Annotated in this window: 55 protein-coding genes (2 of these 55 cut by a window edge); 41 read left to right on the top strand and 14 right to left on the bottom strand. The window is 43.8% G+C overall.

The genetic code is table 11. The features are described from left to right. On the top strand, positions 1–103 hold the final stretch of the coding sequence (locus ACFQ0C_RS37435; RefSeq protein ID WP_379374818.1) for a GIY-YIG nuclease family protein. The gene continues 260 nt to the left of window position 1, outside the view; the window shows 103 of its 363 coding nt (coding positions 261–363); its start codon lies beyond the left edge, outside the window; the stop codon is at positions 101–103. 145 nt (positions 104–248) lie between these two features. On the opposite strand, the gene ACFQ0C_RS37430 is transcribed toward ACFQ0C_RS37435, so the two are convergent. Together ACFQ0C_RS37430 and ACFQ0C_RS37425 are read right to left on the bottom strand one after the other, a co-directional pair. Further along, positions 249–1,451 (bottom strand): MFS transporter, encoded by a 1,203-nt coding sequence (locus ACFQ0C_RS37430; protein WP_379374816.1) that lies wholly within the window; start codon positions 1,449–1,451, stop codon positions 249–251. 80 nt (positions 1,452–1,531) lie between these two features. Then, the gene (locus ACFQ0C_RS37425; RefSeq protein WP_379374814.1) at positions 1,532–1,687 is read right to left on the bottom strand and encodes a TetR family transcriptional regulator; all 156 of its coding nucleotides are present in this window, start codon (positions 1,685–1,687) and stop codon (positions 1,532–1,534) included. Positions 1,688–1,971: 284 nt separating this feature from the next. Between ACFQ0C_RS37425 and ACFQ0C_RS37420 the strand changes: the two genes are divergently transcribed. From ACFQ0C_RS37420 to ACFQ0C_RS37400, 5 genes are all read left to right on the top strand, one after another. Then, positions 1,972–2,406 (top strand): RNA recognition motif domain-containing protein, encoded by a 435-nt coding sequence (locus ACFQ0C_RS37420; protein ID WP_379374812.1) that lies wholly within the window; start codon positions 1,972–1,974, stop codon positions 2,404–2,406. Between the two features lie 564 nt (positions 2,407–2,970). Then, positions 2,971–4,794, top strand: coding sequence for a cyclic nucleotide-binding domain-containing protein (locus ACFQ0C_RS37415; RefSeq protein ID WP_379374810.1), 1,824 nt, complete (start codon positions 2,971–2,973; stop codon positions 4,792–4,794). 246 nt (positions 4,795–5,040) lie between these two features. Beyond that, positions 5,041–5,619, top strand: coding sequence for an LURP-one-related family protein (locus ACFQ0C_RS37410; RefSeq protein ID WP_379374808.1), 579 nt, complete (start codon positions 5,041–5,043; stop codon positions 5,617–5,619). 154 nt (positions 5,620–5,773) lie between these two features. After that, complete coding sequence (locus tag ACFQ0C_RS37405) at positions 5,774–6,067, top strand: hypothetical protein (RefSeq protein ID WP_379374806.1); 294 nt, start codon at positions 5,774–5,776, stop codon at positions 6,065–6,067. Positions 6,068–6,221: 154 nt separating this feature from the next. Beyond that, positions 6,222–6,515, top strand: a complete 294-nt coding sequence (locus ACFQ0C_RS37400; protein WP_379374804.1) for a hypothetical protein — start codon at positions 6,222–6,224, stop codon at positions 6,513–6,515. A 1,086-nt stretch (positions 6,516–7,601) separates the two neighbouring features. Here ACFQ0C_RS37400 and ACFQ0C_RS37395 read toward each other — a convergent pair. Beyond that, positions 7,602–8,018, bottom strand: coding sequence for a hypothetical protein (locus tag ACFQ0C_RS37395; protein ID WP_379374802.1), 417 nt, complete (start codon positions 8,016–8,018; stop codon positions 7,602–7,604). 747 nt (positions 8,019–8,765) lie between these two features. On the opposite strand from ACFQ0C_RS37395, the gene ACFQ0C_RS37390 reads away from it, so the two are divergent. From ACFQ0C_RS37390 to ACFQ0C_RS37375, 4 genes are all read left to right on the top strand, one after another. Further along, on the top strand, positions 8,766–9,419 hold the full coding sequence (locus ACFQ0C_RS37390) for a PGAP1-like alpha/beta domain-containing protein (protein WP_379374800.1): 654 nt from the start codon (positions 8,766–8,768) through the stop codon (positions 9,417–9,419). After that, positions 9,419–9,736, top strand: coding sequence for a hypothetical protein (locus tag ACFQ0C_RS37385; RefSeq protein ID WP_379374798.1), 318 nt, complete (start codon positions 9,419–9,421; stop codon positions 9,734–9,736). Before ACFQ0C_RS37390 ends, ACFQ0C_RS37385 begins: the two co-directional genes overlap by 1 nt. Before the next feature lie 455 nt (positions 9,737–10,191). Beyond that, positions 10,192–10,467, top strand: a complete 276-nt coding sequence (locus tag ACFQ0C_RS37380) for a hypothetical protein (protein ID WP_379374796.1) — start codon at positions 10,192–10,194, stop codon at positions 10,465–10,467. 405 nt (positions 10,468–10,872) lie between these two features. Then, positions 10,873–11,043, top strand: a complete 171-nt coding sequence (locus ACFQ0C_RS37375; protein WP_258213536.1) for a hypothetical protein — start codon at positions 10,873–10,875, stop codon at positions 11,041–11,043. A gap of 253 nt (positions 11,044–11,296) precedes the next feature. Here ACFQ0C_RS37375 and ACFQ0C_RS37370 read toward each other — a convergent pair whose 3' ends face one another. From ACFQ0C_RS37370 to ACFQ0C_RS37360, 3 genes are all read right to left on the bottom strand, one after another. Further along, positions 11,297–13,231, bottom strand: a complete 1,935-nt coding sequence (locus tag ACFQ0C_RS37370) for a glycosyl hydrolase family 18 protein (RefSeq protein WP_379374793.1) — start codon at positions 13,229–13,231, stop codon at positions 11,297–11,299. 246 nt (positions 13,232–13,477) lie between these two features. Beyond that, positions 13,478–13,756 carry a YxcD family protein gene (locus ACFQ0C_RS37365; RefSeq protein WP_258213534.1) on the bottom strand — a complete coding sequence of 93 codons (279 nt, stop codon included), beginning with the start codon at positions 13,754–13,756 and terminating at the stop codon, positions 13,478–13,480. Positions 13,757–13,785: 29 nt separating this feature from the next. After that, on the bottom strand, positions 13,786–14,223 hold the full coding sequence (locus ACFQ0C_RS37360; protein WP_258213533.1) for a hypothetical protein: 438 nt from the start codon (positions 14,221–14,223) through the stop codon (positions 13,786–13,788). A 169-nt stretch (positions 14,224–14,392) separates the two neighbouring features. Here ACFQ0C_RS37360 and ACFQ0C_RS37355 point away from each other — a divergent pair, with 169 nt between their 5' ends. The 4 genes from ACFQ0C_RS37355 to ACFQ0C_RS37340 all read left to right on the top strand — a co-directional run bounded on the left by ACFQ0C_RS37355 (position 14,393) and on the right by ACFQ0C_RS37340 (position 17,801). Continuing rightward, positions 14,393–14,929, top strand: a complete 537-nt coding sequence (locus tag ACFQ0C_RS37355; RefSeq protein WP_379374791.1) for a DUF309 domain-containing protein — start codon at positions 14,393–14,395, stop codon at positions 14,927–14,929. Beyond that, positions 14,926–15,669 (top strand): response regulator transcription factor, encoded by a 744-nt coding sequence (locus tag ACFQ0C_RS37350; protein WP_258213531.1) that lies wholly within the window; start codon positions 14,926–14,928, stop codon positions 15,667–15,669. Before ACFQ0C_RS37355 ends, ACFQ0C_RS37350 begins: the two co-directional genes overlap by 4 nt. Beyond that, positions 15,662–17,107: a sensor histidine kinase gene (locus ACFQ0C_RS37345; RefSeq protein ID WP_379374788.1), complete on the top strand. Its 1,446-nt coding sequence runs from the start codon at positions 15,662–15,664 to the stop codon at positions 17,105–17,107. Before ACFQ0C_RS37350 ends, ACFQ0C_RS37345 begins: the two co-directional genes overlap by 8 nt. 94 nt (positions 17,108–17,201) lie before the next feature. Continuing rightward, the gene (locus tag ACFQ0C_RS37340; RefSeq protein WP_379374786.1) at positions 17,202–17,801 is read left to right on the top strand and encodes a hypothetical protein; all 600 of its coding nucleotides are present in this window, start codon (positions 17,202–17,204) and stop codon (positions 17,799–17,801) included. A 244-nt stretch (positions 17,802–18,045) separates the two neighbouring features. Here the strand turns inward: ACFQ0C_RS37340 and ACFQ0C_RS37335 are convergent, their stop codons facing one another. Next, entirely contained in the window at positions 18,046–18,606 is a 561-nt protein-coding gene (locus tag ACFQ0C_RS37335) for a beta-class carbonic anhydrase (protein ID WP_258213528.1), read from the bottom strand. Positions 18,607–18,648: 42 nt separating this feature from the next. Next, positions 18,649–18,984: an iron-sulfur cluster biosynthesis family protein gene (locus ACFQ0C_RS37330; protein WP_258213527.1), complete on the bottom strand. Its 336-nt coding sequence runs from the start codon at positions 18,982–18,984 to the stop codon at positions 18,649–18,651. A gap of 113 nt (positions 18,985–19,097) precedes the next feature. On the opposite strand from ACFQ0C_RS37330, the gene ACFQ0C_RS37325 reads away from it, so the two are divergent. After that, positions 19,098–20,618, top strand: a complete 1,521-nt coding sequence (locus ACFQ0C_RS37325; RefSeq protein ID WP_379374783.1) for a carboxypeptidase M32 — start codon at positions 19,098–19,100, stop codon at positions 20,616–20,618. A 147-nt stretch (positions 20,619–20,765) separates the two neighbouring features. Here the strand turns inward: ACFQ0C_RS37325 and ACFQ0C_RS37320 are convergent, their stop codons facing one another. Then, positions 20,766–21,767 carry an ABC transporter substrate-binding protein gene (locus tag ACFQ0C_RS37320; protein WP_379374781.1) on the bottom strand — a complete coding sequence of 334 codons (1,002 nt, stop codon included), beginning with the start codon at positions 21,765–21,767 and terminating at the stop codon, positions 20,766–20,768. Between the two features lie 203 nt (positions 21,768–21,970). On the opposite strand from ACFQ0C_RS37320, the gene ACFQ0C_RS37315 reads away from it, so the two are divergent. Genes ACFQ0C_RS37315 through ACFQ0C_RS37305 form a run of 3 tightly spaced genes read left to right on the top strand, consistent with a single transcriptional unit; the run spans position 21,971 to position 24,889 of the window. Then, positions 21,971–22,984: a FecCD family ABC transporter permease gene (locus ACFQ0C_RS37315; RefSeq protein WP_379374779.1), complete on the top strand. Its 1,014-nt coding sequence runs from the start codon at positions 21,971–21,973 to the stop codon at positions 22,982–22,984. Next, a complete protein-coding gene (locus tag ACFQ0C_RS37310) occupies positions 22,981–24,021 on the top strand; it encodes a FecCD family ABC transporter permease (RefSeq protein ID WP_258213523.1) in 1,041 nt (346 codons plus the stop codon). Before ACFQ0C_RS37315 ends, ACFQ0C_RS37310 begins: the two co-directional genes overlap by 4 nt. A gap of 25 nt (positions 24,022–24,046) precedes the next feature. Further along, complete coding sequence (locus tag ACFQ0C_RS37305; RefSeq protein WP_379374776.1) at positions 24,047–24,889, top strand: ABC transporter ATP-binding protein; 843 nt, start codon at positions 24,047–24,049, stop codon at positions 24,887–24,889. A 637-nt stretch (positions 24,890–25,526) separates the two neighbouring features. Here the strand turns inward: ACFQ0C_RS37305 and ACFQ0C_RS37300 are convergent. Continuing rightward, on the bottom strand, positions 25,527–26,591 hold the full coding sequence (locus ACFQ0C_RS37300; protein ID WP_258213521.1) for an FUSC family protein: 1,065 nt from the start codon (positions 26,589–26,591) through the stop codon (positions 25,527–25,529). A 192-nt stretch (positions 26,592–26,783) separates the two neighbouring features. Here ACFQ0C_RS37300 and ACFQ0C_RS37295 point away from each other — a divergent pair, with 192 nt between their 5' ends. The 11 genes from ACFQ0C_RS37295 (at position 26,784) to ACFQ0C_RS37245 (ending at position 41,959) form a co-directional block, all read left to right on the top strand. Continuing rightward, positions 26,784–27,800, top strand: a complete 1,017-nt coding sequence (locus ACFQ0C_RS37295; protein WP_258213520.1) for an ABC transporter substrate-binding protein — start codon at positions 26,784–26,786, stop codon at positions 27,798–27,800. Between the two features lie 74 nt (positions 27,801–27,874). Then, positions 27,875–28,663 (top strand): ABC transporter ATP-binding protein, encoded by a 789-nt coding sequence (locus tag ACFQ0C_RS37290; RefSeq protein WP_379374894.1) that lies wholly within the window; start codon positions 27,875–27,877, stop codon positions 28,661–28,663. Continuing rightward, positions 28,660–29,523 carry an ABC transporter permease gene (locus ACFQ0C_RS37285; RefSeq protein ID WP_379374773.1) on the top strand — a complete coding sequence of 288 codons (864 nt, stop codon included), beginning with the start codon at positions 28,660–28,662 and terminating at the stop codon, positions 29,521–29,523. The genes ACFQ0C_RS37290 and ACFQ0C_RS37285 overlap by 4 nt, the downstream gene beginning before the upstream one ends. Before the next feature lie 135 nt (positions 29,524–29,658). After that, on the top strand, positions 29,659–30,630 hold the full coding sequence (locus tag ACFQ0C_RS37280; RefSeq protein WP_379374771.1) for an aromatic acid exporter family protein: 972 nt from the start codon (positions 29,659–29,661) through the stop codon (positions 30,628–30,630). Between the two features lie 90 nt (positions 30,631–30,720). After that, positions 30,721–31,287 (top strand): outer spore coat protein CotE, encoded by a 567-nt coding sequence (locus ACFQ0C_RS37275; protein ID WP_379374769.1) that lies wholly within the window; start codon positions 30,721–30,723, stop codon positions 31,285–31,287. A gap of 274 nt (positions 31,288–31,561) precedes the next feature. Then, positions 31,562–32,992, top strand: a complete 1,431-nt coding sequence (locus ACFQ0C_RS37270; protein WP_379374767.1) for a putative amidoligase domain-containing protein — start codon at positions 31,562–31,564, stop codon at positions 32,990–32,992. Between the two features lie 242 nt (positions 32,993–33,234). Then, the gene (gene mutS / locus ACFQ0C_RS37265; RefSeq protein ID WP_379374765.1) at positions 33,235–35,940 is read left to right on the top strand and encodes a DNA mismatch repair protein MutS; all 2,706 of its coding nucleotides are present in this window, start codon (positions 33,235–33,237) and stop codon (positions 35,938–35,940) included. Between the two features lie 260 nt (positions 35,941–36,200). Further along, positions 36,201–37,652: a S41 family peptidase gene (locus ACFQ0C_RS37260; RefSeq protein ID WP_379374763.1), complete on the top strand. Its 1,452-nt coding sequence runs from the start codon at positions 36,201–36,203 to the stop codon at positions 37,650–37,652. 10 nt (positions 37,653–37,662) lie between these two features. Continuing rightward, a complete protein-coding gene (mutL, locus tag ACFQ0C_RS37255; RefSeq protein WP_379374761.1) occupies positions 37,663–39,732 on the top strand; it encodes a DNA mismatch repair endonuclease MutL in 2,070 nt (689 codons plus the stop codon). Between the two features lie 76 nt (positions 39,733–39,808). After that, entirely contained in the window at positions 39,809–40,531 is a 723-nt protein-coding gene (locus ACFQ0C_RS37250; RefSeq protein WP_258213512.1) for a response regulator transcription factor, read from the top strand. Further along, positions 40,532–41,959 carry a sensor histidine kinase gene (locus ACFQ0C_RS37245; protein ID WP_379374758.1) on the top strand — a complete coding sequence of 476 codons (1,428 nt, stop codon included), beginning with the start codon at positions 40,532–40,534 and terminating at the stop codon, positions 41,957–41,959. It abuts the gene before it with no gap. A 74-nt stretch (positions 41,960–42,033) separates the two neighbouring features. Here ACFQ0C_RS37245 and ACFQ0C_RS37240 read toward each other — a convergent pair whose 3' ends face one another. Then, positions 42,034–42,567: a hypothetical protein gene (locus ACFQ0C_RS37240; RefSeq protein WP_379374756.1), complete on the bottom strand. Its 534-nt coding sequence runs from the start codon at positions 42,565–42,567 to the stop codon at positions 42,034–42,036. Between the two features lie 271 nt (positions 42,568–42,838). On the opposite strand from ACFQ0C_RS37240, the gene ACFQ0C_RS37235 reads away from it, so the two are divergent. Next, positions 42,839–43,690, top strand: coding sequence for a DUF695 domain-containing protein (locus ACFQ0C_RS37235; protein ID WP_379374754.1), 852 nt, complete (start codon positions 42,839–42,841; stop codon positions 43,688–43,690). Between the two features lie 476 nt (positions 43,691–44,166). Here the strand turns inward: ACFQ0C_RS37235 and ACFQ0C_RS37230 are convergent, their stop codons facing one another. Beyond that, complete coding sequence (locus ACFQ0C_RS37230) at positions 44,167–45,141, bottom strand: HD domain-containing phosphohydrolase (RefSeq protein WP_379374752.1); 975 nt, start codon at positions 45,139–45,141, stop codon at positions 44,167–44,169. A gap of 170 nt (positions 45,142–45,311) precedes the next feature. Between ACFQ0C_RS37230 and ACFQ0C_RS37225 the strand changes: the two genes are divergently transcribed. The 8 genes from ACFQ0C_RS37225 (at position 45,312) to ACFQ0C_RS37190 (ending at position 53,460) form a co-directional block, all read left to right on the top strand. Continuing rightward, a complete protein-coding gene (locus ACFQ0C_RS37225; protein WP_379374892.1) occupies positions 45,312–46,115 on the top strand; it encodes a class I SAM-dependent methyltransferase in 804 nt (267 codons plus the stop codon). Next, positions 46,112–47,071, top strand: a complete 960-nt coding sequence (gene miaA, locus ACFQ0C_RS37220; RefSeq protein ID WP_379374750.1) for a tRNA (adenosine(37)-N6)-dimethylallyltransferase MiaA — start codon at positions 46,112–46,114, stop codon at positions 47,069–47,071. The genes ACFQ0C_RS37225 and miaA overlap by 4 nt, the downstream gene beginning before the upstream one ends. A gap of 21 nt (positions 47,072–47,092) precedes the next feature. Continuing rightward, the gene (gene hfq / locus ACFQ0C_RS37215; RefSeq protein ID WP_171655214.1) at positions 47,093–47,335 is read left to right on the top strand and encodes an RNA chaperone Hfq; all 243 of its coding nucleotides are present in this window, start codon (positions 47,093–47,095) and stop codon (positions 47,333–47,335) included. A gap of 246 nt (positions 47,336–47,581) precedes the next feature. After that, positions 47,582–50,419: a transglycosylase domain-containing protein gene (locus ACFQ0C_RS37210; protein ID WP_379374747.1), complete on the top strand. Its 2,838-nt coding sequence runs from the start codon at positions 47,582–47,584 to the stop codon at positions 50,417–50,419. A 153-nt stretch (positions 50,420–50,572) separates the two neighbouring features. Beyond that, positions 50,573–51,280: a peptidylprolyl isomerase gene (locus ACFQ0C_RS37205; protein ID WP_258213505.1), complete on the top strand. Its 708-nt coding sequence runs from the start codon at positions 50,573–50,575 to the stop codon at positions 51,278–51,280. 125 nt (positions 51,281–51,405) lie between these two features. Continuing rightward, positions 51,406–52,359, top strand: coding sequence for an ADP-ribosylglycohydrolase family protein (locus tag ACFQ0C_RS37200; protein ID WP_379374745.1), 954 nt, complete (start codon positions 51,406–51,408; stop codon positions 52,357–52,359). After that, positions 52,352–53,017: an alpha/beta hydrolase gene (locus ACFQ0C_RS37195; RefSeq protein WP_379374743.1), complete on the top strand. Its 666-nt coding sequence runs from the start codon at positions 52,352–52,354 to the stop codon at positions 53,015–53,017. The genes ACFQ0C_RS37200 and ACFQ0C_RS37195 overlap by 8 nt, the downstream gene beginning before the upstream one ends. Continuing rightward, positions 53,017–53,460 (top strand): VOC family protein, encoded by a 444-nt coding sequence (locus ACFQ0C_RS37190; protein ID WP_379374890.1) that lies wholly within the window; start codon positions 53,017–53,019, stop codon positions 53,458–53,460. The genes ACFQ0C_RS37195 and ACFQ0C_RS37190 overlap by 1 nt, the downstream gene beginning before the upstream one ends. A gap of 154 nt (positions 53,461–53,614) precedes the next feature. Here ACFQ0C_RS37190 and ACFQ0C_RS37185 read toward each other — a convergent pair whose 3' ends face one another. Then, positions 53,615–54,484: an SDR family oxidoreductase gene (locus tag ACFQ0C_RS37185; RefSeq protein WP_379374741.1), complete on the bottom strand. Its 870-nt coding sequence runs from the start codon at positions 54,482–54,484 to the stop codon at positions 53,615–53,617. A 54-nt stretch (positions 54,485–54,538) separates the two neighbouring features. Further along, complete coding sequence (locus ACFQ0C_RS37180) at positions 54,539–55,333, bottom strand: GNAT family N-acetyltransferase (protein WP_379374739.1); 795 nt, start codon at positions 55,331–55,333, stop codon at positions 54,539–54,541. Between the two features lie 204 nt (positions 55,334–55,537). On the opposite strand from ACFQ0C_RS37180, the gene ACFQ0C_RS37175 reads away from it, so the two are divergent. From ACFQ0C_RS37175 to ACFQ0C_RS37165, 3 genes are all read left to right on the top strand, one after another. After that, on the top strand, positions 55,538–56,203 hold the full coding sequence (locus ACFQ0C_RS37175) for an HAD family hydrolase (protein WP_379374737.1): 666 nt from the start codon (positions 55,538–55,540) through the stop codon (positions 56,201–56,203). Positions 56,204–56,240: 37 nt separating this feature from the next. Continuing rightward, entirely contained in the window at positions 56,241–56,786 is a 546-nt protein-coding gene (locus tag ACFQ0C_RS37170; RefSeq protein ID WP_379374735.1) for a histidine phosphatase family protein, read from the top strand. Between the two features lie 102 nt (positions 56,787–56,888). After that, positions 56,889–57,671: the 5' portion of an AAA family ATPase gene (locus ACFQ0C_RS37165; protein WP_258213498.1), read on the top strand. Its footprint extends 228 nt past the window's final position; only the first 783 of its 1,011 coding nucleotides appear in the window; the start codon lies at positions 56,889–56,891; its stop codon lies beyond the right edge, outside the window.

Raw genomic sequence — 57,671 nt, 5'->3', positions numbered from 1 at the left:
CACCGACGTGCGCTGGGAGATTAAGCAAATGGAAAAGCGGTGGCTGGAGAAATTGCTGCCATACGGAGACAGAGGATATAATAGGGCACCCGTGATTAAATAGATAAAACACGGCGGTAAAAGACGGCATGCTCCAACACGCATGCATCCCGTCGACACGTATCCATTGAAGAAGTATTTAATTGATTGGATTTGAGGGACCTATAGCTTTTACAGTAGGGGTTCCTTTTTTTATTTGAGTGTTCATATTATTTCGCCAAGCAGCTAGCTGATTGTTTTTCTTTCCACATCATCGTAATTACAAGACCAATAAACAAAATGACAGCAGCAAAGAGATACGGATAGTTAATGTCTACATCAAATAAAATACCGCCTAACGCGGGCCCGACGATATTACCTAAGCTTGTATATGTTGAGTTCATTCCAGCAATAAATCCTTGTTCTTTTTCGGCAGTTTTTGACAAATAGGTCGTTAACGCTGGTCGTAGCAAGTCAAATGCGAGAAAGATGAAGCATGTTATTAGCAAAATGGCTAAATAGCTGGAGATCATGGTAGATGCTACCGCTAATACTACGCCAGCAATTAAGCATATCTGGATGAGTTTCTTTTCACCGAGTTTATCTACCATTTTACCAAACATAAAGACCTGAACTACAACCCCGAAGATTGCGCTTATTGTAATAATGGTAGCAATATCTCGTGGAGTAAAACCAAATTTGTGATCAGAATACAGACTAAATACAGTTTCATATGCTGATAAACCAAAGGCCAGTACAAACACAATGATAAAGGCAATAATATATAGTGGATGAAATGATCGTTTGAGATCACTTACAAAGTTTGTATCTTTTTTAAGCTGAATGGTTTCCGAAAGCTGCTGTTTGGTTAGTGGCTCTGTTAAAACAAATAGGGATGAAATACATGTTATCAATGCGAAGCCAGCAGCAAAGTAGAATGGGGCACGCACACCCAGCTCAGCAATAAAACCTCCGATACCTGGGCCAATAATAAAACCGATACTAATGGCGGCAGAAATATAGCCCATCGCTTTTGGCCTTTCCTCTACTGAGGTAATATCTGCAACAAAGGCAGTAACGGCTGGCATAATAAATGCACAACTAATGCCTCCTAGAACTCTGGATAAATAAAGAAAGGATACATGTGTACCTACACCAAAGATCAACTCTGATACGCTGAAGAGGAATAAGCCGATTATGATCATTTTTTTTCTGCCATAACAGTCAATCCATCGCCCTGCCAGGGGAGACATAAGTAATTGTGCGAACGCAAAGGCCGCTACAAGATAACCCATCGTTTGGCCTGATAAATGCATAATATTCATAAAGGATGGCATAACAGGGACGATAAGTCCGACTCCCAGAAAAATAATGAATATATTACTTAATAGAATGAGTAAGACTGTTTTTTGTTCTTTCAATGGTTTCTTCATGAAGCAATACCTCTCTCCGGAAAATCATAGCTGCGAAATACCTCTCCAAAATACGGTCCATGAGGCTCTGTTGAAACAAATCAAAGATTTTTTATCCCTTTGAAATGAGCATAAAGAGACTGTTTTCTCATACCGACATTCTCGGCAATTTGAGACTGAGATACTCCCTCATACCCATGAATTGCAAAAAAAAATAAAGAGACGTCTTTAAACCTTTTATTTTTCAATAGAATCACCTCGATGTTAAAGAACGTTGGTCAATTATTTTATCAAATTTAATTTATTTATACAAATGTAAATCATATTTACTTCAACATGCTCACAATTCTGTTGACGGGTTCCCTTGGACGGAAGAAGGAGGATCGGCTCATTTATCACCGGAATCGTAGCACTGTTTCATTGAAATATTCAGATGGATCATAGCAACTGAAAAACATCGCAATTTGTGGTATTAGTTACTGATTGTTTAAGAGAGATACGGTATATTGGAGTTACCAGTTTATTGTAGGAGGAATACATAATGGATCGCAGAATGATTTTAACGGCTTGCGGCACTTTTATAATTGGCGCATTGGCAGGAGTGCTTGTGATGGTCAATGACGATGCAAATGGAGCAATTAAGCAAGCGCTGAATATAGGCACAAGCAATGCGATAGGGGGAGCAACAATCCAGACGAATTCGCAGACCGCCACACTTGAATTTAGAAATCTTCCTTGGGCTTATACCATGGAAGATCTTTATAATGCGGTTAAACCATACTCCGAAGTCCTGAGCGCTCGAATCGCTACGGACCGTGAGTCAGGGCGTTCGGCCGGTTATGGTTTCGTAGAGGTACCTCGTGATAAAATGCAAGCAGTAATCAATGCGCTAAACGGTGTCGAATGGGGCGGTCGAAACGTAACGGTCAAAGAGGCCACCATGCGTACGGATATCCCGCAACGTGCAGGGAGATAAATACTGTATTTATTGGACAGGCATCAGGCATGCGTGTTTATCGCTTACCATCAAAATGGACGATTAAATATTGTTTGTAAACAAACGATTTATTCTGTTTTTATAACTCAACGTTATTTTATGGGTTGGACTGATATTATGTATAAGGACGACCTTTTTAGAGCAATTGAGCGCGGTTATTATTCTGCTGAGTTGAAAGATTTTTTACGAGGGGAAAATCACAAAGCTACGAAGGTTACAATAGTTGAAAAGTGACGGCGGCAGTGGCAGTCTAGGACCTATTTTTCTCGTCCAAGGCTGCCGCTGCTTCATTTTAAGGCTAGTCTCTAAAACGTTATTTTCATCTGTCAGACGACAATTGGGTTTGCCTTTAAAATGACTAACAAAGAAATGGAAATTGTGTGTGCCAATTGTCCCTATTATCCATTACAATATGATTAATAGTTTGACTACAATGAGGTTAAGCCTCGAGTTGTTTTTTTTCATCGAAGGAATAGACAGTATAGTAACTAAATCTGACTTCTAACTTTTAAGGTAAGTGCGTGAAGCTGGGAGAGGTTCGAAATGTACACTGAAATTATTGATTTTTTAAGGAATCATACCCTTTTACACGGTGTGCCGGACAGCGATCTAGAAGTTGTGGCGTTGGCAATGGAAAAAGTTTGTTACAAGGCCGACGATCAATTGATTGCCGAGGGGGCGGCAGGGAATGAATGTTATTTTATTTTAAGCGGCCAGGTTCAAGTTTTATCCAAAACTTTGATCGGTAAACCAATATTACTTGCTGAGCTTGGTCCGGGTTCGTTGATTGGGGAGATCGCGCTTCTCCAACAAGAAAAGCGTACCGCCAGCGTGAAAGCTCTAGGGGATGTCGATGCTTTACGTTTGGATCGTGCCTCATTTCAACGATTGGCTGAGGCAAGTCCTTATTTTCATGAGAGCTTATCGTATTCGGCTGAAATTCGGATCAAGCACGGACTGCTCCGCAAAGCATCAATCTGGTCGGCCATCCCGGACTCCGAGCTGCGCGGATTGGCAGAGATTACTGTAAGACGAAGGGTTCAGCGCGGTGAAACGATTGTCAGAGAGGGAGGGACGGCCGACCGTTTTTTTATGATCAGCAAAGGCCGATTTGAAAAGCATGCCGGAGATAAAAGAACAGGGGTTTTGGGCGGGGGAGATTATTTCGGCGAAATTGCTTTATTGGCTGGCGTTCCTCATGCCGACTCCTTAACTTCGATGGAAGATAGTGAGCTGTTGGTGATGGGAAAAGATGAATTCCATTCCATTTTGCAACATTATGACCCGGTTCGGCGACACTTTCTCGAAGTTCTGCGCATTCGCAGGCCGGATTTGTCGCGCACTGCCGCTGCAACTGCTCTTTTTACGGAAACGGAGTTGAGTTCATCTGCCGTAGGGAAATGGAGCAAAGCGAAACACTCGCGACACGATAGTTGGATCAATGTCCTTTTTTGGCTGGGTGGACTTTTCTTGGTGTTTTCTTTCCTGGCTATCTGGCTAAAGGATCAAGTATGGGTGATTACCGCATTGCTGACGGGCGGCCTGGTTGGGCCCGTTACCTTTGTTTCGTATATGAGAAGCTCTCAGCTACTGATATTTCGTCCGGCTCGTCTGGTGATTGTATTTGTTTCTTCGGCTGTTATAGCCGCCCCGTTGGCATGGTTGTTCGAACGGGCATGGCTTTTTGACGGAGGGGTGACCCAGCCTGTGTATACAAGCTTCAAGGTGCCTCTCGCGATAGCAGTAATTGAAGAAACGTTGAAACTGCTCATTTGTGTAAGTCTTGTCAGAACGAAGAGAACTCGCTTCCTGATGGATGCGTTAGTATTCGGCGCTGCTGCCGGGATGGGTTTCTCCGCGTTAGAAAGTGTAATATACGGGTGGACGCATCTCAATCCGGATTCGGCATGGGGGATGCTTGCCGTATTATGGGTACGGGCGCTGCTTTCTCCCTTCGGACACGGGACTTGGACAGCGATCACTGCAGCAAGTCTTTGGTACGCAATGGAAAGTCGGGCTGCCGGACGGGGGCCATATGCACTGTTCCGGCCGGTGGGCCTGCTTTTATCGGCTATGGCACTTCATACTCTTTGGGATTTTCATATATGGGAGGGAGTCTGGAAAGCGGCAGGGATGATCATCGTTGGAATCATCGGCTTACTGCTGCTCGGCTGGTTGATTCGTAACGGTGCTGTGGAGGAACACCGCGCCTTAAGCATACTGAATCCGTCAACAGAGACGAACCTGTCTACGGAAAACGAGGGAAATGAAGCTTGGCCGCAGTTAATTTGTGATGCCTGCGGTACGCAGTCTCCACCAGACACGAGTTATTGCGCGCGTTGCGGACAAGCTCTGCGACGTGGTTAGGAGTTAAGTAGTGCTCAAGCGCTCAACTCCAAAGCCAAACAGACAACAAACCCATTCTCTTATCTATTGGATATAAGGCAAGATTATGCAAGAAGGATATACCTTAAAATTCTCGAATTTAATTAGATGTATGGGACATTTTCTGTCGAATCCGCACGAATGGGCTAAACCAATTGAGGGAAGTCTGCCAGGCACATTGCGGTGTGTGAAAAGAATGTAGAATGTAGAGAAAGAAGAGGCTGAGCAATGATACCGAAGTTAAACCAAACGCAATATCTGGTTAGAAAAAAAATCCTCTCTATTTTGGGATCAAAGTTTCACATTTACGACAATAGCGGCCAATTGGTTCTGTTCTCGCAGCTGAAAGCCTTCAAGCTGAAGGAAGACATTCGGCTATATAGCGACGAAACTATGCAAGAAGAGTTGATCACCATTAAGGCACGCAGCGTTATTGATTTCTCGGCGACCTATGACGTAGTCGATACCGTAACTGGAGAAAGGCTCGGTTCCTTGCGCCGTAAAGGTATGAAGTCGATTCTCAAGGATGAGTGGATTATTCTAGATCCAAATGAATCGGAGGTCGGGCTTATCAAGGAAGACAGCATTCTGTTAGCGCTGCTCAGAAGGTTCCTGATCAACTTGATTCCACAAAAATTCAATGTGGAGATAAACTCCAAGACGATTACCGTCTTTGGACAAAATTTTAACCCGTTTGTCAGTAAGCTGAAAGTAGATTTTTCGCTGGATACTGCCAATCAGTTAGATCGCCGTTTTGGTCTTGCGGCCGCTGTGCTGCTGCTTGCAATAGAGGGCAAACAGGAATAAGCATGCTGCTTCTAAAACAATTACGAAAGAATAAAATAAACTTACATTTATTGATCATTAATGAAGTGATAAAAAAGAAGAGAGCTAGCTAAATATCACAACATCACTAATACTGATTATCTGAGAGTTTATTAAGGAACAGAAGTTGAAAAGGATGGACGGTTGTTTTTTTAAAATCTTACTGTGGTCAACATCTGTGGATATCGATCATGCAATGAATAACAAAGCAGAATCTTTTCGTGAACAACTCGAAGCACGCTTGAAGCAGTTTCCACCTTGGCACTATGCTAAGGTGGTTTCTAATATTATCAATGATGTATTTAAAGCAAGACAACACATGGGACGCTACCCGCTTCATTTTCTAATACATTCAATTCAAGCAAATTGCAGCTATTATAATACTAATCGAAACGACAGTCTTACTGAAAAAACTCAAGCATATTCTTAAAATATAAAAATAATATTAAATTGATTTCTGCAATGAAACGTATCTTTCTATTTGATTATATTGTTTAGTTTTTGTTTAGTTAGATAGTGTAAAATTAGAAGTTGTGTTATTTAAATATCCATTGGAATGTAGAATTAACTAAAGAGGGGAACGTATGAGCACAAATCAGACAGAAAAGAAAAAGCATTTGCAGATGCTTTATAAAAACAATGTTGTGGTAACAATGGACGGGGATAGAATTATTGTGGTTCATAGTAAGAGATCACTGAAGCCTTTGGTTCCATTTGAGGTGAGCAAACAAGTATACGGGCAGTGGAAGCAGAGAGATAATAGAATCGAAGTCACGGATAAACCACTTAAAGAATTGTTTGACGTTGATATTCTTGGGGCTAACAATCAATTAACACATATTACTGATTTTAATGAGATAGAGTTTAGCGAGGAATAAGTTATTGGGAGTTTATAGATTCAAGTGAATAGAATACATACGAGTGGCTATTTAGAATTTAAGTAGTCACTTCTTTGCGTTTGATTTCTTAATCTCACCTATGACTGCATTTGCTGATGAATCAAATCTCTGGTTATCGCAAGAATGACTTTGGCTGGTTAACTTCAGTGTAGAATGAAGACGGTTTTAAGTGTCCTGTTGGAATAATTGAACTAGGTAGAATGGAATGCTGAGTTGTCCTGTGTTTTGCGATTTTGTAAATGAGCATTTTTACATTGAAAAGACCGCTTTTATGCGGTCTCAAGCAATTCAACAATAAAGATACTAGTCTTGATTATTGTACTATTCTTGTCTAGTTTTACATAAATCCATTCATTCGTTCTGTCCGTAATAGTTCCCTTACCTTCACGAGTTAAAACTCTAGTTTCGTTTGATTTAACAGAAAATGGGTACTCAGCTGACTGACTTCGAAGTATTTTCCGTGGCATTCATACCATCCTTTAGATTTATTTGAATAGGATAATGGTATCATTCGAAGAAATAAATATCTGTTAAATAATTCACAGACAGAAGTACTCCTGATATGTCCAACTGATTGATAATGTGAAACTGGTCTACAGTAGAAGAATTCGTACAGAGAGCGTTCAAGTTGAATTTTGATGCATGATGAGGTGAGTTTATGTTTGATCATAGTGTAGTTTCAAGACAGGTGAGCTTTTATAGAAAACCAGTTCCTTTTCTTGAGGAGGTACATATGGCATATGATAAGGCATTGAATGGAGATATAAGCGGGGCAATAGAACTTCTAAACTGGAGAAGACACTGCTTTCATGTTAAAAATGAATACGAGGCAGAAATAATGAAAACAGTGTTCGAACTATATAAGCGAGTGAGCCAATGAAAGAGCCAAGAGTAGAAAGAAACACAAAAATATTGAAATCACCAAGTTGAATTAAAAACAAAACCCACTGGAATCATAATGATCTAGTGGGTTATTTATTATTTTCAACGTTACACAACCAGATAGCTACTATGTACATGATGAATGATATTCACTCCTGTTTGTATGGTCGAGTTAAATGAAACTTATGATCGTTTAAAAGGTGATAATGCGGATTGGTTAGGTAAACTATTTGTACTTTTTCTAGCTAATCCAAGAGGTGCAATATTTGCATTTAGTTTAGATCTAGGCATTAAGACATTATGTGAATTGTATAAATCAGGATAAAGTGTTTTTCTAATAAGGTTTATTGCTTCTATAGATAAGTTTTGATTTTTAGGAACCTTATTGACGTTGGTAATTTCAAAGGCGTCATTCTGATCAACGACAGACTGTAACATAATAAATATCTGGTTGTCATTTAGGGATGTTTGAACATAATAAGAGGAAAACAAGCCTTTTGCTACAGTACCCATTTTGTGAATTTCATGTTTTAATAACCTGTAGTCAAAAGAAGTTTCGTCTTTCCCGTTTAAATCGTAATCAATTTTTACAATTCTCATTAGTTTTAGCTCCATTCTAGTTATTATTTTGAGTTCGGTTTAATAATAATGGAATAAAATAAAAAATAAGTAATTACTATAAAGCGTTTATACCATATCTGATAACTTCCCCCCTCTTCCTTTGTTATCAGCACACTTAATTGAGTAGTGCTAATTTTTGATCAAATCATTACCAGGGCTTCCTTATCTATATATGGAGGGAAATTTGTTTTGTTCCTGTGATGTTAGCCATATATAGTAGTGTTTCGTTATGAGAAAGGAATTATTTCTTCTCATGTGTATAGTGTATTGGTTTTGGATATACTTTGCAACCTGATCTAATTGGATTATTCAGTATATTTAGATATTTTTAACCTGCTAATAAAATGTTACCATTTTCCAGTCAATTCGTAATATAATTATATTCAACGTCTTGAAGGGGATGGAAATATAATGTAAAAAGCTAAGTCTACGATCTCAGCAAAAAGTGGACAGAGATGTTGCTGAAAATAGTTTTAATCATAATTGCATATTTCTAGCTGATTATAAGGACAGCAAGTTTTTAGATGTATTTTCAACACTGCTTAACCAGTAGAGACAATAAAAGGCATGTTTTATCGGGAAATAGAAGTTTTTAATAAAGAGATGGAGAGGCAGATGCTACCATCTCTCTTTTTGTTATTTAATCCAAAATAGAATAGAAATTTCTGGTAGAATATAGTAAACTGATTTTATGTTTACAAAGAATGTGATATTCTAGGGGGTTTAATGCAAAAAGCGGTACTATTGCATGGCTTTAACAAAAAACAAGATGATATGATGGTTTTAAAATCTAATTTGTTAGTTCACAAACTAGATTGTGAATTGGTTGATTTGCCTTTAACCTTTAAGAGAATTGATCAATGTGCATTTATTTTTGAAGGATTATTTGAAAAAATCATTTCTGAATTAAACAAAACTGAGAAAGTGTCTTTAATAGGCCACAGTAGTGGTGGGTTAGTAATTCGAAAATTTCTCTCAGAGACAAAATATTTAAGTCGAATAAATAAGTGTGTTCTTATTGCTACACCAAATCAAGGATCGGAATTAGCTGATTTCGCAGGGAAGATCTCAAGAACTTATGTTAAGATCTTCAAGACTTTATATTCATTGCAAACTGATAATATAAATATGCTTCAATTAAAGGAAACTAATGTTGAAATTGGTGCAATCGCTGGAAATAAAAACAACTTATTATTGGGAAATATGCTTGAAAATGAGAACGATGGTCGAGTAGAGGTTAAATCTGTATACTACTCTGGTTTAAAAGATTTTATCGTACTGCCTTATGGTCATAAAGAAATTCATTATCAAAAAGAAACTGCTGACTTAATACACAGTTTCATTATACATAGCAAATTTAACATAAAGGAGAAATTATAATGGGTTTCAGAAAACCAATTTCAACTTTAGGTGGGTTAACATGGTGGACTAATATAAGACAGAACGAATACTTTATCATGCAAGAACATAAAGTTGGAGCCCCAATTTGGCCATATAAATATAGAATAACGATGAGAGAAAACCGAATGGAAATTGCAAACTCAAATGATTTTGATGAAATAGTTTATGATTGGAAATACCTTGAAAACAACGCAGTCCCTCAGTTAGATAAGAAAGTTGATTGGTTAAAAGATGGGTCTAGTATTATTGATCTTGTTACAAAAATAGTATTAAGTAAGAAAGATAATACTGGTTGAACGCATAGATGTTTATTAAAAATAGACTTACATCACAAAAAAAAGGAGTGATTTAAGTCTATTTCACATTTTATCCTCAATGGAAACGAATTGAATGAAAAGGCAACTAGCAGTTTACTACTGGAAGAATAACATTCGAATAAAATTTTAGGAGTGATATTATGAGTATTCTATATGTTAAAGATGATTTGAAAAAATTATCTTTGGATGATTGTAAGAATTTGATAAGAAGTCAGAAGGATCTCTTAGCAAAATATTTTTCAATGGGTTACTATCCATATAAAGAAAGTTACATCGATAAAGTCATAATGAATATAGCATTATTAATAACAGTCATTGATAAACGAAAAGAGTAATTTTAATACACATTCCCCTTGAAATGTAGATTTCATGTATTTGGAAGTAGTCTGTACTAATATTGCGTGGTATCATTTTCTTAAGGGGAGTGATGTCGCTTGTTTACAATGGAAGATGTCTACATAAGCAATATTAATACATTAAATCAATCAAGTGATTTATTTCGAGAAGAAATTGAGTTGTATTTATCTGAAAATAATTTAATTATTGAAAATTATTCAATTACTAATAAAATCGGCACAATTGAATTATGTATAGATACAAAAGAAAGTCATAATTATTATTTCACATTCAATAAAAATAATGGGGATTATGGAGTAATTAAAGCTACTCAAGTAGTGTTCGACTCGTTGAGCGATGATGAAAAGGTATAACTGAATTTTATATACATAAATCTAACAGTAGAACAAAGGATCTGCTTCACTCTAAAAGAAGAGTGATGGAGGTCTTTTTGTTTTTGAAGACACTATGGGCAAAAATTCGTATGAGAGTTGAAAAAATTATTAAACTGAGGAATTAAATTTATTGTGCCGCTGCTCCTTTATAAATTATTGCTAAAAATAAGGAACCAATCTCTACGATTTTCAGGATATTATCCTTAAAATTCTACATATTACGACAAAAGTCCTTGTTTTGTGAGGAATTTGAGAGACAAGTCATGTATAATATAGATATTTAGAACTACTTGCCATAGGTTTATATAGAAAGTTCAAATACGATGCCATGATATATCTTTTATTGCGCATATGACAGAAATTCGCAAAATGGAGGGAAATTTAATGAATCAAATCTTTTTTAAGGAATTACGGAAGATTAGTTATGAGGATGATATGAGATACAAACTTCTCCTGCGTGGAGTAAAACAAATTCTTGAGAAAAAGAGGGAAGAAGGACTTCTTAAGAGAATGTTTCGCAAGAAAAAGCATATTGAGGCAAAAGCTTGGAAATAAGTAACGGATAAAGGTTTTATGAGCGAGTTGGCTTAAGGCTTCCTCGTACCGGAAAATAGCCTATCATGCCCACCTCATTCGCTGGTCCGGTGCAGAAATACCCTTCTGGCCATGCCTTGTGTTTATGAAAATTTTGCATATCATTCGCCAACCATAGATTTGGAAGAACTGGAAGAGCTATAAGCTTGAAACAACACAAAAGCCCGACAAACCCCATCAGAGAGGGAGAGTCGGGCTTTTATCTTTTTATATACTACTTTTGTTGAAGCATCATTTTCCACAAATCGGCAGCATCATAACCAAGCCTCCATGCAGCTACTCCTGCAATATCATACTTCTTGGCGATTTCAAGCCGCGCTTTTACGGTTTCCTCATTTTCTAACCAGAACACTCGTTTATTTTCATTATCTTTGTACTCAACCTTGTATTGACCGAACTTGTTGTCGAACGTTACTGTTGCCTTCTTGCTCGCGATCAATGCAGGCAAATCCTTCATGAGGAGCGCGCGGTTATCGAGAAGATTTCCACTGCTGTCGACCTGCCATTCGCGAACATAGAATGGAATTCCCATAATCAACTTATCTCTTGGAATCCCATAAGCCAGAAACTCCTTAATCCCTTCCTCAACCCAATCCAAGCCTGCAACAGGTCCTGGCTCCGTGCTGCCTTTCCAGTACTGATCATAGGTCATCGTGATAATGTAATCCACAGTTTCCCCAAGCTTCTCATGATCAAACGCCGTTTGAGCATTCCATTTCACGCTCCCACGCGGAAGGTCTATTGAAATGAGCAAGCCTTTGTCATGTGCAGCTGTGGTCAAGTTCTTAATGAAGCTGGTGAAGGCAGCGCGGTCCTTGCCAGAAAGGCTTTCAAAGTCAATATTAAGCCCCTCAACACCCAAGGCAGCGCCTTTATTGACTAAGGTCTGAATAAATTTATTTTGTGCTGCGGTACTCGATAGAAATTGACTGGTAAGTGCGGAATCGAACTGATTGTTTACAAGCGGCATAACCTTATGACCCTGGGCTTGCAGCCATGCAACTGTATCTTTGTTCGATGTATCCGTTACTGTTCCAGAGCTATCCGCAAGACTGAAGTAAGTAGGGGATACGACATCAAGTCCTGTTGTATTGTTCACTTGACTTCGAATGGTGTCATTGCTGGAGCTTCCGTTCCAACCCCAGAACTGTAAATTTCGGTAATTATCCCAGATAATCGAGCTGTTATCCAACAAGCGGATGGAAGCGTTACTGTAGCCCATTGCAAAACTTAATGCGTTGGAGATACTGGAATAGTCAGCAATCCATTGATCGCTTTGGTACACTTGATAATAAGGATAATTAGTCCAAATGATGCGTTTGCTTGCTGAGAGGGCAGGGTCTATATTTATGATTTGCGTATGGTCAAACTGTTTGGCATAAGCGATTGCGTCATCCAGATTCAAAAAAGAATTCAAATTTGCATCGTACTGGTACACTTGATAGTTTTTCACATTGGAAAAAACGATCTGATTATTCATTTGGCTGTTAACAATGGTAGAGTTGCTCCATTTTAAAGATTCATTAACTGCATCCTCAAGATAGGCAAATGACCAAGCATCACTAGTAGATGTGCCTTGATAGACATGATAGATTCGATCCTGCGATGAACGCAGCTCGGCTTTGCGGGTGTCAGGGATATTGTCCCATACCCACTGGTGGCTGCTTAGCTCAATAATATGAGTATTGCCCCACTTTTTTGCTTCTGCCATGGCTTCATTCAGAGTGCTAAACTCCCAGGAATCGAGTGTAGCATCACCTTGATATAGCCGGTACTTCGGGTAATTGTTCCAGACCCAGCCGTCGGACTGAAGGTCACGGACACTGGCGTGTCCCCATTTGGAAGCCTCACGGATAGCTTGATCCAGTGTGGCGAACTCCCATGCGGAGCTGCTTAACCCGCTCTGGTACACCTTATACCGAGGGTAATTATTCCATAGCCACTTGCGTGTAGAAATTTCTTCGACATGAGTGCTAGTGTATTGCTTGGCGTAGTTTTCAGCCGATTTGTAATCTGGTGTTTCCATCAGAATATGGTTGTCCTGATAAACCCGGTATTTAGATGTTTTGTCCGCGGCCATCGCTGTACCGGTTGAAGAAAGGAACAGTGCCAGAACGGACGCGATTAATAAGGTATTGCGCTTCAACATGCATCAGCCTCTTTCTACTATATCTACTAAATTAAACGCAATAAGGTACTAGTAAGTTGCGTAGGAAAATAGTAGAAAGAAGATTCACTCTGTTTTGTTACAATATCTTGAATAAAATAAAAATCCCCTGTCCGGTTGACCGGGACAGGGGATTGTCTGTGTAAATTAAAGTAAAGATTTCGTTAATCGGTTAATCCCAACTTTGGACAAATCGTTCGTCGTTGATGATGAGAAGTTAGTAATCGATTAAACATTAATATCTGCGACGATTTCCTCTTCCAATTGCAGATGGATTTGGTCACGGAACACACGAACGTTTTGCTGTGTTAACAAGTAACGCTCGATAGCCTCCAGTATATTCGCCGCAATAATAATTTGGCTGCGACCTTCGGCGAGGACTTCTGCGGAGAAGCCATAGTCCTCATCCCACATCATCTCAACCTCTATCTGATTCGGTTGAAGCCGTTTGCGTTCGGCCATATGCAAGCATATGGCATTAATGATTTCTTGCTCTGATAGTCTCATGTTTAAATGACCTCGTTAATCGACCGGGATTAGTAGCGCTTAGGCTCTTCATTAAATTTACGTTTGTTACGGAAATGCTGTACAATTTTGATTACAACGGCGACCAAAGCTACTACAGCCAATACATTGACCAGTAAGCCTAAGATGTCACCAAGAGCTCCCAAGTTGCCGAATAAGCCGCCGAACAACATACCAGCCAAGCCGCCGATCAACAAGCCTTTCATCAAACCACCGCTAAAAAAGCCAGGCTTCGCAGGTGCAGCAGGATTAGTTGCAGCATTCGGTGTCTTTGTAGCGCTAGTGCTTGGATCCGCTTTGTTAGCACCGCTGTTTTGACTCGGAGTCGTGTTAGAATTAAAGCTTTTCTTACCACCACTGTAAGACTTTGCAGCGTCTACAACGCCTACGGCACTAAACGAAAAGGCAATCGTTAACGCCAGCATAACCATGGATAACTTTTTCCACATACCATTAACCCTCCATCTTAATTTTGAGTAAAATTATACCTCATTCATTTAGTACGAAATATAGGTTCAAAGGTTTCAGTTTTTATCCCTTCTTGATACAATAAGAATATCCATTGTGTGACAAGACTAATCATTTATTAATTTATGTAGATACAAAAGGCGGGAAATCATGTTCATGTATCCTCAAGCTTATATCGATTATTTAATTTACTTTCATTCACAGAGAGATTTTTTTGAATGTCATGAAGTGCTTGAAGAATATTGGAAGGAGCATCCTGAGGACCCGTTAGCTGCGGCTTATGTCGGTTGCATTCAAGTTGCGGTGTCACTTTATCATCAGCGCAGGGGGAATTTGGCGGGTGCGGTGAAAATGCTGCAAAGTTCATTAAATAATCTCACCGATCCTGATCTAACTAAGCTTGGTATAGAGCCCGAAGAATTTCGAAGACTGCTTACGGATCGATTGCTGCAACTGACTTCTCCTGACTTTCAATATGAGGATTTTAATATTCCATTGGCAGACACTGAGCTGGAGAAAATCTGTATCATGAAAAGTATGGAGAAAAATTTGGTGTGGCAGTGTTCCAGTGATTTTGCGAATACGTATTTGATTAACAAGCATACCTTAAGAGACCGTAGTGAGGTCATAGCGGGGCGGGAACTGAGCCGGCAAATTAAACAAGCAGCAAAGAGGGTAAAAGAATGAGCAGTGTGGCTGAGCTTAAGCTGGGAAAAATCATTGTAGTTGATGACGAACCTAATATTGTGGAAGTGATCAGACTCTATCTTGAGCATGCCTCGTATGAACCGGTTATTACGTATCGCGGAGGAGAGGTTATACAACTGCTGAGATTGCATCAACCAGCTTTAGTATTGCTTGATGTGATGCTGCCGGACTATTCCGGATTTGAGCTTTGTGCTCACATTCGGAGCGAGCCGGGAGCGATTGCTCAAACGCCGATTATCTTTCTCACCGCCAAAGGCGAGTCGATAGATAAGCTGCGGGCTTTTAATCTAGGTGTGGACGATTATATCGTTAAGCCATTTGATCCGAATGAACTGATCGCGAGGATTAAGGCCGTGCTGCGACGTACTCAATCTCAAAGCGTAGCTGTCAGTCCGCAGTCCGAATCCGTTAAGAAGACACTCCGATTTGGCGCGCTGATGGTTGATCCTGCCCAGTACAGGGTTACGTTAGCTGGGGAGCGTATGGATTTAACTCCCAAAGAAATCGAGCTGCTGCATTTTCTAGCTTCCAATCCTGGCAGAGTGTATTCTCGTGAAGATTTGCTTGGGTACGTGTGGAATTTCGACTTTAGCGGCGGTACTCGGACTGTAGACGCACATGTCAAAAATTTACGTAAAAAACTAGGCGCAAGCCCGGATTGGTCGATCCAAACTTTGTGGGGGATAGGGTATTCGTTCGAGGTGCCGCGCCATGCTTAATCATTGGCTAAAAAGCTTTTATATCAAAATATTTTTATCGTTTTTAGTTACTTGTATATTGTTTTTTGTAGGCTTGGCCCTGTTTTGGAATTCCTATTTTACGGACTTGTTTTATAAGGATAAAAAAGAACTGCTCTCCTCCAGATTCGGTGAGGTTTCCAAGCTGCTGCCGTCGGTTCAGGAAGGAACCATCTCAACTCGTGAGCTGCGGTTTGGGATTAGGATTATTTCCAGAAGCATAAATGGAAGCGTGTGGTTGGTCGATGCCCATGGCGTGGTGTTAAACGGTTCCTCTGAGAGGGAGGGATCCGTTATTCCCAAAGTGATGGACACTTTGTTTATCGAAGGGTTAAAAGGGAATTCTGGCTTCATTGCGAGTCAGTACAGGATTGATGAGCGCGCGCGAGATGGCTTGTTAACTTATTATGGGCCAGCGCAGATGAATGGCAAGCCGATTGTCATTTTCTTGAATGTGCCGGCTGTTGAAGTGAGTGAGGCTCTTGCCGCTGTGCGCTGGAACATTGTTGTACCCTTATTATTTTCGCTGCTGACGGTTGGAATTATTCTTTATATGTTATCCCGCAAGCTGGCCGGACCGCTACAGATGATGAACCGTGCAGCATTGGAGCTGGCAGGAGGTGATTTCTCAGCGAGGGTGCCGGTAACTTCAGACGATGAGGTAGGAGAGTTGGCCAAAAGCTTCAACTTTATGGTCGATCAGCTCGTTCAATGGGAGGACGCTAGACAAGAATTTCTGACTAACGTATCTCACGAGCTGCGATCGCCTCTCACTTCATTGCGCGGTTTAATTATTGCGATGAACGATAAGGTCATTCCGGAGGAAAAATACGGTCACTATTTAAAAATTTGCGATTATGAAGTGCAGCGTCTGCAAAGGCTTGTTAACGATCTGCTGGACTTAGCCCGAATTCAGAATGGGATGGATGTTTTCCGACTGCGGCCGCTTGTACTCAATGAGAAAATCGAAAAAACGCTGGACCTGCTTAGAACAGCAATGAATGATAAACAGATTATGCTGCATGAGCTGCTGCCGGATGCTAACCATGTGGAAGTGATCGCAGAATTGGATCCTGACAGGTTTGCACAAATTTTGCAAAATTTACTTTATAACGCTATCCAGTTCACCCCTTCTGGTGGGAGCATTTTCGTAGAACTGTACTCGGAGGATGGGGATGCTGTCATAGTCATTCGAGATACTGGCATTGGAATGGCAGAGGAGGAGCTGAACCGTATTTGGGACCGCTTTTATAAAGTAGAGCATTCCCGTGCCTCCGGATCTGAAGGAACAGGCTTAGGTCTAACAATTGTTAAGCATTTGGTTAACGGAATGAAAGGGACCATAGCTGTTTCAAGTGAAATTGGTGTCGGAACAGAGTTTACTTTGACCTTTCCATTGAGCGAAAATAGATGCTATTAATTTACATATTTTTCACAAATCACTCACAGTTTAATCAAAGTTAACCCTTATTCTGTCTCTAAGAGTTTTCGATAGTGAGAAATGGGGCTGGGTTATGAATGCAAAGCGTCTGTGGATTGCAGTCTGTGTTATAGCAATTACAATGAGCGGCTGTGCAGCTTCTGCGACACCAGTTCCGTCTGTAGCATCACCCGCTAATACTGCTTCTACGAAGGAAAGACTGGACGACATTCAGAACAGCCGTGAGAGAGAAATGGTACTGTTGTTTCAAAGTTTATTACAAATGAGCAAGCGGGACTATCTGAGTATTAACACTAAGCAGGCGGAAAAGCTGCTTCCCTTAGTTAAAAGTAACAGTAACGACGGAGAGCTCGGATTATGGGATCACGATAAAATTATGGCTATATTGACGGATGAGCAAAAGCACTATGTAAATGATTTTCTGGAAGAAACCAATATCCGTAAGGATCATTATAGAGAGCTTAAGGAGCAGCCGGGGATAAGTGAAGAAGAACGGTATAATATGATTAGTGAGTTTATTTCAAAACGAGCCCAAGAAAGAGATGGGCAGACACCTCCTCCTAGGCACAATCCTGATGAAGATACACCAGCTGGAGTTGGGCGCGGATCTGGAGGGAAAAATATTGAACAGCAGCTGATCGATATGCTGGAGGCGAAGCTGCGCAAGGAATAGAGAAGATAATAAAGAAGGACTGCGGGATGGTTAGCCAATCCCCGCAGTCCTTTGTTTTATAATATTAGAAAGTATAAGTTTGAACCGGAGGTTCACCTTTCTAATATTGCAAGAAAAGCTACCGTTAAGACACGAATGTATCTTCATCGAAAGGGCTTCGAATAGAAGCTTTTCTTATAATATTAGAAAGTACAAGTTTGAACCGGAGGTTCACCTTTCTAATATAAGGTTTTGTTATCTACTATCAATCACCACAATCGATGACATCGAGACGACCCGTCTCCGGGTGTATAATCAAGCCATGAACAAGCAGGTTTTTGGGCAGCAGGGGATGTTTTCGGATCAGGTTCACGCTATTTACAACCCCATCGTGTACGTAATCGAAGCCGGTAAGGAATTTGTCCAGATTGATGCCCGCATTTCGTAAGGTGGCGATCATGTCGTCGGTGACACCACGGTTTTGCGCTTTTTCAAGCACATCCTGAGGATTAAGGCCGGTCATTCCGCATTCATAATGTCCTACAACGAATACCTCTTCCGCGCCAAGCTCATAGACGGCCACTATTATACTTCTCATGACGCTTCCGAATGGATGGGTTACTATAGCTCCAGCATTTTTGATAACTTTAGCATCTCCGTTACGTAAGTTCATAGCTCGCGGCAGCAGCTCGGTTAATCTTGTATCCATACAAGTCAGGATGACCATTTTCTTATCAGGAAATTTGGTAGTGCGGAACTGCTCATATTCTTTAGTCTCAACAAATTGTTGGTTGTAATCGATAATGTTAGACAATAAGGTTGACATATATTCCCTCCAAAATATTTTATGAAAAATGGGCTCCCACCCTTAAAGCTGCTGTTCTCTTTTGTCTATAAGAAGCATATTGGCATTATAAATTTGTCCACTGCTCTTTAAAACGAAACTCCCGCGTCCAGCTTCATAATCCAAAGTCATTCGATCCTCGAAATAAACCTCATGCTTTTTCTCATACACCAGTTCAAATGGAGTACCTTCGGCTCGCAACTCTTTATCCTCGGCGTGATTCACGATCCATAAGGTAGGTACACCGTTGGCAGCGCAGCCGCAGCCTTCCGAATCATACACAAGCTTCAGCTCCCCGGCACCGGTGGTCATTTTCTTGTTAATTTGTTCAATGGCTTGATTAGTGAATGTGATGTGCATAGGTGTCCACTCCTTTTCTATCTATATATTTTACCATAAATACATATAGATTTGCTTCTCTTTTCCGTACACAGTATGATCAAAGAAATACGATAAAAGGAGAGTGACGGTTCATGACAACCAACGGGTTTACACAGAAGCTATCTGAGTTTAAAGAGTATTTGAAAATAATGAAAAGCTATGAAGAAGCGGTGGGGTTAATTTACTGGGATATGCGAACCGGTGCACCTAAGAAAGGAATCTCTGCGCGCTCAGAAGTTGTTGGTGTTTTATCTGGAGAATTGTTCAAGATGTCGGTTTCTGAGAAAATGGGAGAGATGCTGGCGTATTTGACTGATAAGGATCATTTCTCCAAGCTGGATCCAATTGAGCAAAGAATTGTAACTGAATCCAAGAAGGATTACGACCGAAGCAAACGAATTCCACCACAAAAATATCAAGAGTATGTTGTTCTGACTGCACAAGCAGAGTCCGTATGGGAAGACGCTAAACATGAATCCGATTATGCCAAATTCCAACCTTATCTGGAGAAGATTGTTGCGACAAACCTCGAATTTATAGAGCTGTGGGGCTATGAAGGACATAAATACAATACATTGCTTGACATGTATGAGCCGGGAATGACAGTAGCTAAGCTCGACCAAGTATTCGGAGCGTTACGTGAGAAGGTAGTTCCACTGCTAAGTGCTATTCAAGCGTCACCGCATCAACCAAAGACAGATTTCTTGAAACAGACCTTTGATAAAGAGAAGCAGAAGAAATTCAGCCTATACATATTGAAACAAATGGGATATGACTTCGATGCCGGGCGGTTGGATGAGACGGTTCATCCTTTTGCAACGGGGCTCAATCCTGGTGATGTGCGCATTACTACCCGCTACCTGCTTGATGATGTGAACAGTGCGTTGTTCGGTACGATTCATGAGGGCGGTCATGCGTTATATGAGCAAAATATTTCGATGGATTTGATCGGCACACCGCTTTGCACAGGAACATCCATGGGAATACACGAATCGCAATCGCGGTTCTGGGAAAATATGATCGGGCGCAGCCGTCCTTTCTGGAAAAGGTATTATGGCGATTTGCAAAATAACTATGCGGGGCAATTTGACAATGTGCTTGTCGAAGATTTTTATCGTGCCACCAATGAAGTAAAACCATCGTTAATTAGGATAGAAGCAGATGAGCTGACTTATAACTTGCATATTATGGTGCGTTACGAAATTGAGAAAGAGCTGTTCAGTGAATCTATAAGAGTAGCAGATCTGCCTGAGATTTGGAATGAGAAATACAAAGACTACTTGGGGGTAGCACCAGCAAATAATGGGGAAGGGGTGCTTCAGGATGTACATTGGTCCGGTGGCGCTTTTGGTTATTTCCCGTCTTATGCACTCGGCAATATGTACGCGGCCCAGATGATGCGCACCATTCGCAAGGAATTACCTAATTTCGACGGGTTGATCGAAGACGGCAATCTGCTGCCGATCAAGGATTGGCTGGCTGAGAAGGTTTATCGACACGGTAAAGCACTAACTCCAACCGAGATCATCACGTCCGTGACCGGCGAAGAATTGAATCCAGATTATTTGGTTCAATATTTTAACGAGAAGTACGGGGATATTTATAAGCTGTAAGCATGGGTATACTCGGAAAAATATTGCAGCCAGTTCAGAACAAGTATCGTAATTGAGAAAAGAGCCTCAAGATCAGAAGCGGTAAGTCGCATCTGCTTGGGGCTCTTTGGTTGTATGGAGAGTTTGAGAGTAGAAGAAATCTGTTATTTAAGGCTTCACGTCATAAAGTTTGTAAAGACCGTCAAGCATCAGGTTTGCTGCTTTTACTCCGCCTGCAGTGTTCCAGATCACATCATCCACTCTATGAACATTGCCGCTTTTCACAACGTTCAAGTTTTTCCACAATGGATCATTCAACCATTCCTGCTCCTGTTTAGTTCCTTTGCCATCGCCAGTATCATAAGTGAAATAAAGCATCATGTCAGCTTCTGCTTCAGGCAAGCGTTCTTTGCCGATTTCGTCTACAAATGTTTCTTTGCTTTTCGGTGCAGGACGGGCAATTCCGATTTGTTTGAAGATAATTCCTGTGAATGTATCTTGTAAGTAGATTCTAGTTTTTCCAGCCATAAAACGGACTACCGATACGGTTTTGCTCAGTTTTTCTGGACCTGCTTTTGTTTTGAAATCCTCAATGCGTTTATCAAATGCTGCAATAATTTTATCGCCTTCGACTTTTTTGTTCACAGCCTCCGCGTACAGGGAGAAGTTGCCTTTCCATTCTCCACGCAATGTTTCAGAGAAGACGGTAGGGGCGATAGCATTCAATTGATCATAAATTTTCTCTTGACGCAATTTATTGCCAATGATTAAATCAGGCTTCAATCCAGCTATCAATTCAATATTGGGCTGAGATTCCTCACCCAGCGGAGTAACGCCTTCCAACTCGGCTTTCGTATGGTCATACCATGGGTTGCCGGTAAATGCTTTGACCGCACCAACGGGTTTGATACCTAGAGCAAGAAGGGCCTCAGTACCTTCATTTGTTAAAATGACAACGCGTTTGGGAGTACCCTTCAACTCGGTTTGTCCCATAGCATGCTTAACTGTACGTGCTGGTTCGGCTGAACCGGCTGCACCATTTTCGGGTTTTGCTGTATTTTTGTCACCTGCAGCTGTTTGTCCGCATGCTGCTGTGAGCAGCATAAGAACTAGCATAACGGCGATCGATACGCTTGTAGTCAGACGCTTGCGAAGAAAGTTACCTAACATAGTTGAATATCCCCCTGTATGTATAATACAAAATTGATAATGATTCTCATTACCATAAAGATTTTAATAAATATTTGAATCGTTGTCAATATCGAATTGAAAATGATTTTCAAAATCATTGACAAGTGATAATGGTTCTCATAGAATAAGAAGAATAATATTAAGGTTTACATACTAGAAATTTTAAACAATCAGAGGTTGTTATGAACGCATTCTTACGCACAAAACGAACTAAAATCATTGGACTTCTTATTTTCTTCATTATTTGTTTACTGTCCATGATAAGCAGCATTATGTTTGGTCTTTCAACGTATTCACTCTCAACTGTAATCGAAGCCTACAATCACTTCAATGGTTCGAACGAGCATCTTATTATTAAATCTACTCGAGTCCCTCGCGCATTAATTGCTGCTGCTGTTGGTGCGAGCTTGGCTGTCGCTGGAGCTCTCATGCAGGCGGTAACTCGAAATCCGCTGGCTTCGCCCAGCTTGTTCGGAGTAAACGCGGGAGCAGCCTTTCTGATCGTACTATCAGTAAGCTATATGGAGGCAGCTACCCAGAACATTCCATTTGTATGGATCGCCTTCGTGGGGGCAGGAGCCAGTGCGATTATTGTTTACGTATTGGGCTCACTTGGAAGAGATGGAATGACACCGGTCAAAATCACATTGGCTGGAGCAGCGGTAACAGCTTTTTTCTCTTCGCTCACACAGGGCATACTGTTGACCAACGGCAAAGCGTTTGATCAAGTATTGGTATGGCTGGTTGGATCTGTTGCCAACAGGGATTTGCAAATGCTGATTACGGTTGCTCCGTATATTGCTGTTGCCCTGATCGGTGCGCTTATTTTATCGCCTCATATTAATGTGTTGGCGATGGGGGATGATGTGGCCAAAGGCTTGGGCCAGCGGACCGCATTTATCAAGCTGGGAGCAGCGGCGGTAGTCATTGTACTCGCTGGCGGATCGGTTGCAGCAGCGGGACCTATCGTTTTCGTGGGCATCATTATTCCGCATATTGCACGATTTCTAGTCGGTCCTGATCATCGCTGGATGATCCCTTATTGTGCTGTGCTGGGAGCTCTGTTATTGCTGACTGCCGATATCGGAGCGAGATTCATTGTCATGCCGAAGGAAGTTCCTGTAGGTGTCGTTACGGCATTGATTGGCGTCCCTTTCTTTGTGTATATAGCGCGCAAAGGAGTGGAACGCAAATGAGTAAATATACTACTTTTCGAACAGGGAAGACAGCTTCCTTTTTAATTAGTAAGAAAACATTTTGGAGTATTATTGTTCTAACTGTAATAACCGCAGTTCTTTTTATTATCAGCACTGGGGTTGGCTCGGTTAGAATTCAGCCGTTGGATGTCATAAAAGTGTTTTTTGGGAGTGGCGAACAGACACATTCTATCATTGTCCAAACTCTGCGTCTGCCACGGATGATTGTTGCTGTTTTGGCTGGAAGCGCGTTAGCCGTATCTGGAGCGATTTTGCAGGGGATGATACGTAATCCGCTGGCTTCCCCTGATATTATTGGGATAACCGGTGGTGCCACTCTTGGAGCTGTTAGCTTTTTCTTTTTTCTTGGCGATCGGGTTAGCATTCAGTGGTTACCCGTCTGCGCAATAATTGGAGCTTTTGTTTCTACTTTTCTCATTTACGTACTCGCATGGAAGCATGGGGTTTCGCCTTTACGTATGGTAATGATCGGAATCGGGATGGCCGCAGCTTACAGCTCCATTTCTTATATGCTGATGATTTCCGGGCCTATTATTTTAGCTAATAAAGCGTTGACGTTTATGACAGGGAGCATCTATGGGGTCTCTTGGGTGAAGGATGTATGGACGCTAATGCCTTGGGTTCTTATTCTAATGCCTATAGCTCTGCTGCTGGCAAGAGAAGTTAATGTGCAGGAGCTGGGGCAGGAGATTGCCGTAGGAGTTGGAAGTGCGGTTCAGAGAAACCGGTTTTTATTATTGATGATTAGTGTAGCATTAGCAGGTGCTGCTGTTGCTATCGGCGGTGCGATAAGCTTTATCGGCTTGATGGCTCCGCATATTGCACGTAAGCTGGTAGGTCCTGCATTCGGTGGCGTGCTGCCTGTCTCAGCGCTTATTGGAGCGCTCATTCTATTGCTTGCTGACTTAGCCGCACGCAGCTTATTCAGCCCGCTTGATATTCCTGCTGGAGTGTTCACAGCTGCAATCGGTGCGCCATTCTTCATTTACTTATTATATCGGAACCGCCAAACATAAATAAACATTGGGAGATGACTAACGGATGCATACATTGGAAGCAAAAAGCCTATGTTTGTCTTACGGTGCAACATCGATTTTTAAAGATCTGAATGTTCTCATACCAAAAGGGAAGATTACCGTATTGATCGGCAGCAACGGCTGCGGCAAATCAACATTGCTTCGCTCCTTAGCTCGTCTTATGAATCCACAGAAGGGATCCATTGTTCTGGACGGGCAAGAACTGGCTAAGCTGCCGACAAAGGAAATTGCGAAGCGGCTGTCTATATTACCTCAAGGACCGACTGCTCCGGAGGGGCTGACCGTTCTTCAACTGGTAAAGCAGGGGCGTTACCCTTACCAAAGCTGGCTGCAGCAGTGGTCAGAAGAAGATGAGCGCATGGTTCGGTTATCTCTAAAAGCAACAGGAATGGAAGAGTTCACAGAGCGTACGGTAGATGCATTATCCGGTGGACAGCGGCAGCGCGCCTGGATTGCGATGACCTTGGCTCAAGGCACGGAAACGATACTGTTGGATGAACCTACGACCTATTTGGATGTTACTCATCAAATCGAGGTACTGGATTTATTGTATGAGCTAAACGAGAAAGAACAACGTTCGATCGTCATGGTGCTTCATGATATTAATCTGGCTTGCCGTTATGCCCATCATATGGTTGCTGTTAAGGAAGGGCGTATTTGGGCGGAAGGAGCACCGGAGGAAATCGTGAACGCGGACATGATTCGTGCCGTATTCGATATGGAAAGCCAAGTGCTGCCGGATCCTTTCTATGGGACGCCTATGTGCATTCCTTTTGGCAAAGGCCGGACTGTTAATAATGAAACACAACATGAGGCTGTCAAGCAGCCCGTTTTGCAGGAAGTATGATTGTACATGTAAACAGAAAAAAACGGCACCCATTCACAACAGTGTGTATGGGTGCCGATTTTTGTATTTTATAATATCAGACTTTGTTAGTTTTCAGTGGAGCTGAACAAGTCTGATATTGCTTAGAAAAGCTACAGCTTAGAGCGGCGATGAGCCCTGGAGGAGTTTGTACGGAACGGAGAGTTCCGTTATTCCATCTGCCGCCGCCAATCTGGGGCGATAGCGGAAGCGGGAATTCCGTTATGTTGGCCGAATTGGAGCATTTATGCACAAAAACAGAGCAATAACGGAACTGGCTGTTCCCTTATCACTCTGATTTTTGGACTTTTCGGGTGATAGCGGAACAATTACTTCCGTATACACTCCACTTCCGTGAGTGCAGTGCTGGCGTGTTGTTTAGGGTTATGTTCAGGGTGTGGGCGGAGGAGCGCAAACGTCCGCCCTGGTCGTCTCCTCCGGTGACTGCTCGGGTATGCGGCCTACCTTTGAAGCTTGTGTTCCTCCCGCTGTAAGCATTCCATTCCAAGGAACACGACTTCAACAACGGCCGCGATCCCACTCTCATGCCTCCAAAACGCACAATCGTTGAACGTACACCAAGGACGCCGTAAGGCATTTTTCTTATTGTTAGTTGTGGTTACTTTTTAAACCAGGATAGGAGCTTTTCTACAGTTTCCTTTTCTTCAGGGCTTTTATGATTGAACTGCTCAACCTGCTTGTCGAGTCTGCCAATCTGGAAGCAGTAATCGTACATCGCCGCGGCCACGATAGATAAGCGAAGCAAGCCTTCGCGTTCCTCTGAATAGCCATTAATCATCGTTTTCATAAATTCATCGTTAACCTGCTCCATCCTTTCGTTCTCGGAGCTGTCCGGCTTCAGCTTGTCTCCAAATTTCAGCAGCACATGCTCATGATACTTGATGAACTTTTCCAGATGGAGGTCGAAATAGGCATCCATTTCTTCTGTTCTTGCCGCTTGGAAGTAATGCTGCTCTACTGCGTCAAGCACCTCTGCGCCTTTATGTAAAGTCGTTAGCATCTGCTTATATACAACCAAATGTCGGATCTGACTGTATTTAGACTTTTTGAGCTTTTTGAGCTCCTCTTCGAATAATGAATATTTTTGCGCCAAAGATTTGATCTCATTTTCCAAGCTATGCTTCTCCACACGGAACACTGATTCCTTGATTTCATCAGAGACAACAGTTCTTAGCAGCAGTGACAGCTTATTGAATACGGTTTGGATTTGTTTCACAAATTGCTCTTTAGGTTTAGGTGGAAAAAATAAAATGTTAATGATAAAGGCCGAACCAATACCAATTAAGCTTAACAGAAACCGGGTCAATGCAAAATCCCACTGCCCTGAGGCTTCCATGACAGCTATTACAGTAACCAATGTCAGTCCTATAGTTTCCTCCATCTTTAGCTTCAGGCAAATCATAATAACGAGGATGCAAACAATACCAATTGCAAAAGGGTCTTTCGATAAAAACATACCGGCAATTAAAGCCATAGCTGCCCCGAGAGTGTTGGTCTGGATCTGATCCAGGAAATAGCGCCAGGAGCGGTAAATCGAAGGCTGCATCGCAAAAATAGCGGCAACTGCGGCTATGACAGGCATTGAAAAATGCAGAAGAATACTGATGTACAAGGATAAGGTAACTGCGATACCTGTTTTTAATACTCTTGCTCCGAATGACATCGTCGTCACCTCTCTAGTTGGATATAATTACATATCTTATCATACCGAATACTGCCATAGAAAACATCTTGACCCAAGTTTAAAAGTTTGCTTTCAAAGCTGAGAATTTAAGGTTGAAAGCCTTATTAACCTTTTTCTGGGCTGCTGCATAGACTATTGCAACAATACAACCCAAGATGGAGGGACTGGCCGATGTTCTCAAAAAGATGGGGCACAGCGCTTGCAATGGTTTTAGTCATGATAATGATGGTTACTGCATGTGGACCGAAGAAAGCAGAAGAGGCAGTTAAGGTGCGTATAGGTGAAGTGACAAGGTCGTTGTTCTATGCTCCACAATATGCCGCTATTAATAAAGGATTTTTTAAGGAGCAAGGGATTGATATTGAGTTGACGACTACACCTGGCGGAGATAAGACTATGACGGCGCTCTTGTCAGGCGGAATTGATGTAGCGTTGGTTGGTTCGGAAACGTCAATCTATGTACAGCAGCAAGGCAGTGGAGATCCCGTAATCAATTTTGCTCAACTCACACAAACAGATGGTACGTTCCTTGTTGCACGGAAACCTCTGAGCGGCGGAAAGTTTGATTGGAGTACATTGAAAGGTAGCACATTTTTGGGTCAACGTAAAGGCGGAATGCCACAAATGGCCGGTGAGTTTACATTGAAGAAGTATGGAATCAATCCGCAAAAGGATTTGAACCTGATTCAAAATATTGAATTTGCCAATATCGCGACAGCGTATGCTTCCGGAACAGGGGAGTATGTACAGCTGTTTGAGCCTCAAGCCACGATCTTTGAAAAGCAAGGAAAAGGCTATGTAGTCGCCTCGTTCGGCGTAGAAAGCGGCAAGCTTCCTTATACAGCATTTATGGCGAAAAAAAGCTACATCGATAAGAATAATGCAACTTTCCAAAAATTCACCAATGCTTTGCAAAAAGGTCAAAACTGGGTGCAAGCTTCGAGTGCGGATGACATAACAGCAGCCATTGTATCCTTCTTCCCCGATACGGATAAAGAAATTTTGAAAGGCTCCATACAGCGTTATAAAGAGCAGGGTTCCTTCTCAACGGACGGAATTATTGATGAGCAAGAATGGAATAACCTGCAAAACGTGATGGAAGCAGCCGGAGAACTGAAGAGCCGGGTGGACTTCAAAACGATCGTCAACAATCAGTTTGCAGAAAAGGCTAAACAAACGGTCAAGTAAACAGCCGATACAGTACAGCGGCATTAAATATAAGCTATGGAACTTAAAGCGCGGGGGAGGGATTCAACATGCCAATACAAACAGCCGTAGAGCTGGAAGAGGTCTCCCATGTTTATGTGAACAGCCAAGGCGCCTATCTTGCACTAGAGGGTATAGGATTAAAGGTAAACCAGGGGGAGTTTGTCAGCCTGATCGGACCGAGCGGCTGCGGTAAAACAACGCTGCTCTCATTAATAAGCGGACTTTTAATACCGACTACAGGAACGGTGCGCGTTTCCGGGGAGCTGATCCAAGAGCCGACACCGCGGGTAGGCTATATGCTGCAGCAGGATTATTTGTTCCCATGGCGTACGATATATGAGAACGCTTCTATCGGACTAGAACTGATGGGCAGACGTGATTCCGCCTCCAAAGAAATGGTGCTGGAGCTGCTGCATGACATGGGGCTTTCCCAATTTGCCGACCGCTATCCGCATCAGCTCTCAGGAGGGATGCGCCAGCGGGTAGCGCTGGTGCGCACTTTGGCAACGGAACCGGACTTATTGCTGCTGGATGAACCCTTCTCCGCGTTAGATTATCAAACGAAGCTTCAACTTGAGGATTTGGTGGCCGTCACACTCCTTGCACGAAATAAAACAGCCATCCTGGTCACTCATGATATAACTGAGGCTATTGCGATGAGTGACCGGATAATAGTGCTTCAGCCCAACCCTGGGAGGGTCCTTGCTGCCGTTGATGTACCCCCTAACATACGTGAAGCGCTGCCGTTAAAAGCAAGGGAAGAAGCAGGCTTTCATAATTTATTTCACCGATTATGGGGATATTTTGAAGATATGGACGTCGAGAGAGGGGAGCTAGTATGAATCGAACTCAGGGTACGGGACTGAACTCAAACGAACTTTCCTTAAGCGACCCCTCGACTCCGGTTTCCTTGGCACAGAGCGAATACGGCCTGTTTCTATCGACAGAGCGGAAGCTTACCTGGCAGGTCCGAATTACACAGCTAGCGATATTGGTCGTTTTCTTATTTACCTGGGAGCTTGCAAGCCGGATGCTGTGGATTGATGCGCTCCTGTTCAGCTCACCTAGCCGCATTGCGATACTGCTGTACACCAAATGGATGGACGGCTCGCTGCTGCTGCATGTAGGTGTAACATTATGGGAAACACTGGTAGGCTTCGTGCTTGGAACGCTGCTCGGTACGGCTGTGGCTGCGCTTATTTGGTGGTTTGGGTTTCTATCCCGTGTGCTGGATCCGTACATTGTCGTGTTGAACAGCTTGCCCAAGGTTGCATTAGGCCCGCTTTTTATAGTGGCCTTCGGGCCGGGAGCACTATCCATCATCGCCACAACGCTATCGATAACCGTAATCATAACGATCCTTGTCGTTTATAACAGCTTCAAGGAGGTTGACCCGAATTATTCGAAGGTCATCCGTATATTTGGCGGCACTAAGCGGCAGGTGTTTCAGAAAGCTATATTGCCTGCGACGTATCCGACAATAGTTTCAACTCTCAAAGTTAATGTAGGGCTTTCCTGGGTGGGCGTCATTGTAGGGGAATTTCTTGTTTCCAAGCAGGGGCTTGGCTATTTGATCATCTATGGCTTTCAAGTGTTCAATTTCACACTCGTTATCGGCAGTGTAATTGTAATTGCCGTGGCAGCTACAATGATGTATCAAGCGGTTGCTTTTCTCGAAAAAAAGCTGACCGGCAAACGATAAGCCTGGTGGTTAGCATCTAAGCTGGTGTGCCCTGTTGTGGGCGGAGGATTCCGGCTCTTTTTTTTATGAATAAAATGGACAAGCATTGAGGCAGGATTTAAGATAGGAATAAAATGCTCAAGTTGGAGATCACTCATGGGAATACGGATTATTAAAACAGCGGTTGCTGTAGTTTTGGCCATATATTTGGCACAAAGTCTTGGACTGCATTCACCCTATTCGACGGGGCTTTTGGCTATATTGGGAGTGGATGTTACAAAACGCAAAGGGGTGCGGACATCGCTTCAGCGGATTGTTGCATCCTTTCTCGGCCTGTTAATAGCAGCGTACTTATTTTGGCTGCTTGGTTTTCATATATGGGTGATCGGAATCTATATTCTAATCTTATTTCCAATACTGGCTCGGTTCCAATTAAAAGAAGGGGTAGTGACCGGTTCTGTAGTTATGTTCCATGTCTTTGCAGGGGGGCAAATTAGCAGTGCTGTGATCCTTAATGAGGTGGCATTGCTGCTAGTTGGACTAGGTACGGCTACCTTAATCAATATTATATATATGCCAAAAGAGGATCAGCAGCTTTTGGATTTGCGGGAGAGGCTTGAGACCTGTTTTTCTCATATTTTCAAAGAAATTTCTAATCATCTGAGAGATAATCGATACGTTTGGAGCGGCAGTGAATTATTGGAGTCCAACGATATTTTGCAGCAAGCTATGAATGCAGTCAAACGCTCCAAGGAAAATGCATTATTTCATGATGACACAGTGTGGGCGGTTTATTTCTACATGAGAAAGCAACAGATGGATTCGGTCGATCGAATGGTACAATACGTAGCCCAGGTATACCAGACATTGCCGCACGGTGAGCTGCTGGCATCGGTTTTTGATGAAATAAGCGAGGATGTTAAGGTGGAGCATTATACAGGGCGCTCGGAAAAAAAGCTGGAGCTGTTGGAGCGGAAATTCCAGGAGATGCCCCTGCCAGCAAGCCGTGAGGAATTTGAAGTACGCTCCGCGTTACTTCAGCTTATGGTGGAGCTGAAATCCTATTTGGCGGTTGCGAAAAGAGAGAAAAAGCAAAGAGAACCGGCAACCTATGCCGATTCTGAATAAAATACCAAAAAGAGCAGAAAATTTTTGTCACCCTAGACGAATGTCCTGCATACAATTGTAATGAATGATTGTATGGAGGAGGTTGAAAGGATGTCATTAGATAAAGATTTGCACTACAGAGAGATCTATACTAAAGCTGTCTGTGGCAAAGGGCGCAAGTTTTCACAAGTAACGAACACGGTCACTCCGCCTCATGCTCCGACGAGTATATTGGGTGCTTGGATTATCAACAACCAGTACGATGCGGTTAAAGCAGGCGATGGCGTGGAGGTAGTAGGTACTTACGACATCAATATTTGGTATTCTTATGATAAAAATACCAAAACGGATGTTGCGAAAGAAACGGTATCTTACGTTGAAGGGGTTGGGCTTTCTTATCTCGATAAGAAGCATAGACCGTCAACGGCTGAAGTTACAGCTGTCGCTACCCAAGAACCGAACTGCGTGGAAGCGAGCATATCTTCCCGCGGCGACAGTGTGATCATTCGTGTAGAGCGCGAGTTCAAGGTTGAAATGATCGCTGAAACAAAAATTTGGGTTGTGGTGAACCCGAACGGCAGCGATGATTTCGACGACAAGCAAGTGGACTTTAGCAGCTCCGATGACGGTGACTTCGAAGATCTTGATCCGGATCTTTTGGATGACGATTTGAACTAATATCTACTTACAGTATATGACACAATGTTCATTTCGGCAGAGGGCGTGAGCCCTCTTTTTTGTTTCAACAGGGGATTATTGTAAAAATGGGCAGGGCTGAGGCCCGGAGGTCAAGCAGATGTAGAGGGCTTTGCTGAAGCAGGACACAAGATGCTAGCTTGTGCGGGTATAGGAAGCCCGGACAGGATGCTTACGAATCAGGCTTCAGCAAAGCCCGCAGCAGGTGCTTAAGAAGTAAGCTTTGCATGTGCAAAAGCCCTTGGGAGGTGAAATAATGAGCGTATGGCTGCTCCACTCAAATGAGCCGACCCTCGATTTATTATTGGATCAGCTGGAATTGCCTCATGGAACAAGGCTGCCAACGCATGGTGAATCCACGCATGTTATCCATTGGGGCTGCTTTCATACGGAGAGGCCTGGGCAGCGTTCGCTTCAGCCCGTCAAGAGTCTGCTGCGTTCGTCTACCCCTCGCAAAATGGCGGAGCTGCTCGAAGTGCACGGGATCCTTTTTGATCTGGAGACAAATAAGCGCCGCTATACATATGAGTACCTTGTTCCTGTTTTTCATTTACATGCATTGGGGCTGTTTCAAAAGTCATATGGTGTATTCTATGGAGCTCCTCACCCTCTTCAAAAACAGGAGGAGAGCGAATTTACAGAATTGCTGAATGAAACACCTCCCTATCATGCCGTTCGAGCTAAGCGTGAAGCAGTGAAGGCGGTTTATGCTCTTGGGCTCGATTATGGCGTTGTACGTATTGGTGTACGCCCGGGAGGAGAACTCGCTGTCCTTGAGCTGCAGGCGATTCCTAAGCTGACTCAGAGGCTTGCTGAGCTGTTTGCCGCCGCCATGCACAGATTTGCCCAGGAGGTTGTCAATGCCCAAACGGATAAACGTGAGATCATGATCGGGGCGGATCCCGAATTTCTGCTTCGTAATGATCAGGGCAAAGTCATCTTTGCATCACGATTTTTGGAGAAAGAAGGCCCAGTGGGCTGTGATGCCATCGTGCTGCCAGGCTTTCGCAAGGTATATCCTTTGGCGGAGCTTAGGCCTGAACCAAGCAGTGACGTGGGCCAATTGATCATTAACCTGCGTCGTACGATGCAGATAGCAACTCGTCAAATCCAAGACGAGTCACTGCAATGGCTCGCTGGTGGGATGCCTGTCAAGGGTTTTCCTCTGGGCGGTCATCTCCATTTCAGCGGCACTTGGCTGAATAGCGAATTGCTTCGCGTGATGGATAATTATTTGGCGCTGCCGCTCATCTTGCTTGAGGATGCAACGACAGGCAACAGAAAGCCCAAATACGGCTTTTTGGGTGATTTTCGCCGCAAGAGGTACGGGGGATTCGAATACCGCGTGCTGCCTAGCTGGCTGATTTCTCCAACGGTTGCCAAAGGGGTATTCGCCATGTCCAAACTAATTGCCGACCACTATTCACTGCTTCAGGCTCGCCCCTTAAATGAGCTCTCAATGCAGAAGGCTTATTACGAGGGGGATAAATCCAGTATCCGTCCCCTTATTCCTGGGCTGTGGGGGGACTTGACACGGCTCCCGACCTATCGTAAATATGAGAAGTATTTGACGCCAATCAAGTCGATGCTATTGCGTCAAGAAGGCTGGAATGAACAAGGAGATATACGACGTGGGTGGAAAATTGGCCCTTTTCGCATAAAAGAAGAATCGTCTATTAATTCATGATATAATAGTCTGTACTAGGCTGGCAGATATAGTAGTTTGGGATTTGGAGCAACTTTGAGCGTTGCGAGCTTGTAAGGCGGCTGCAGCCGTAGTTGAAAATGGGATATTTTAAATTTTGCGGAGGTATCCCATTTTCAAAAAGGCGGTATGCAAACTTTCCGCTCTACATACAAGTACATCTGGGAATGACACGAAAGAAAGAAGCATAAATATAGTCAAGTAGCTGGAGGATGGGTAAAAGGATGGCCAATTACACGCCGATGATCGAGCAATACCTAGCCATCAAGGCGGAGGTGCCCGATGCATTTTTGTTTTTCCGATTGGGCGATTTTTATGAAATGTTTTTTGAGGATGCTATTCAAGCATCACGCGAATTGGAAATTACGCTGACCGGACGGGGAGGGGGAGCCGAGGAGCGTATTCCTATGTGCGGCATTCCCTATCATTCGGCGGATAACTATATTGCCAGATTAATAGAAAAAGGGTTCAAGGTCGCGATCTGCGAGCAGGTTGAGGACCCGTCATCGGTCAAAGGGATCGTTAGGCGGGAAATCATCCGCATAGTCACTCCAGGTACCGTGATGGATGCCCGATCTCTTGGAGAGACCAATAATTACATGGTTTCCGTAACTGAAGCAGAGGATGGAAGCTACGGCTTCGCAGCTTGCGATATCTCGACAGGCGAGCTGTTCGTCACGCGTTTGGAAGGGACGCTTACGCTTGTTGCCGATGAGATGAATGTGTATCATCCTTCGGAGCTGTTGGCGTCGCCTGATCTCTTAAAACGGCTTAGAGAGTTTTCACCCGCTTGGGCAGGAACTACGGTAATGACGCCGCGCGAGCATGAAGGTGGCAGATCCGCTTTTGAGCTTGGCGATTATTTTGCTGAAGCGGAGCTGTCAGGTCTGCCTATTGGGGGCGCATCCTGCGTCAAGTTATTGATGGCTTATCTAATTGAGACGCAGAAGCGGTCTTTAGGCCATATCAAAAATATTCGCGTATATGAGCAGAATCAATACATGATTATGGACCCTTTTACTCGCCGTAATCTCGAGTTGGTTGAAACGGTTCGCGATCGGACGAAGAAGGGGACATTGCTGTGGCTTATGGACAAAACCGTCACAGCAATGGGCGGCAGGCTGCTGCGCCGCTGGATCGAGAAGCCGCTTATGAACGCAGCGGCTATTGAAGAGAGGCTTGAAGCGGTGGACAGGCTGTACCACCAGCTGATTGTCCGCGACGAGCTGAAGCAGTCGCTCAAGGAAGTCTACGATCTGGAGCGGCTCGTGGCGCGGATTGCCTACGGCAACGCCAACGCTCGCGACCTGGTCGCGCTTAAGAGCTCGCTTCAGCAGGTGCCCCAGCTGAAGCAGATATGCGCTGCGTCGGGCTCTGCGACGCTTGCGACGCTGACGGCACGGATGGACCCGTGCCATGATGTGATGGCGTGGATCGAGGACGCCATCACCGAAGAGCCGCCCGTCTCGATTCGTGACGGCGGTATGATCAAGGCGGGCTACCACGCCTATCTGGATCAGCTGCGCGAGGCTAACACGAACGGCAAGCAGTGGATTGCCGAGCTTGAGAAGCAAGAGCGGGAGCGGACCGGCGTCAAGTCGTTGAAGATAGGCTATAACAAAGTGTTTGGCTACTATATAGAAGTTACCAAAGCGAACATAGCTTCACTGGAGGAAGGACGTTACGAGCGCAAGCAGACGCTTGCGAATGCGGAACGTTTTATTACTCCGGAGCTCAAAGAGAAGGAAGGCTTAATTCTCGAGGCTCAGGAGAAAATGGTCGACCTCGAGTATGAGCTGTTCATGCAGCTGCGGGATAAGTTGTCCGCACATATATTGAGGCTGCAGCAGCTCGCGGAGCAGATTGCCTCCGTTGACGTGTATCAGTCGCTGGCTGCTGTCAGTGCGGCCAATCGTTATACACGGCCGCAGGTTGGGGAGTTCTTCGAGCTTCGTATAGAAGAAGGGCGTCATCCTGTTGTTGAGGCCGTAATGCAGGACGGTGTTTTTATTGCAAATGAAACGGCTCTTAACCAGCAAGAAGGCAGTATGCTGCTAATTACCGGACCTAATATGGCCGGGAAGAGCACCTACATGCGGCAGGTGGCTATCATTTGCTTAATGGCGCAAATCGGCTGCTTCGTTCCGGCAAAGTCAGCTCAGGTGCCCATTATTGACCGAATCTTTACACGGATCGGAGCTGCTGATGATCTGATCGGTGGGCAGAGCACCTTTATGGTAGAAATGATGGATATTCAAGTAATGACTGAGAAGGCAACATCCAGGAGCTTGGTTATTATAGATGAGCTGGGCCGCGGAACTTCTACCGGTGAAGGCATGGCGATTGCCCAGGCTGTGATTGAATATTTACATGACAAGATTGGCTGCAAAACACTGGTCTCCACTCACTTTCATGAATTGGCCCATTTGGAAGAAACACTTCAGTCCTTACGCAACTACTGCATGGCTGTCAAAGAAAGCGGCCGGCAGGTGACCTTTCTGAGGAAGCTGATTCCCGGCGCTGCCAGTACCAGCTATGGTATATATTGCGCTCAAATCGCCGGACTTCCGGCCGGAATCATTGATCGTTCCTATGAGCTGCTGAATACTTTCGAAGCACGTGCCGAGCTGTTGATGGGACAAGATCAAGCAGCCCCCAGCCGTACTTCAGCTGCGGACACTTTGGTGCCGCCTCCAATCGCGAATCAGCCTGAAGTTGTGAGTACTGCACAGTCTCAGCAGGTGAAGGAAGGCCCGGCAGTTCAATTGAGTTTATTCCAAGAGACGGAAACCCCGTCAGAGCGAACAAAGAAAAAATCAGATTCTCGTACCGAGCAGCTGCTGGATCAGCTGAAGGGGGCGGATTTAATGAATATGACCCCAATGATGGCTATGAACTTTTTATTTGATTTAAAGAAGCAGCTATCTTAAAGAGGGTAGTTCAAAAAGTCCCCTTTTGATCACGAAGCATTTCAGGAGGCTATTCGACATCGAATCTTGCATTCACCTTCGAAGTCCGGTGCTCATTTAGGTTTTGCCTAAACTCCGCTCCTCCTTCTTCAGGTTCTTGCAACCTCCTCGGTGCTGAAAAGTTGACTTTTTGAACTCTCACTTAAAGAGGCCGCTTTTACCGATATGAATATACAACCTTTATACAAATTAGCCTTATATAATGAGAGGATGACTCTACTATGACAATGAACGGCTATCGTGCTATTTGGAGACGAACTGCATCTGTAGTACTTACACTAACGCTTTTATTTCCTGCGGCTTCCGCATCATTGGCAGCAGACCAGACCAGCACGGATTTAGCGAGAATTAAAGAAGCATTTGATCTGATCCAAAAAAATCATGTCAGCAGTCCTAACACTCAGCAATTGTCTGATACCGCTATTAAATCTATGGTTACATCGTTAAATGATCCTTATACCGTGTATTTTACAGCGGATGAGCTCAAAAAATTCGAGGGCGCCATTCAGAATAATTACGTTGGAGTAGGTGTTCGAGTCAGTCAGGAAACGGATGGCGTCTACATTTTCGAAGTGTTTGATGGTCCTGCCAAAAAAGCGGGAATGCTGGAAAACGATTTGATTACTGAGGTGAACGGAGAATCGGTTGCAGGCTTTAAAATCGATGATGTCACCAAAAAAATTATGGGTCCTGAAGGCACGAAGGTATCTGTAACGGTGAAACGCGGAGAGCAAAGCATAGTATTGGATATGACCCGTCAAACGATCCAGCTGCCTGTGGTTATCAACAAGAAATTTGATTCTGGTGTTGGCTACATCCGTGTTACAAGCTTCTCAAGCGATGCGGATGAGCTTATGACTTCCCAGCTTGCCGATCTCAAGAAGCAGGGCATTAAAAGCTTGATCCTTGACCTGCGCGACAATGGGGGCGGTTTGGTTGATACGGCTCTCAATATGGCGAAGCTGTTTGTTAAGGAAGGCATTTTGATTCATACCAAGGATAAAGATAATGTTGATGATCCGGTAAAGTTTTCAAATGGAACGACCCAGCCTTTTCCTTTATACATTTTGGTAAATGAATACAGTGCGAGCGCTTCTGAAGTGTTAACGGGGGCTTTGCAGGATTACAATGCGGTAGCTAAGGTTATTGGAACGAAAACATTCGGCAAAGGCAGCGTTCAGACCTTGTTCCCGCTCTCCACTGGTGGAGCATTAAAAATTACAATCGAGGAATATTTGACACCTAAGCTGCGCAAGGTCAATAAAGTAGGCTTGAATCCTGATATTGAAATAGATGGCGAGGTTCCACAGCTGCTAACGGCTCTGCATGAAGCGGGGATCAGCAAATTCGCGGTCAGCCACACTAAAAAAGGGGTAACGGTAAACGGAGTTCCTGTCCAAGACAGCTTAGGTATTGTACGTGAAAATGGTGCTGTTTATGTTCCTTCACGTCTCCTTAGCACTATACTAGGCGGTACTATCACATGGAATGGTGATTCAAAGGCGGTTGAGCTTACTGTGGGCGGTACAAAGGGTACTTATCAGATTGCAACAAGCGATCTTAAGCTTGATCATGGCACTAGCTATGTAAATATCGGTAAGGTAGCAGAAAGCTTTCCTCAGCTGGAATGGTCTGATAATGGAGAGCAATTTACAGTAACCACGTCCAAGTAAGGAGCGGCTTATGGGGAAAATAAAAGTATTAGATGAGCATATTGCCAATCAAATAGCGGCGGGGGAAGTTGTGGAACGACCTTCCTCCGTTGTAAAAGAGCTTGTTGAAAACGCAATTGACGCTGGAAGCACGCGAATTGACGTTTCAATAGAGGAGGGTGGCCTTGAGCTGATCCGTGTCAGTGATAACGGCAGCGGGATGGAACGCGAAGACTGTGAGGTTGCCTTTTATAGGCATGCAACAAGTAAAATTGCTAGCAGTCAGGATTTGTTTTCCATCCGAACTTTGGGGTTTCGCGGCGAGGCGCTACCAAGTATAGCTGCGGTCTCCAAAGTCACTTGCCTGACTTCCACTGAGCAGAGCGGCTTAGGTTACCGCTTTGTCATTGAAGGCGGCACTGTAAAAGTATTGGAGGAAGCAGCAGCACCCAGAGGAACGGATATTCAAGTTCGTGAGCTGTTCTATAATACTCCAGCGCGATTGAAGTATATGAAAACCGTACAAACAGAGCTCGGACATATTTCTGATTTCATATACCGATTGACATTGGCTCATCCAGAGATAGCTTTTACATTGAAACATAATGGAAGCTCATTGATTCAAACATTGGGCAATGGGGATATGCTGCAGGTAATAGCTGCGGTATATGGCACGGCTGTCGCCAAAACGATGCTGCCGATAGAAGGGGAGCATCTGGATTATTCGATCCGTGGCTACATTGGCAAGCCGGAAACGACTCGGGCTAACCGGAATGGGATATCAACGGTTATCAATGGACGTTATATTCGAAATTACACGGTAATTCATGCGCTTCTGCAAGGTTATCACACACTTCTTCCAATCAACCGGTTTCCTGTAGCCGTGCTTCATATTGAAATGGACCCGGCTTTGGTGGATGTTAATGTGCACCCGGCGAAGTTGGAGGTACGATTTAGCAAAGAACAGGAACTGATTCAATTTGTGGAACAGCAGGTACGTTGTGTACTAAACCAACAAGTACTAATTCCGACGCCTGGAGCATCTAATAAACCGAAGCTTCATGGCATTATTCAGGAGCAAATGGAGTTGTACCGTCCTGAGCAGCGGGGGCTTGATGCCACCACATCTCCTGGATTGCCACCGTCTGCCGGAACTGGCGCGGGAACTCCATCCGTCTATGGAAATGGCCATAATACTGGCAATAGCAGCCAAGCTGGAAGCAGCACTATTGGAGGCAATAGTGATCGAGCCAGTACCGGGAGCAGTGTTGAAAGCGACTATAGCAGAGCAGTCAGCCGTCTCAACCAAGCAGCTCAAGGTGGGGATCGAGTTAAAATCCAGTCAAACGGTCAACAGTCCGTATATTCGACCGTGAATCAAGCTGGGGGAGGCAAAGAGTCCTCCTTGCGATCACATGCGGCTCAGGAAAGAAAACCAACGGATCAAGGGGCGTCCAGTCAAGCGCTTCTTCGTGCGTTGGCTGTTGGAAGCGAGCAAGAAGCACCTGCGCTGCCATCGTTCCCGAGACTATCTTCAATTGGACAAATGCATGGTACTTATATCGTTGCTCAAAACGAGGAAGGTTTGTTCTTGATTGATCAGCATGCGGCTCATGAAAGAATTAATTATGAGTACTATTTCGAGAAGTTTGGCAGACCAGCCGAAGCTAGCCAAGAACTGCTAGTACCGATCACACTTGAATTTACTTCAACAGAAGCGGAACGTTTGAAGGATAAGCTTCCTATGCTTGAGCAAGCCGGTGTCTATATTGAACCGTTCGGCGGCAATGCTTTTCTGGTTCGAGCTTATCCACATTGGTTTCCAGAGGGTGATGAAAAAGCGCTTGTAGAGGAAATGAGCGAGTGGCTGTTGTCGGAGCGCAAAGGGATTGACCTAAGCAAGCTGCGCGAGAAGGCTGCAATAATGTGTTCCTGCAAAGCCTCCATAAAAGCTAATCAAAGCCTAAGCACATTGGAAATCGAGGGACTGCTGGATAGGCTGGCGGCTTGCCGCAACCCCTATACATGTCCGCACGGGCGCCCTATCATTATTAGCTTTTCCACCTATGAGCTGGAGAAAATGTTTAAACGAGTGATGTAAAGATAAGACAAATCCCATTGAAATCATGTACATGGGGCTTGTCTTTTTTAAATAATAAATGGAGGAGTCTTTTATTATGGACAAGCCATTTCACAATAGTGATTACACCATTCTAATTGCCGATGATGATACTTACATAACCGAGCTTATTAACATGTACCTTAAGAGTAAAGGATTTCATGTTCTATGTGCGGCGACAGGATCGGAGGCTCTGGAGCTGGTTCGCAGGCACACCATTCATCTCATAGTATTGGATATCATGATGCCCGATAAGGATGGATGGGCGATCTGCACGAAGATTAGAGAAACAAGCGACCTGCCTATCCTGATGCTAACAGCCAAGGGGGAAAGCGAAGATAAAATAAGAGGCTTCGGTATTGGCGCTGATGATTATATGGTTAAGCCATTTGATCCCAATGAGCTCATTGCCAGAACGGTTTCACTGCTTCGCCGATCCTATTCCTCCTTGAGGCAGTTAAAGCTGCCAGCTTCGATTAGAGTTGACAATCTGACGATTGAGACAGCCTCTCGTAGCGTATATTTGGATAACGATATTGTTGAGCTGACTCCCAAGGAGTACAAGCTGCTTGTCAGCTTCGCTCAGCATCCCAATCAAGTGCTCGAAAGGCAGCAGCTTCTTGATTTGGTGTGGGGAGAGGATTATTTTGGAGATGACCGTGTCGTGGATGTAACTATCAAACGACTTCGTGAAAAACTTTCCCAAGAGAAAGAGAAGTCCACTTGGTCTATTGAGACTGTAAGAGGCGCAGGCTACAAGCTGCGAACCGAGGTACAGTAAATGCTTACTTCAGTGTTTCGCAAACAGCTTCTTTCCTTGCTTTGTGTACTTTTGGTTGGTTTTACATTGCTTGCCCTAGTACTCAATTTTGCGCTTCAGGATTTCCTTGTTAAACAAAAAGAAGCCTTACTCTTCCGGGAAGGGGAGCAGCTTAATGAGCTTCTGCTGGAAGGATTAAGTGCCGATCCCTCGAGTCAGAAAACGATTTATAACAATGCGGATTCTCGATTAAAGAGAACGCTCAACATTCGGACGAATTTGTTACTAATTGACGAAAGCGCCGGAGTGAATAAAAAAAGGCTGGAAAAGCGGCTGCTAAAGCAAAGTGAAATTAAGGACCCAGCTCTTCTAAGCCAGGTTTTAAAAGGGGGCCGGGTTACTCAGATAGGTCCCTTTACCTATTCTGATGATACGGTGCTTCTTTCCGTGGGGATGCCTGTCATAGCGAAGGATAAAGTAATCGGAGCGTTATTCCTGCATACACCCGTACAGGAAATTCAGATGGGCAAGGTTACCCGATTGATCATCTTTACAGCTTACTTGATTGCAATTCCATTTTCCCTGCTTGTTTTTGTGCTGTCCAAACGGATGACGGGCCCGTTACTTCGTATGAATCGGGCGGCCAAGAGGCTCGGGAATGGTGATTTTACAGTAAGGGTCCCTGTGGAAAGCAGCGATGAAGTCAGTCAGCTTGCTGATACGTTTAATCAAATGGCGGAGCAGCTGGAACAGCTCGATCGAATGCGTAAAGAATTGATTGCCAATGTCTCTCATGAGCTGCGCACTCCTCTAACTTCTGTTCGCGGCTTTGCTCAAGGATTGATGGAAGGGGTCATACCGGAGGAACAGCATCATCGCTATCATCAAATCATTTATGCGGAGCTGTTCAGGCTAACTTCTTTACTAAATACAATGCTCGACTTATCCGCCATTGAGACGGGACGAGTGAATATGGAAATGAAAGCAATTCGTTGGTCTTCCTTGGTTCATACTGTCAGCGAGAGCCTGGCTCCCAGAATAGAGAAAAAAGAGCTGGACGTTGAGATTGTTGAACCTGAGGATGAGATTTTAAAAGCATATGGAGACCCTGAGCGACTTAAGCAAGTGTTATTTAACTTATTAGATAATGCAATACGGCATTCCGAATCAGGCGACAAGATTACGATTCAATCTTTTTATGAAGAAGATAGTCTGGTTGTCAAAGTATCAGATACGGGCTCAGGAATTGATCCGTCCAAGCTGCCTTATATTTGGGAACGATTTTATACGGAGGATGACTCGCGGCACACACATCGTGAACGCAGCGGTTTGGGGCTGACCATAACCAAGCAGCTGTTAGAGCTTATGAAGGGCTCGATAGAGGTTGAATCTGTCTTGGAGAAAGGGACCACCTTCACAATACGCATACCGACTCCTCCTGAAACTTAGCAGCAATGTATAGAAAGAGCCGATCCCTTGGTTTGATCCAAGTGAACGGCTCTTTATGATGCAAGTAAATTGATTTACTTAGGTGCTACTTTTTTGGCTTGCAGCTTGGCCTGACGTTTTTCCTCGTGTTTGGCTTGACGTTCAGCTTTATGCTTGGCTTTAAGTTCGGCCGTTTGCTGCTTTCGGTATTGTTGAACCGTAATTCCGAGCTCCTGCGCCTTTTTCACTGCTTCAGCATGCTGAGCCTTCCGCTTTTCTAAATATTGTTCAATCGTGATTCCTTGCTTATCCGCATGCTGTTGAAGTTTCGTTTGCTTGACTTCTTTACGCTGCTGCTGTTCTGTTTTAAGATCCTGTTTATATTGTTCCAATGTTACTCCGGCGGCTTGTGCTTTTTGCTCCAGCTCTGCTTTATGTGCTTGATGTTTTTGAGTCCATTGTTCCAATGTAAGGCCTTTGGCTGCAGCCTTAGCCTCTATCTTTGCTTTATGCGCCTCTTTGGTCTTTGGAGACGCAGCGGTAGTCTCATTTGCTGCAAAAACGGAGCCCATTAACCCTACTGTTAATAATGCGCCTGCTACAGTTCCTACGATTGTTTTTCTTAGCATTAAGCTCAACTCCCAACGATGATATGTTTCTTACAAGCTAATAGTAGCGTTGCATTATGACAGGAATATTACAAAATGAAGCAAAGTTATAAATGCGTTTGTTTAAGCGAATTTTTTGAATATACTTCTATGGTTTTGTTTGTTATAATATCAGAATTCTTCTGCGGAGCAGGATATTGCAACAAAAGCTGCCGAATATACACTGATATATCGCGGAGCAGATTCTGATATTGCAACATAAGAGAAGATTAGGGTTGGTGCAAACTTACAAATGATAAGAGAATGGATTTCATTTCAGAGAGAGAATGAAGATGTAAGAATTTTTCTTGATAGAGGCGTAAAAGAAAGAGTCGACTACTCTCAGTTTTCAACCCTTCTCAATCTTTCTTTAAATATTTATCACATCGCTGAAAAGAAAGAACAAGTTACACAAATTCAAGAAGAGCTAATAGAGCTTCAAGAGAAGCTGGATTCAAGTATTCTTGAAGCGAACCAAGGGGTGTTTATTGGGAGGATTGATTCTGAGACTCGAATTGAGCTTATTTTTTATGTAAGAGACCCCGAGAAATGTAAAGAAATGATTAAAAATGGTTTAACTCTTTTTGCGAGATTTCGTTATGTCATATCTTCCAGAATAGATGAGCAGTGGGGCTTTTACGATTATCTTTCCCCCAATACTATAGAAGCCGAATATTATAATAATTACAATGCGATTCATTCATTTTATTATGAGGGCTACAAAACGGATGTAGAATACAGAGTCCACTATTATTTGCGATTTCAAAATAGCGAGGATCTATTAGAGGCAGCGGAAAGCTTAAAACGACATGATTATACCGTTGAGAACATCGACTATGATGCTGAAGGTATCCATTATAAACATGTTTTGCATCTGAGCCTGGCATGCTTTTTAAATGAGGATTCATTAAATAAAAATACCTTAATGCTGATTGAAACCGTATCAAAGGTTGACGGGAGGTATGAGGGCTGGGGGATTTTTCCTAAAGAAAGACCGATAAGGAAAATCAAGGCTGCTTTTAAAAAGATAAAATATTATGGCTTAGTTGCTTGTTTTATACTCATATTGGCTGCAATTGGCATGTACGTTATGCGAAAAATGTAAGGAAGCTAGATGGAGCTGAGCTATCCCAAAAGTCATTTTGGATCAGCCCATACACTACTTTATCATGAATATAGGTTGCAAAGGACCTTCAAATCCTCTTTGGATAGTGGAGTGCACCCTTTAGAATAGACATTGGAATAAACCCCTGGTTTATCCGATGAAATTCTAAGGGTGCATTTTTTATGGGGAAGGTTCTTTTGCAAATATCAGTAAAATATCAGGAAAATGTCAGGTTAATTACGCCGAAAAATAGCGTTCGAAGCCCTATAGATGGAATTTCTCATGCTAATTCGAAGTGGTTTGGGCTGATATCATCCATATCACCTATATTAGCCTGAGTTTTTCCAGTTAAATTAATTTCAAACGATAGTTAGGCTGGATTAACGTGAGAAATGCCATCTATTTCCTTTCCCTCATGTGGTTGAGTGTCGGATAAACCCTGGACTCCCGTACATATGTAGGCGGTTTGAAAATTGCTAAACAATTTGAACAAAAGTATCAATAATAGCTGGATCAAAGAAAGTACCTTGGTGCTCCCGTAGAAAACCGATTGCTTTTTGTTTATCCCATATTTCTTTGTAAGGCCTCCTGGAAGTTAAAGCATCATATACATCGACAACTGAGACGATACGAGCCTCAAAGGGGATGTCGGTTGCTTTCAATTGGTGCGGGTATCCAGAGCCATCCCATTTCTCGTGATGAGATAAAATAATATTTTTCGCAACATTTAATTCTTCCTTAAAAAAGTCATCATCGAGTTCAGCATTGATCTTTTCAAGAATATCCACTCCGATTAATGGATGCATTTCTATAATGATCCGTTCATAGCTGGTCAAGGGGCCGGGCTTATACAGAATGCCTTCCGGAACTCCCGATTTGCCAATATCATGCATAATACTGGCATGGATAATGCTTTGAATATAATCTTGAGACAAGCCCAATTGAAGCCGCTCGTTGTGAGCATGGATTAATTGTCCGGTTAGCTGCTGTACCCTTGTCAAATGCTCCTCAATCGCCGGGTCGCGTATTTCGCAGGATATGGCAAGGACTTTCAACAAAGCCGCTTGTATGCCGCTTCGGCGCCCCTCAGCAATATAAATGCCTTCCTGCAAATGCTCAAGTTCTCTAAAGACCCCAACATAGTAGGTATCTCCATTTATTAGGAACGGCGTGATCGAGATGGATGAGTGCCACAGTTCACCGTTTCTCTTTTTGTTGACAAATACCCCTGACCAGCTTAAAAGCTGATTTAGTGCTTTATGCATTTCGTGGTAAGTAGATTCTGATGTGAGTCTTGTTTTTAGAATACCTGCTCGGAACCCGAGAATTTGTTCGCGGGAATATCCAGTAATGTCCTCGTAGGTTTTATTCACATCAAGAATTCGATGGTTAATGTCCGTAATAATTACCGCATCTGACAATAATAAAAATGGCTTCAAAGATTCTTCCATACTTAAGCTCCCTTATTACGACTTTCTTTAGCTTAGTTAACGTGCTTGATAGTATTATAAGGACGATGACCCCTGAATGTAAAACGAAGGATGCGTGGACGCAGTAAAGAAAAACTGTTAAAATTCAGTTGTTCCGATTTTTTTTATAAAATTCAAGAGCTAGACGGGTGATGCAGTTGCTGATAACAACCTCTTATGAACCACAGGCGGAGCAGCTGGAACTGGCAGCGCATTTGTCAAAGCAAGTTAGGGGACTAACAGGTATACAAGAGGACATTCGGGTTGTTTCACGCCGACAATTTTCAATTGCACAATTGAGGAAACGTTACGGCGCTCAGGATGTCTTGCTTGTATCGCGCGAACGAATAGAGTATTATCAGGATCAGCAGCCTCTGCTGTTCTTTCATCCAAGTACCGCAGCCATCCGGGTCAAACGTCTTATTAATGGAGAACCGGATTCGCTCATGCAGTTATCTGGATTAGAGCCAGGAGATAGGGTGCTGGATTGCACAGCCGGGTTAGGCTCCGATGCAATTGTTTATTCTTTCGCTCTTGCGGGTAATGGACAAGTAACTGCCCTCGAAAGCAGGCCTTTGCCATACCTATTGTTGAACCAGGGGCTTCGCGCTTATCATTCAGACATTCCCGGAATGAATGAAGCGATGCGCAGTATTCAAGTGACTCAGATTGACCATTATGATTTTTTGAAACAGCAGTCGGATAAGTCATTCGATGTGATTTATTTCGATCCCATGTTTCGCAGGCCAATCGAAGAATCCAACTCTATTAGCGCGATTAGGGAATTAGCTGATCCTAGAGCGATTACAGAGGCAACGATTACAGAAGCTACGCGGGTAGCCCGCCGATCTGTAATTTTGAAAGAACATCGTGAAAGTAAAGAATTTGCACGTTTAGGCTTCACGGAAGTACATCGTTCGACCACGAGAATAGCTTACGGAGTGATACGATTGTGACACAGGCTTCTATTAAGCCAAACCTGCTGGTATTGGTTGGACCGACTGCAGTAGGTAAAACGAGGCTTAGCCTTCAACTGGCAGCCGATTATGGCGCTGAAATTATATCTGGGGATTCAATGCAGGTCTATCGTGGAATGGATATCGGGACCGCTAAGGCTTCCTTGCAGGAGCAACAGCAGGTTCGCCATCATTTGATAGATATTCATAATCCTGATCATCCGTTTTCAGTAGCGGAGTTTCAGGAGCGGGCTAGCCAACTGATCTTTGACATTCATGGCCGCGGCAAGCTGCCTTTTATTGTGGGAGGTACAGGACTGTACGTTGAATCCGTTTGTTACGACTATCAATTTAGCGAGAGCGGCTCAGACGAAGCTTTCCGCAATGAACAAGCTGAATTTGCCTTGACTTATGGAGCTGAAGCCCTGCTGGAGAAGCTGCGACAGATTGATCCTGAGAGTGCTGAACGGCTGCATGCCAACGACCAACGACGCATTATCCGCGCGCTTGAAATCTTTCATTTGACAGGCGAACGTTTATCCGACAGGTTAAAAGTACAGAAAAAACAGTCTCCCTACGAACTATGTATCATCGGGTTGACAATGGATAGAGCTTTACTATATAAACGTATAGAAGAGCGAATCGATCAGATGATCGACGAAGGATTAGTCGAAGAGGTTGAGGGGCTGCTTAAACAGGGTTACGGTAAGCAATACATATCGATGCAGGGTTTGGGATATAAGGAAATGATCGCCTATTTGCAGGGTGAATTATCTTGGGAAGCCTCTGTGGAATTGCTGAAGCGTGATACCCGCCACTTTGCTAAGCGACAGCTCTCATGGTTCCGTCATATGAAAGATATCCATTGGGTGGATATGAGTGATTTGGTAAATTTTTCTGCCCATTTGGACCAGGTTCATGCTATAATATCAGATAGGTTAAAATTCGAACGTTAAACTCATTTGAGGGGGCCCATGATGAACAAATCGATCAATATTCAGGACACATTTTTGAACCAATTGCGCAAGGAAAATATACCGGTAACCGTCTATCTGACTAATGGGTTTCAAATCCGCGGTGTTATCCGTGCGTTCGATAATTTCACGATCATCATTGATAGCGAAGGCCGTCAGCAAATGGTTTATAAGCATGCAATATCAACCTTCACGCCTCAGCGTTCCGTTTCATTAATGCAGCAGGAGAACGCTACAGACAACTAGAATTTTACTAAGAGCAGCATTCTAATGAGCAACATTTAAGTTAAATGTTACGTCTAAATGAATATGAAACATGAGAGCAACCCGTTAGAAGGGTTGTTCTTTTATTGTAACGAAGCTGCTGATCTATAAAGATACATAGGTATCTTAGAGAAAGCAGTTTTTATTGAAAGATCAGGAGGGAGCCGGGCAACGCTGACGGTTGGTTCTTACTGATCTTATATAGAGAAAACAGGGGTGGCTAAAGAGATGGCGACTGTGAAAAAAACCAATGCAGAAAAATCGAAGCCCAAAAAAAAGAAGCGGAAGGTCAGTGTCGGCAGAGCGTTAATGTTCGCATTCGTAGCTGCCGTAGTTGCTCTTATTTGTGCACTAGGCGTCTATATTTTTATTATTATAAACGGGGATAAGATTCTTAAGGAAAATATCGATAAGCTGGACATGGATGAAGCTTCTCAGGTTTATGATGTCAACGGAGCAGAAGCTGCTGTGCTGTATCGTGAAAATCGTGAAATTGTGCAGCCGGAAGACATTCCGGAGAAGCTGCAGCAGGCCTTTATTGCTACGGAAGATAAAAGATTTGGTGAGCACTCGGGTATTGATTTCTTGGGAATTGGCCGGGCCCTGGTTAAGGACGTTATTGCAAGAAGTGCTGTAGAGGGTGGAAGCACAATAACACAGCAGCTTGCCAAAAATCTGTTCTTGAGCTCGAACAAAACCTTTTTCCGAAAAGCGACTGAAATGTCCATTGCTGTAGCCTTGGAAAACAATTACTCCAAAGATAAAATATTAACGATGTATTTAAATCGAATTTTCTTTGGAAACCGGGCTTATGGGGTAAAAGCGGCAGCGAAAAAATATTTTGGAGTATCCGATTTAAAGAAGCTGGAATTGTGGCAGATGGCAACGCTCGCTGCGATACCTAAGGCTCCAAGCACTTATAATCCAATATCTAATCCTGAAAAATCAAAGGATCGTAGAACGGTTGTATTGAAATTGATGGAAGATCAGAAATATATAACTGCAGATGAAAGAGCCAAAGCTGAGGCTGCGGAATATGTGGCGCCAAAGGAAACAGGCTCGAAGGATTATATCGCTTTTCTTGATTATGTAATTAATGAAGCTAATGACTTGTACGGCTTGTCTGAGGATGAGCTTTTGCGTAATGGCTATAAAATCTACACAACAATGGATATGAATGCTCAAAAAATTATGGAGCAAACATTTGCGAATGAAAAGTTTTTTCAAAAAGACGGTCCTGAGCAGAAAATGCAGGGGGCAATGGCTATCGTTAACAATAAGGATGGCGGCTTAGTCGGTATTGTCGGCGGCAGGGATTATGTGCTGCGGGGTTTGAACCGGGCAACTGTAATGCAGCAGCCGGGCTCCTCGATCAAACCTATATTGGTGTATGCACCAGCTCTTGAAAGCGGGAAGTACACGCCATACAGCATGCTACAGGATAACGAAGCTAATTACAATGGGTATACGCCACGCAACTATGATGGGATTTACCGCGGTCAAGTTACGATGTTTGAGGCTGTCAAGAAGTCGATTAATGCTCCTGCTGTTTGGCTGCTGAATGAAATTAAAGTGACCACAGGCATGAAATTTGCTGAAAACTTGGGTATTCCACTGGATCCGGTTAAGGACAGAAATTTGGCCATCTCCCTTGGAGGTATGACAAAGGGGGCTACACCTGTTCAAATGGCCGCTGCATACAGTGCATTTGCTAATAATGGATATTTGAATACTACGCATTCGATTGTGAAAATTTTAAATGATCAAGGAACCGAAGTGGCTACGTTCAAGCAAGAGCGTAAATCACCCGTTATGAGTGCAAAAACAGCGTATTATATGACGCTTCTTATGCAAGGTGTAATTGAGCCTGGTGGTACAGGGACTGCGGCGAAGTTCGAGCGTCCTGTTGCTGGAAAAACAGGTTCTACTCAAAATGTAATTAAAGGTCTTGAAAAGTATAACAGAGATCTATGGTTCACAGGTTATACGCCGGAATGGAGTGCAGCGGTATGGCTCGGCTTCGATAAGCCGGATGCCAAGCACTTTGTATCCATGAGCAGTGGTGCACCTGCGGTGATCTTTAAGGAGGTTATGCAGAAATCGCTGGCCAAACGTCCTGTCACGCAGTTTACACGACCTGATGGGGTAGCTGATCCTGTAGCACCGCCTAAAGGTGTAGCAGAATTGAAGGCTGAATATGTGAAGGAAAGTCGGGCTGTGGTGCTTAGCTGGCCAGCTGTAGGAGAAGGGACATCGTATCAAATATTCCGCAAGGAAGACAAGGATAAGGATTTTGCAGCTGAGCCGCTCCTGTCGACGACAGCTACCGAGGTTAGAGACATAACCGTTAAGCCAGGTGTAACGTATCAATATGCAGTTGCTTCTGTGAATCCGGATAATGCGGCTACCGGCGGGAAGTCAAGTGCGGTAACCGTAGCTGTACCTTTGGACTCTGGAACTGTTCCTGGGCTTAATGGACAGGGACAAGGTCAGGGTCAAGGACAAGGACAGGGCCAAGGACAGGGTCAAGGACAAGGTCAGGGACAAGGACAAGGACAGGGTCAAGGACAGGGCCAAGGTCAGGGCCAAGGACAGGGACAAGGGCAGGGCCAGGGACAGGGCCAAGGTCAGGGTCAAGGACAGGGACAAGGGCAGGGACAAGGTCAAGGACAGGGTCAAGGGCAGGGACAAGGACAAGGACAGGGTCAAGGTCAAGGACAGGGACAAGGTCAAGGACAAGGTCAAGGTCAAGAGCAAACGCCTGGAGGAGTCAAGCCGCCAGGCGCAGGAAGCGGAAGCCCCGGCACAGTGACGCCGGGGCAAGGCACTGGCACAACCGCCCCAGGATCGGGCGGTCAGCAGGGCTCTCCGCCGGGGACGTCGTCCCCCGGCGGGGCAACAAGCGGTACCGGTGCATCCGGTACCGGAACCCCCGCTGCCGGAACGGGCAGCGGGAGCGGAGCCGGAACAGGGGCTGGAAGCCCTGTTCCGACCTCGCCCAGCAGCACCTCGGGTGCTGCTGGGGCCGTTGATCCCGCGGCGAAGCCGGGATCAGGCACGCGCTAAGCCGGGGGCTATGCCCGGCCTAGCCTTGCGGTTGCGGCAAACAGCCCGCAACCTGCGGGTCCGCGGACGTTTTGTTATAATTTGCTTCCCCGTAGTATAATAATGGATATGGCAATGACCATAAATTACAATAATGGAGTTGAAGAGTAGATCATGAAAGCAACATTTACAGCCACTACCGCGAAATGGGCCGCTATTGCAGCCGTTTGTACACTTCTGCTTTCAGCCTGCGGTACGAAGCCCACTGAACAACCAGGAGCTTCAGGAGGAGCAAGCCAAACACCATCCGGTCAACAAACACAGCAGCCTGCTAATAACACCCCAGCTGCGCAGCAGCCAGCAGCCAAAAAAAGCTGGACCACACCACCTGAAATGAAAATTGATGTCAAAAAAACATACCAAGCAACAGTCGCCACAACAAAAGGCACGTTCAAAATTGATCTGTTTGCCAAGGATGCGCCTAAAACCGTAAATAACTTCGTATTTCTAGCCAAAGAAGGCTTCTATCAAGATATTATTTTCCATAGGGTTATATCGACTTTCATGATACAAACCGGTGACCCTACTGGTACGGGAAGAGGCGGCCCTGGCTACAAGTTTGAGGATGAGCTGAAAACTCCTTATAAATACGAACCGGGTATTGTAGCTATGGCGAACTCAGGTCCGAATACGAATGGAAGCCAGTTTTTTATCTGTTCAGGTGTGGATTGTCAAGGCTTGAATAAGAAACCGGACTATTCGATTTTTGGAAAAGTATCCGAGGGGATGGACGTTATACAGAAAATTGCAACCACCCCTGTAAACGGTGAAGCTCCCAAAGAAAAAATCGCCATTCAGTCTGTGACCATCACAGAAAAATAATTTTTTTCAAAATAAGCGACTTTGAGCTTTAACCTTGAATTCGCTCAATCCTTGACAAACACGCTGGTCCTTAAAAAACGGCGGTAACGTTTATCCTTGACTCGAACTAAAAGGGAGGGTTTGCCATGGCATTTCAATTATCCCAAACAGATCGTTACAGGGGGAGTCTGCTAGGGTTAGCTATCGGAGATGCTATAGGAACAACGGTAGAATTTTGTGCTCCGGATTCGTTTGAACCACTTAAGGAACTTGTTGGCGGTGGGCCCTTTGGTTTGCAAGCAGGACAATGGACAGACGATACCTCGATGGCGCTTTGTTTGGCTGAGAGCTTACTCGCATGTGGCAAGTTTCATCCGGTAGATCAAATGGAGCGCTACGTGAAATGGTACCGTGAAGGCTACTTGAGCAGCACGGGCGTATGTTTTGATATCGGCAATACCGTTCGAACGGCACTGGAGAGATTTGAGTTGACCGGTGAACCGTTTTGCGGATCATTTAGCCGCATGGCATCAGGAAACGGATCGTTAATGAGGCTTGTTCCTGTTCCCTTGTACTATGCGGCTAATCCTCAGGAAGCTATTGTCAAGTCGGGAGACAGCTCACTGACTACCCATGGATCGATATTGACTGTGGATGCATGCCGATACTACGCAGCATTAATTATAGGTGCATTACAGGGTGTGACCAAAGAGAAGCTGCTTACGGAACGTTTTTCACCGGTAGCTGGCTTCTGGGAGCAGCACTACTTGATTACCGAAATCGATGAGGTTGCGAAAGGCTCGTTTAAAAGACTACAACCTCCTGATATTAAGGGAAGCGGTTATGTTGTAAAATCGCTGGAAGCAGCACTGTGGGCTTTCTATCATAGCAGCAGTTTTGTGGAAGGCTGCCTGCTGGCGGCTAATTTGGGTGATGATGCCGACACAACGGCAGCGATTTACGGGCAACTGGCAGGTGCCTATTATGGCGTTAATGATATACCTGAGCATTGGTTGGATAAGCTGACCATGAAAAGCTTCATCCAAGAAACGGCCGATAGATTGCTTCGGGCGGCAGAAGAGGTGAAACGCTGTGGGTGAACGGCATTGCCTGATGCTGCATGGATTCACAGGCGGGCCTTATGAGCTGACGCCGCTTGCAGATCATTTAACCAGGAAGGGCACAGTATGCCACGTTCCTGTCCTGCCGGGACATGATCCTGATCTCCGAACGCTGGGGGAAGTCCGATGGATCGATTGGGTCCATGAAGCATCTGTCGAGGCGGCCAGATTGACTCGGTACTACGGCACTTTTGATCTTATCGGCTTTTCAATGGGCGGCTTGATCTCAGCCTATATCGCTAATCGGTTTCCGATCCGTAAGCTGGTGCTGTTGAATGCTGCCGTATATTATTTCAGTCCTCTTCGATTTATTAAAAATTTAGCCTTTAGAGCTCAGAGCAATGAGTGGTTTAATTGGAACGAAAAAAAGAGAAAAACACCTTGGAGAGCTACCAGGCAGTTTATTGAATTAAATAAGCAAATGCGGCCAGAGCTGCCCCAGATTACGGTGCCGACTTTTATAGCTCAAGGAGAACAGGATCCAATCATTCATCCCAAAAGCGCTCATTATCTGTATCGGAAGCTGCGAGGAGAGAAGGAAATTCATTATTATCCGGGTACGCGGCATATGATTTGTTTGGAGCCTGAAGCTCCCTTGTTGTTTAAATCTGTTGAGCAATTTTTGGATAAAAAATGATAAAAGTAACTGGCTTTAATCATTCAACATTACGTATCTCAAGCCTAGATCGTTCACTTCCGTTTTATACAGAAATACTTGGTATGAAGCTGGTACACATGGGACGAACAGATGTTTACCTGGAGTGGGGAGCCGCTTGGATTTGCCTGATAGAGCTGCCTCGGGTTGAACCAGATCTTAAACCATCTGTAGACGAAGCTTCGATTACTGAACTGCCTTGTGAGCCATTTGCCATTCATCCAGGTTTGGATCATCTTGCATTCTCGTTAGAAGAAGCAGATTTTGCAGAAGCAGTTGAGAGGCTCCGTGCTGCAAATGTGCCTATCATACGAGGCCCTTTATATCGTGGAGGGGGCTGGAGCATCAACTTTCTAGATCCTGACGGTATTCAGCTTGAAATTTTTACTGGTACACTTGCGAATAGAATGAAAAATTGGACATAAATTGAACTTATCCTACATATGAAATCGCAAGCGAAATATCCCCACAAAGTGGGGTCTTGCTTCGAAATTGATTCAGATACTTTGCGGGGAGCCCCGAAACATATAAATTCTGCGAAAAAGCCTTCGCCACTTTAAAAAGTGGGAAGGCTCTTTTTCATCCATTTACGATTACGCCGCCATTAACATGCATAATTTGCCCTGCCATATAGGAGGAATCATCACTTGCGAGAAATACATAGCTTGGGGCCAGCTCCTCGGGTTGACCGGCTCGCTTCATTGGTACATCAGCTCCAAATTTGGCTACTTGTTGTTCATTGAAGGTTGACGGAATTAGCGGAGTCCAGATAGGACCTGGAGCAACACCATTTACGCGTATGCCCTTACTGATTAGAGATTGTGATAGGGAACGTGTAAAGGTGACGATCGCTCCTTTAGTTGCTGAGTAGTCCAAGAGCTGTTCATGCCCTTCATAAGCGGTAATGGAGGCGGTATTGATGATCGCACTCCCTTGCTTCATATGGGGAAGGGCCGCTTTAGTTAAATAAAACATGGAAAAGATGTTGGTTCGAAAAGTGCGTTCCAATTGCTCCGCTGTTATGTCTTCAAGCTTCTGCTGGGGATGCTGTTCGGCCGCATTATTGACCAATATATCAAGCTTGCCGAATTGTTTGATGGCCTGCTCTACAACTTGCATGCAAAAGGCCTCAGTGCCAAGGTCTCCTGCCAGAACCAGACATTTGCGGCCTTCTTCTTCAACCTGCCGCTTCGTTTCCTCTGCATCGCTATGTTCGTTTAAATATACGATTACAACATCAGCGCCTTCTTTGGCATAAGTAACTGCTACAGCTCTGCCAATTCCGCTATCGCCACCTGTTATAATGGCTGTTTTATTCATGAGTTTACCGGCAGGTTTATACTTCGTATCCTCATAAATCGGGCGTGGGTTCATTTCTGACTCAATTCCGGGCTGATGCTGTTGATGCTGAGGGGGAAACGTCTCACGTGTTGGTGTTGTCGTGCTCATACAAATCGCTCCTTATTTGGAAATGGGCTCTTCTTTAGGATGCGACAGGATGGTTTAATTATTCTTACAGCGATAATGATACTGATACAATGGAACAAATCCGGCCTTGTTATAGAGCTTTATTGCAGGTTCATTATCATTTATAACTTGTAGGTAGAGACCTTGTGCTCCATTAACTCGGCTCCACACAGCCAATTCGTGCAGAATAATACGTCCGAGTCCTCTGCCGCGAAATTCAGGATTCACAGCAACGTTTATTAAGCCTGCCCAGCCGTCTTGAATGATCGAGGTTCCTACAGCGGCGCACAAGCCGTCTGTTCCTAATGTGAAAAACCCTTTCGTCGGTTCGATGTCCGCAAACAGCTTATGATAGAAGGCGCGCCTTTCTTCGCCAAAGCCTTCCATATGCAGAAAATGATTTAACCAATCATCATTGTGTTGTGAACTAATCGTAATATGGAAGTCATGGCCTACAGAAGATTGCATCTTCTCAATAACCTCGTCGGCCTGTGCGATCATGACGGTGCATGGGGTTTCTTTGAAATAACCTTGCGTCTCCAGAAAAGGATCCAGTTGCTTAGGCGATGCATCGCTTATATGATAACGGACAGGTAATCCATGCTCACTGTAAAAACGGCCCGCTTCCTCAAGCCAATCCCCATGGGGCATAGGTTCTCCAGCGGCAGTCCACACACTATTGGCCCGCTTGGTAATACCATCCGAGGCTCTGTATACCCAATGTTCAGCGGCAACCGTCGATGCAGCAGGCCAAGTATTAAAAGCGAGCTTTTCAAGCTGAATTATGAGTTCGGATGTTCCACTAGACAGATTATTATTAGAAGGATACATAGTACACCACCTATTTTTGGATACAATAATTTGTATTAATATACATTAAAGTGAATAAAAATACAATTAATTTCTAGGTTTATTTTACTTTAATTTGCAATTTATCAAAAAAACCTTCCATTTTATGTAACACCATTGTACGATCATACTAAACGTAAGTAGAAATAAATCCTGAAAAATAGATGGTGGGGGCGTGTCTTAACATTGATTAAAGCTATAATATTTGATTTTGATGGATTGATTCTTGATACGGAAACACCTGAGTATGAATCGTTTCAGGCGATGTACCGCGATCATGGAATGGAGCTGACTATGGATTTATGGGGGTTATGCATTGGAACGGACGCTTCCGCATTTGAGCCTTATTCTTATTTAGAGCAATGCCTGGGGACGCCTATTGACCGGGAGACGGCTAGAAAATTGCGGAGGCAGCGTTACTCGGAACGTATGAGTGAAGTCCAGCCGAGACCGGGTGTAATCGACTATTTGAGGGAAGCAAGCGAGCTGGGATTGCAGATTGGCTTGGCTTCCAGCTCTACACGAGAATGGGTGACAGGATACTTAAAGCAATTCGGATTACTAGATTATTTCAGTTGCATCCGGACAAAAGATGATGTTGCGAAGGTTAAGCCTGATCCTGCGCTCTACATGCAAGCATTGAGCTGTCTGGGGGTTCAGCCTGAAGAAGCCATTGCCTTTGAGGATTCGCCCAATGGATCCTTAGCAGCCAAAAGGGCTGGAATGCACTGCGTCATTGTTCCTAATGAGCTTACAGGACAGCTAAGATTTGGTGAGCACGATCTTCGCCTACCTTCCATGAGCGCTATGACATTAACAGAAGTTATCTCGCGAGTTACTGCAATTGCTTGAAATAATTAATTTGGAGAAAAGGGCGGGTATTTAACAAATGCAAACCATCTATTTGATCCGCCATTGTAAGGCAACGGGCCAGGCATCTGAAGCTGAGTTAACTGAAGAGGGTTGGTTGCAAGCTCAGAAGCTTGCTTCATTTCTTCATAACTATCCGATCGAATATGCAATTTCAAGTCCCTATGTTCGTGCACAGCAGACGCTAATTCCTTACGCTGAGCATACAGGAATAACCATTCATACAGATGCGAGACTTTCTGAGCGAATTTTAAGTGGTGGGCAGCTGGAGAATTGGATGTCATGCCTGGAGCTTACTTTCGAGGATGCTCTGCTTAGCTATCCGGGTGGAGAGTCGAGTTGTGCCGCAGCTGACCGCGCTATTGCTTCGCTTACTGAACTGCTTGCATTGGGGCATTCAGCATATGCGGTGACTACCCATGGCAATTTGCTGTCTCTGATACTGAAGCGATATGATGATTCTATCGGCTTTGCCGATTGGAAGGGACTATCTAATCCTGATGTGTATCGATTGAGTTTTTCCGAAGGTTCTCTTCAAGCTATGTCACGGATATGGAACGGTTGATTATGCATGTCAAAAAAATATAACTCCATTTCATAGCGTGCAGTCAGATGATTCATGAATGTAGTACTTCACCGCATATGATGAATTAATGGGGTGAAGAGCATGAGTGATCCGATGTTTGGCGCAGAAACGCGAAAGATAACACAGAAAGACCATCAAATAAGTGTTGTATTTCGAACCCAAGATACAGTTGTAAAGCAGCTGCCGGAAGAGTCCAAATTAAACTTTGCAGGCAACCAGGCATTTTCGGATATTTTTAAAACATTGGATGAAATGATTGGGTTAGAAGAAATAAAAGAGCTTATTTTTCAAATTTATGCCATGCTGCAGGTGAAACAGTTTCGCGAGGAAGTTGGATTACAAGGCGGCTCGCAGGTGTTTCATATGATTTTTAAAGGAAATCCGGGGACTGGTAAAACCACCGTGGCAAGAATTGTTTCCAAGCTCTTTAAATCAATGGGTGTACTGAGTAAAGGACATTTAATTGAAGTGGAACGCGCAGATTTAGTTGGCGAATATATTGGACATACGGCTTTGAAAACAAGAGAAATTATGAAGAAAGCAATGGGCGGTATCCTTTTTGTAGATGAAGCTTACAGCCTGGCAAGAGGCGGGGAAAAAGATTTTGGGAAGGAATGTATTGATTGTCTTGTAAAAGGTATGGAGGATTATAAAAATGATTTTATATTAATTTTGGCAGGATACACGGATGAAATCGATAATTTTTTATTGACGAATCCGGGTCTTCCATCACGGTTTCCTATTCAAGTTCACTTTCCGGACTATTCTATTGAGCAGCTGTTGAAAATATCCGAGAAAATGCTTAATGAGCGAGAGTATTCGTTTCTACCGGAAACCTTGAAGAAGCTGAGGGAGCATCTGCAT

Origin of the sequence: Paenibacillus sp. GCM10027630, assembly GCF_042676305.1 — a bacterium.
In the GTDB taxonomy this organism is placed as follows: Bacteria; Bacillota; Bacilli; order Paenibacillales; family NBRC-103111; genus Paenibacillus_S.
Note: the sequence above shows the minus strand (reverse complement) of the source record. Positions and strands in the feature narration are given on the sequence as shown.

Coding starts and splice junctions, on each gene's coding strand:
- ACFQ0C_RS37370 (WP_379374793.1), bottom strand. CDS start 13,231: ATGTTGAAGCGCAATACCTTATTAATCGCGTCCGTTCTGGCACTGTTC.
- ACFQ0C_RS37400 (WP_379374804.1), top strand. CDS start 6,222: ATGAGCACAAATCAGACAGAAAAGAAAAAGCATTTGCAGATGCTTTAT.
- ACFQ0C_RS37375 (WP_258213536.1), top strand. CDS start 10,873: ATGAATCAAATCTTTTTTAAGGAATTACGGAAGATTAGTTATGAGGAT.
- ACFQ0C_RS37250 (WP_258213512.1), top strand. CDS start 39,809: ATGGACAAGCCATTTCACAATAGTGATTACACCATTCTAATTGCCGAT.
- ACFQ0C_RS37395 (WP_379374802.1), bottom strand. CDS start 8,018: ATGAGAATTGTAAAAATTGATTACGATTTAAACGGGAAAGACGAAACT.
- ACFQ0C_RS37350 (WP_258213531.1), top strand. CDS start 14,926: ATGAGCAGTGTGGCTGAGCTTAAGCTGGGAAAAATCATTGTAGTTGAT.
- hfq (WP_171655214.1), top strand. CDS start 47,093: ATGAACAAATCGATCAATATTCAGGACACATTTTTGAACCAATTGCGC.
- ACFQ0C_RS37240 (WP_379374756.1), bottom strand. CDS start 42,567: ATGCTAAGAAAAACAATCGTAGGAACTGTAGCAGGCGCATTATTAACA.
- ACFQ0C_RS37260 (WP_379374763.1), top strand. CDS start 36,201: ATGACAATGAACGGCTATCGTGCTATTTGGAGACGAACTGCATCTGTA.
- ACFQ0C_RS37180 (WP_379374739.1), bottom strand. CDS start 55,333: ATGTATCCTTCTAATAATAATCTGTCTAGTGGAACATCCGAACTCATA.
- ACFQ0C_RS37295 (WP_258213520.1), top strand. CDS start 26,784: ATGTTCTCAAAAAGATGGGGCACAGCGCTTGCAATGGTTTTAGTCATG.
- ACFQ0C_RS37430 (WP_379374816.1), bottom strand. CDS start 1,451: ATGAAGAAACCATTGAAAGAACAAAAAACAGTCTTACTCATTCTATTA.
- ACFQ0C_RS37225 (WP_379374892.1), top strand. CDS start 45,312: ATGCAGTTGCTGATAACAACCTCTTATGAACCACAGGCGGAGCAGCTG.
- ACFQ0C_RS37310 (WP_258213523.1), top strand. CDS start 22,981: ATGAGTAAATATACTACTTTTCGAACAGGGAAGACAGCTTCCTTTTTA.
- ACFQ0C_RS37305 (WP_379374776.1), top strand. CDS start 24,047: ATGCATACATTGGAAGCAAAAAGCCTATGTTTGTCTTACGGTGCAACA.
- ACFQ0C_RS37270 (WP_379374767.1), top strand. CDS start 31,562: ATGAGCGTATGGCTGCTCCACTCAAATGAGCCGACCCTCGATTTATTA.
- ACFQ0C_RS37410 (WP_379374808.1), top strand. CDS start 5,041: ATGATACCGAAGTTAAACCAAACGCAATATCTGGTTAGAAAAAAAATC.
- ACFQ0C_RS37360 (WP_258213533.1), bottom strand. CDS start 14,223: ATGTGGAAAAAGTTATCCATGGTTATGCTGGCGTTAACGATTGCCTTT.
- ACFQ0C_RS37355 (WP_379374791.1), top strand. CDS start 14,393: ATGTTCATGTATCCTCAAGCTTATATCGATTATTTAATTTACTTTCAT.
- ACFQ0C_RS37230 (WP_379374752.1), bottom strand. CDS start 45,141: ATGGAAGAATCTTTGAAGCCATTTTTATTATTGTCAGATGCGGTAATT.
- ACFQ0C_RS37280 (WP_379374771.1), top strand. CDS start 29,659: ATGGGAATACGGATTATTAAAACAGCGGTTGCTGTAGTTTTGGCCATA.
- ACFQ0C_RS37300 (WP_258213521.1), bottom strand. CDS start 26,591: ATGTCATTCGGAGCAAGAGTATTAAAAACAGGTATCGCAGTTACCTTA.
- ACFQ0C_RS37405 (WP_379374806.1), top strand. CDS start 5,774: ATGGACGGTTGTTTTTTTAAAATCTTACTGTGGTCAACATCTGTGGAT.
- ACFQ0C_RS37185 (WP_379374741.1), bottom strand. CDS start 54,484: ATGAGCACGACAACACCAACACGTGAGACGTTTCCCCCTCAGCATCAA.
- ACFQ0C_RS37415 (WP_379374810.1), top strand. CDS start 2,971: ATGTACACTGAAATTATTGATTTTTTAAGGAATCATACCCTTTTACAC.
- ACFQ0C_RS37325 (WP_379374783.1), top strand. CDS start 19,098: ATGACAACCAACGGGTTTACACAGAAGCTATCTGAGTTTAAAGAGTAT.
- ACFQ0C_RS37235 (WP_379374754.1), top strand. CDS start 42,839: ATGATAAGAGAATGGATTTCATTTCAGAGAGAGAATGAAGATGTAAGA.
- ACFQ0C_RS37340 (WP_379374786.1), top strand. CDS start 17,202: ATGAATGCAAAGCGTCTGTGGATTGCAGTCTGTGTTATAGCAATTACA.
- mutS (WP_379374765.1), top strand. CDS start 33,235: ATGGCCAATTACACGCCGATGATCGAGCAATACCTAGCCATCAAGGCG.
- ACFQ0C_RS37315 (WP_379374779.1), top strand. CDS start 21,971: ATGAACGCATTCTTACGCACAAAACGAACTAAAATCATTGGACTTCTT.
- ACFQ0C_RS37345 (WP_379374788.1), top strand. CDS start 15,662: ATGCTTAATCATTGGCTAAAAAGCTTTTATATCAAAATATTTTTATCG.
- ACFQ0C_RS37390 (WP_379374800.1), top strand. CDS start 8,766: ATGCAAAAAGCGGTACTATTGCATGGCTTTAACAAAAAACAAGATGAT.
- ACFQ0C_RS37335 (WP_258213528.1), bottom strand. CDS start 18,606: ATGTCAACCTTATTGTCTAACATTATCGATTACAACCAACAATTTGTT.
- ACFQ0C_RS37385 (WP_379374798.1), top strand. CDS start 9,419: ATGGGTTTCAGAAAACCAATTTCAACTTTAGGTGGGTTAACATGGTGG.
- ACFQ0C_RS37200 (WP_379374745.1), top strand. CDS start 51,406: ATGGCATTTCAATTATCCCAAACAGATCGTTACAGGGGGAGTCTGCTA.
- ACFQ0C_RS37330 (WP_258213527.1), bottom strand. CDS start 18,984: ATGCACATCACATTCACTAATCAAGCCATTGAACAAATTAACAAGAAA.
- ACFQ0C_RS37170 (WP_379374735.1), top strand. CDS start 56,241: ATGCAAACCATCTATTTGATCCGCCATTGTAAGGCAACGGGCCAGGCA.
- mutL (WP_379374761.1), top strand. CDS start 37,663: ATGGGGAAAATAAAAGTATTAGATGAGCATATTGCCAATCAAATAGCG.
- ACFQ0C_RS37320 (WP_379374781.1), bottom strand. CDS start 21,767: ATGTTAGGTAACTTTCTTCGCAAGCGTCTGACTACAAGCGTATCGATC.
- ACFQ0C_RS37205 (WP_258213505.1), top strand. CDS start 50,573: ATGAAAGCAACATTTACAGCCACTACCGCGAAATGGGCCGCTATTGCA.
- ACFQ0C_RS37210 (WP_379374747.1), top strand. CDS start 47,582: ATGGCGACTGTGAAAAAAACCAATGCAGAAAAATCGAAGCCCAAAAAA.
- ACFQ0C_RS37285 (WP_379374773.1), top strand. CDS start 28,660: ATGAATCGAACTCAGGGTACGGGACTGAACTCAAACGAACTTTCCTTA.
- ACFQ0C_RS37245 (WP_379374758.1), top strand. CDS start 40,532: ATGCTTACTTCAGTGTTTCGCAAACAGCTTCTTTCCTTGCTTTGTGTA.
- ACFQ0C_RS37275 (WP_379374769.1), top strand. CDS start 30,721: ATGTCATTAGATAAAGATTTGCACTACAGAGAGATCTATACTAAAGCT.
- ACFQ0C_RS37365 (WP_258213534.1), bottom strand. CDS start 13,756: ATGAGACTATCAGAGCAAGAAATCATTAATGCCATATGCTTGCATATG.
- ACFQ0C_RS37420 (WP_379374812.1), top strand. CDS start 1,972: ATGGATCGCAGAATGATTTTAACGGCTTGCGGCACTTTTATAATTGGC.